Annotated in this window: 45 protein-coding genes and 1 pseudogene (1 of these 46 running past the window's edge); 33 read left to right on the top strand and 13 right to left on the bottom strand. The window is 43.2% G+C overall.

Annotation, left to right across the window (positions count from 1 at the left end; genetic code table 11):
* The 3 genes and pseudogenes from AAFP11_RS18315 to murC form a co-directional block, all read right to left on the bottom strand.
* Nucleotides 1–136 (bottom strand): annotated as a pseudogene (locus tag AAFP11_RS18315) (YbaB/EbfC family nucleoid-associated protein); the annotation flags it as partial.
* Between the two features lie 339 nt (nt 137–475).
* Nucleotides 476–1,432, bottom strand: a complete 957-nt coding sequence (gene murB, locus AAFP11_RS18320; protein WP_341738380.1) for a UDP-N-acetylmuramate dehydrogenase — start codon at nt 1,430–1,432, stop codon at nt 476–478.
* Nucleotides 1,433–1,580: 148 nt separating this feature from the next.
* On the bottom strand, nt 1,581–3,137 hold the full coding sequence (gene murC / locus AAFP11_RS18325; protein ID WP_341738381.1) for a UDP-N-acetylmuramate--L-alanine ligase: 1,557 nt from the start codon (nt 3,135–3,137) through the stop codon (nt 1,581–1,583).
* Nucleotides 3,138–3,700: 563 nt separating this feature from the next.
* Between murC and nadD the strand changes: the two genes are divergently transcribed.
* The 28 genes from nadD to AAFP11_RS18465 all read left to right on the top strand — a co-directional run bounded on the left by nadD (nt 3,701) and on the right by AAFP11_RS18465 (nt 39,502).
* The gene (gene nadD, locus AAFP11_RS18330; protein ID WP_341738382.1) at nt 3,701–4,552 is read left to right on the top strand and encodes a nicotinate (nicotinamide) nucleotide adenylyltransferase; all 852 of its coding nucleotides are present in this window, start codon (nt 3,701–3,703) and stop codon (nt 4,550–4,552) included.
* A 150-nt stretch (nt 4,553–4,702) separates the two neighbouring features.
* Nucleotides 4,703–5,722 (top strand): type I glyceraldehyde-3-phosphate dehydrogenase, encoded by a 1,020-nt coding sequence (locus AAFP11_RS18335; protein ID WP_340518956.1) that lies wholly within the window; start codon nt 4,703–4,705, stop codon nt 5,720–5,722.
* Nucleotides 5,723–6,476: 754 nt separating this feature from the next.
* Nucleotides 6,477–8,510: a hypothetical protein gene (locus AAFP11_RS18340; RefSeq protein ID WP_341738383.1), complete on the top strand. Its 2,034-nt coding sequence runs from the start codon at nt 6,477–6,479 to the stop codon at nt 8,508–8,510.
* A gap of 262 nt (nt 8,511–8,772) precedes the next feature.
* Nucleotides 8,773–10,368: a PfkB family carbohydrate kinase gene (locus tag AAFP11_RS18345; RefSeq protein ID WP_341738384.1), complete on the top strand. Its 1,596-nt coding sequence runs from the start codon at nt 8,773–8,775 to the stop codon at nt 10,366–10,368.
* A 2-nt stretch (nt 10,369–10,370) separates the two neighbouring features.
* Complete coding sequence (locus AAFP11_RS18350) at nt 10,371–11,000, top strand: HAD family hydrolase (protein ID WP_341738385.1); 630 nt, start codon at nt 10,371–10,373, stop codon at nt 10,998–11,000.
* Nucleotides 11,001–11,122: 122 nt separating this feature from the next.
* Nucleotides 11,123–12,112 (top strand): SDR family oxidoreductase, encoded by a 990-nt coding sequence (locus AAFP11_RS18355; RefSeq protein WP_341738386.1) that lies wholly within the window; start codon nt 11,123–11,125, stop codon nt 12,110–12,112.
* Nucleotides 12,113–12,170: 58 nt separating this feature from the next.
* Complete coding sequence (locus AAFP11_RS18360) at nt 12,171–13,136, top strand: thiamine pyrophosphate-dependent dehydrogenase E1 component subunit alpha (RefSeq protein WP_341738387.1); 966 nt, start codon at nt 12,171–12,173, stop codon at nt 13,134–13,136.
* 8 nt (nt 13,137–13,144) lie between these two features.
* Nucleotides 13,145–14,209, top strand: a complete 1,065-nt coding sequence (locus AAFP11_RS18365; protein ID WP_341738388.1) for an alpha-ketoacid dehydrogenase subunit beta — start codon at nt 13,145–13,147, stop codon at nt 14,207–14,209.
* Nucleotides 14,210–14,242: 33 nt separating this feature from the next.
* Nucleotides 14,243–15,388 (top strand): DegT/DnrJ/EryC1/StrS family aminotransferase, encoded by a 1,146-nt coding sequence (locus AAFP11_RS18370; RefSeq protein WP_340541529.1) that lies wholly within the window; start codon nt 14,243–14,245, stop codon nt 15,386–15,388.
* A gap of 9 nt (nt 15,389–15,397) precedes the next feature.
* A complete protein-coding gene (locus AAFP11_RS18375; protein WP_341738389.1) occupies nt 15,398–16,531 on the top strand; it encodes a DegT/DnrJ/EryC1/StrS family aminotransferase in 1,134 nt (377 codons plus the stop codon).
* On the top strand, nt 16,528–17,520 hold the full coding sequence (locus tag AAFP11_RS18380) for an NAD-dependent epimerase/dehydratase family protein (RefSeq protein ID WP_341738390.1): 993 nt from the start codon (nt 16,528–16,530) through the stop codon (nt 17,518–17,520). The genes AAFP11_RS18375 and AAFP11_RS18380 overlap by 4 nt, the downstream gene beginning before the upstream one ends.
* 30 nt (nt 17,521–17,550) lie before the next feature.
* Nucleotides 17,551–20,601, top strand: coding sequence for a tetratricopeptide repeat protein (locus tag AAFP11_RS18385; protein WP_341738391.1), 3,051 nt, complete (start codon nt 17,551–17,553; stop codon nt 20,599–20,601).
* A 36-nt stretch (nt 20,602–20,637) separates the two neighbouring features.
* A complete protein-coding gene (locus AAFP11_RS18390; RefSeq protein WP_341738392.1) occupies nt 20,638–23,286 on the top strand; it encodes a tetratricopeptide repeat protein in 2,649 nt (882 codons plus the stop codon).
* Nucleotides 23,287–23,312: 26 nt separating this feature from the next.
* On the top strand, nt 23,313–26,282 hold the full coding sequence (locus tag AAFP11_RS18395; protein WP_341738393.1) for a tetratricopeptide repeat protein: 2,970 nt from the start codon (nt 23,313–23,315) through the stop codon (nt 26,280–26,282).
* A 232-nt stretch (nt 26,283–26,514) separates the two neighbouring features.
* The gene (locus AAFP11_RS18400) at nt 26,515–27,573 is read left to right on the top strand and encodes a hypothetical protein (RefSeq protein WP_341738394.1); all 1,059 of its coding nucleotides are present in this window, start codon (nt 26,515–26,517) and stop codon (nt 27,571–27,573) included.
* A 20-nt stretch (nt 27,574–27,593) separates the two neighbouring features.
* Nucleotides 27,594–28,256 (top strand): class I SAM-dependent methyltransferase, encoded by a 663-nt coding sequence (locus AAFP11_RS18405; protein WP_341738395.1) that lies wholly within the window; start codon nt 27,594–27,596, stop codon nt 28,254–28,256.
* 43 nt (nt 28,257–28,299) lie between these two features.
* Nucleotides 28,300–29,106 carry a sporadic carbohydrate cluster 2OG-Fe(II) oxygenase gene (locus tag AAFP11_RS18410; protein ID WP_341738396.1) on the top strand — a complete coding sequence of 269 codons (807 nt, stop codon included), beginning with the start codon at nt 28,300–28,302 and terminating at the stop codon, nt 29,104–29,106.
* Entirely contained in the window at nt 29,099–29,560 is a 462-nt protein-coding gene (locus tag AAFP11_RS18415) for an LIC12192 family sporadic carbohydrate cluster protein (RefSeq protein WP_341738397.1), read from the top strand. Before AAFP11_RS18410 ends, AAFP11_RS18415 begins: the two co-directional genes overlap by 8 nt.
* Nucleotides 29,561–29,659: 99 nt before the next feature.
* The gene (locus tag AAFP11_RS18420; protein WP_341738398.1) at nt 29,660–30,238 is read left to right on the top strand and encodes a Uma2 family endonuclease; all 579 of its coding nucleotides are present in this window, start codon (nt 29,660–29,662) and stop codon (nt 30,236–30,238) included.
* A 7-nt stretch (nt 30,239–30,245) separates the two neighbouring features.
* Nucleotides 30,246–31,004 (top strand): SDR family oxidoreductase, encoded by a 759-nt coding sequence (locus AAFP11_RS18425; protein ID WP_341738399.1) that lies wholly within the window; start codon nt 30,246–30,248, stop codon nt 31,002–31,004.
* On the top strand, nt 31,001–31,858 hold the full coding sequence (locus tag AAFP11_RS18430) for a phytanoyl-CoA dioxygenase family protein (RefSeq protein ID WP_341738400.1): 858 nt from the start codon (nt 31,001–31,003) through the stop codon (nt 31,856–31,858). The genes AAFP11_RS18425 and AAFP11_RS18430 overlap by 4 nt, the downstream gene beginning before the upstream one ends.
* A 16-nt stretch (nt 31,859–31,874) precedes the next feature.
* Nucleotides 31,875–32,696, top strand: a complete 822-nt coding sequence (locus AAFP11_RS18435) for a phytanoyl-CoA dioxygenase family protein (RefSeq protein ID WP_341738401.1) — start codon at nt 31,875–31,877, stop codon at nt 32,694–32,696.
* Nucleotides 32,697–33,479 (top strand): TylF/MycF/NovP-related O-methyltransferase, encoded by a 783-nt coding sequence (locus AAFP11_RS18440; protein ID WP_340541348.1) that lies wholly within the window; start codon nt 32,697–32,699, stop codon nt 33,477–33,479.
* A 25-nt stretch (nt 33,480–33,504) separates the two neighbouring features.
* A complete protein-coding gene (locus AAFP11_RS18445) occupies nt 33,505–34,659 on the top strand; it encodes a class I SAM-dependent methyltransferase (protein WP_341738402.1) in 1,155 nt (384 codons plus the stop codon).
* Nucleotides 34,656–35,651 (top strand): SDR family oxidoreductase, encoded by a 996-nt coding sequence (locus AAFP11_RS18450; RefSeq protein WP_341738403.1) that lies wholly within the window; start codon nt 34,656–34,658, stop codon nt 35,649–35,651. The genes AAFP11_RS18445 and AAFP11_RS18450 overlap by 4 nt, the downstream gene beginning before the upstream one ends.
* Nucleotides 35,652–35,655: 4 nt before the next feature.
* Nucleotides 35,656–36,165: an NUDIX domain-containing protein gene (locus AAFP11_RS18455; RefSeq protein ID WP_341738404.1), complete on the top strand. Its 510-nt coding sequence runs from the start codon at nt 35,656–35,658 to the stop codon at nt 36,163–36,165.
* Between the two features lie 564 nt (nt 36,166–36,729).
* Entirely contained in the window at nt 36,730–37,389 is a 660-nt protein-coding gene (locus AAFP11_RS18460) for an SIS domain-containing protein (RefSeq protein WP_341738405.1), read from the top strand.
* The gene (locus AAFP11_RS18465; protein ID WP_341738406.1) at nt 37,349–39,502 is read left to right on the top strand and encodes a TIGR04372 family glycosyltransferase; all 2,154 of its coding nucleotides are present in this window, start codon (nt 37,349–37,351) and stop codon (nt 39,500–39,502) included. The genes AAFP11_RS18460 and AAFP11_RS18465 overlap by 41 nt, the downstream gene beginning before the upstream one ends.
* Before the next feature lie 55 nt (nt 39,503–39,557).
* Here the strand turns inward: AAFP11_RS18465 and AAFP11_RS18470 are convergent, their stop codons facing one another.
* From AAFP11_RS18470 to AAFP11_RS18500, 7 genes are all read right to left on the bottom strand, one after another.
* Nucleotides 39,558–40,670, bottom strand: coding sequence for a DegT/DnrJ/EryC1/StrS family aminotransferase (locus AAFP11_RS18470; protein WP_341738407.1), 1,113 nt, complete (start codon nt 40,668–40,670; stop codon nt 39,558–39,560).
* Between the two features lie 72 nt (nt 40,671–40,742).
* Nucleotides 40,743–41,156 carry an FdtA/QdtA family cupin domain-containing protein gene (locus tag AAFP11_RS18475; protein WP_293324938.1) on the bottom strand — a complete coding sequence of 138 codons (414 nt, stop codon included), beginning with the start codon at nt 41,154–41,156 and terminating at the stop codon, nt 40,743–40,745.
* Entirely contained in the window at nt 41,146–41,796 is a 651-nt protein-coding gene (locus AAFP11_RS18480; RefSeq protein ID WP_341738408.1) for an HAD hydrolase-like protein, read from the bottom strand. Before AAFP11_RS18480 ends, AAFP11_RS18475 begins: the two co-directional genes overlap by 11 nt.
* Entirely contained in the window at nt 41,793–42,509 is a 717-nt protein-coding gene (locus AAFP11_RS18485) for a class I SAM-dependent methyltransferase (protein ID WP_341738409.1), read from the bottom strand. Before AAFP11_RS18485 ends, AAFP11_RS18480 begins: the two co-directional genes overlap by 4 nt.
* Nucleotides 42,506–43,453 carry an NAD(P)-dependent oxidoreductase gene (locus AAFP11_RS18490; RefSeq protein WP_341738410.1) on the bottom strand — a complete coding sequence of 316 codons (948 nt, stop codon included), beginning with the start codon at nt 43,451–43,453 and terminating at the stop codon, nt 42,506–42,508. Before AAFP11_RS18490 ends, AAFP11_RS18485 begins: the two co-directional genes overlap by 4 nt.
* Nucleotides 43,441–44,403 carry a hypothetical protein gene (locus AAFP11_RS18495; RefSeq protein WP_341738411.1) on the bottom strand — a complete coding sequence of 321 codons (963 nt, stop codon included), beginning with the start codon at nt 44,401–44,403 and terminating at the stop codon, nt 43,441–43,443. The genes AAFP11_RS18490 and AAFP11_RS18495 overlap by 13 nt, the downstream gene beginning before the upstream one ends.
* 154 nt (nt 44,404–44,557) lie before the next feature.
* Complete coding sequence (locus AAFP11_RS18500; protein ID WP_341738412.1) at nt 44,558–49,171, bottom strand: tetratricopeptide repeat protein; 4,614 nt, start codon at nt 49,169–49,171, stop codon at nt 44,558–44,560.
* A 306-nt stretch (nt 49,172–49,477) separates the two neighbouring features.
* On the opposite strand from AAFP11_RS18500, the gene AAFP11_RS18505 reads away from it, so the two are divergent.
* The 5 genes from AAFP11_RS18505 to AAFP11_RS18525 all read left to right on the top strand — a co-directional run bounded on the left by AAFP11_RS18505 (nt 49,478) and on the right by AAFP11_RS18525 (nt 55,141).
* The gene (locus tag AAFP11_RS18505) at nt 49,478–50,089 is read left to right on the top strand and encodes an aspartyl protease family protein (RefSeq protein ID WP_340541415.1); all 612 of its coding nucleotides are present in this window, start codon (nt 49,478–49,480) and stop codon (nt 50,087–50,089) included.
* A gap of 168 nt (nt 50,090–50,257) precedes the next feature.
* Nucleotides 50,258–51,217, top strand: a complete 960-nt coding sequence (locus AAFP11_RS18510) for a GDP-mannose 4,6-dehydratase (protein WP_341738413.1) — start codon at nt 50,258–50,260, stop codon at nt 51,215–51,217.
* 117 nt (nt 51,218–51,334) lie between these two features.
* A complete protein-coding gene (locus AAFP11_RS18515) occupies nt 51,335–52,603 on the top strand; it encodes a glycosyltransferase family 4 protein (protein ID WP_341738414.1) in 1,269 nt (422 codons plus the stop codon).
* A 21-nt stretch (nt 52,604–52,624) separates the two neighbouring features.
* A complete protein-coding gene (locus AAFP11_RS18520) occupies nt 52,625–53,881 on the top strand; it encodes a glycosyltransferase (protein ID WP_341738415.1) in 1,257 nt (418 codons plus the stop codon).
* A gap of 57 nt (nt 53,882–53,938) precedes the next feature.
* The gene (locus tag AAFP11_RS18525; protein ID WP_341738416.1) at nt 53,939–55,141 is read left to right on the top strand and encodes a glycosyltransferase family 4 protein; all 1,203 of its coding nucleotides are present in this window, start codon (nt 53,939–53,941) and stop codon (nt 55,139–55,141) included.
* A gap of 44 nt (nt 55,142–55,185) precedes the next feature.
* Here AAFP11_RS18525 and AAFP11_RS18530 read toward each other — a convergent pair whose 3' ends face one another.
* From AAFP11_RS18530 to AAFP11_RS18540, 3 genes are all read right to left on the bottom strand, one after another.
* On the bottom strand, nt 55,186–56,109 hold the full coding sequence (locus AAFP11_RS18530; RefSeq protein ID WP_341738417.1) for a methyltransferase domain-containing protein: 924 nt from the start codon (nt 56,107–56,109) through the stop codon (nt 55,186–55,188).
* A gap of 112 nt (nt 56,110–56,221) precedes the next feature.
* The gene (locus AAFP11_RS18535; protein WP_341738418.1) at nt 56,222–57,223 is read right to left on the bottom strand and encodes an FkbM family methyltransferase; all 1,002 of its coding nucleotides are present in this window, start codon (nt 57,221–57,223) and stop codon (nt 56,222–56,224) included.
* 105 nt (nt 57,224–57,328) lie between these two features.
* A protein-coding gene (locus AAFP11_RS18540) for a tetratricopeptide repeat protein (RefSeq protein WP_341738419.1) crosses the window boundary here: on the bottom strand, nt 57,329–57,671 show its 3' end. 2,447 nt of this gene lie beyond the right edge of the window; the window shows 343 of its 2,790 coding nt (coding positions 2,448–2,790); its start codon lies beyond the right edge, outside the window; the stop codon is at nt 57,329–57,331.

The raw sequence follows: 57,671 nt of genomic DNA on the forward strand, positions 1-57,671 counted from the left end.
CCTCAATTTCCATTTGATCCAACTCTTCCTGAAGCTTCTTAGCTCCTTCTTGAACCTGCTGAGCTTTCTTGAAAGCTTCAGTTAGTTCTTTCATTTTGCCCAGGCCGAAGCCAAATCCTTTTCCAGGTTGTGTCATAACTACTCAGCGATGCTCAATTAAAAACAGTGTGCCGTTGGTTGATTACTTGTGGCACTGCTATACAAATACTAGACAAGTCTAGACATTTGCTTCTTGCTTCATCGGGAGCATGGGAGCGGCTATCCCTCAGCAAGCTTTCACGGTTTAGCCAACCGCGATAAATTAATTGCTCTCAGGTGTAAAGACACTGAGATTCTTGATTCGTTGAGGCGACTTGCTGACACAGAATTTCTCCAGCATCAGTAGAGATCGTCCTCTCCACAAGCGTTGAGGGTTTCCACCCAAGTTTCGGTCTGCCCGACCGTACGTAATCCCTAATTTAAGATCATGCCCGCTTTATAACGGAAACTCTCCCAGTATTCTAACTTCTGGCTCCAACAATAGCGACCACCGATCCTGGACTTGCTCTTGAACGTGGCGGATCACTTGAAAAATATCATTAGCCGTTGCCGACCCACAGTTAAGAATAAAATTAGCATGGCGTTGAGCTACTTGAGCCCCGCCAATTTGATATCCCTTCAGTCCAGTTTGCTCAATTAACCAGCCTGCCGCCTTCGGACTGGGGTTGCGGAAAACAGAACCGCAGCTAGGCAAGTGGTAAGGTTGACTCGTCCGCCGCTGGCTGAAATTATTGTTAGTTTCTGCCATTACGGCCGATCGATCGAATCCCGGCTGTAACTGAAAAGTGGCTTCTGTTACGAGTCGATCGCCCCCTTGCAGCACCGAAGTCCGATAACGGTAGCCCAACTCTTGGGGAGTCAGAATTTCTACCTTACCACTTGGTGAGAGAACGCGAGCATTCACCAAAATATCCGCTGTACAGCCCCTGTGTGCCCCGGCATTCATCACCACAGCACCTCCCACAGTCCCCGGTATACCCACAGACCATTCCAGGCCTTTCCAGCCCCGTTTAGCAGCCAACCAAGCGAGACGGGGAATAGATTCCCCAGCCCCGGCAGTTACTTGACCTGTTTCGGGATTAAAACTCACCTGTTTCAAGTATCGAGTACCGACGACCAAACCGGACAAACCCCGATCGCTCACCAACAAATTAGAACCTGCACCCAGTAGAGTCACAGCCAACCCCTCAGAGTCAGCCCAAGCAAAACTGGCTTGCAAAGCATCTATACTGCGGGGAGCAACGTACCATTCTGCTGGCCCACCGACTCGGAAGGAAGTCATGCTTGCCAAAGACACTTGAGAGTTAATCTTGCAGTCAGTTCCCCCCAAAGAAATAGGAGAATAAACTCGCCGATAGCCCTTAACAGAGGAGTCATTCGAGATAGTCACCATTTTGAAATTCCTTAAAATACCTTCGAGCAAAGAATTGGTTGAGAGTGTATTTATTGATTTTGGTCAGTAGGAAACGAACTACTAGGCACACAGAAGTTTCGGTACTGTCTGCACCGCCATGAAAGTCCTTCGATCCCACGGGAGCTAGCTAATGCGGGCGATCGGCTGCTTGATAAAAAGCCATCACCTCTGGAATAATCTGATTGAGATTTCCAGCACCCAAAAATAGAGCCAAATCCCCCGGTTGCAAACTTTGGGTTAAAAACTTACTTACTGATTCCAAGGAAGCCTGAAACTCCACCTGTTGCCCTTCTTTAGCAATTAAATCAGCCACCATTTGCCCACTAATTTGTCCTAAATTGGGTTCCCCAGCACTATAAATCTCGCAAGTAACCACCAAGTCAGCATCAGTAAAAGATTGGGCAAATTCTGGCAAAAAAGTCAAAGTCCGGCTGTAACGGTGAGGTTGAAAAATGGCAACCACTCTTCCCGATTTAGGATTTACTTCGCTACCTTCTATACGCAACCTAGCAGCAGCCAAGGTGACACGAATTTCGCTAGGATGGTGGGCGTAGTCATCCACAAACAGGATGTCATTGTGAAAACCCCGCACTTCAAAACGGCGGCGCGCCCCTTCAAAGCCAGCCATCGCAGAGGCGATCGCCGCAAAATCCAACCCCAACAATCGACCCACTGCTACCGCCGCTAGGGCATTGCTGAGATTGTGTTTGCCTAGCAGTTTCAACTCCATTTCCCCCAGGAGAGCACCTCGTTCCCAAATCCGACCCCTGGTACTGTCGGCACCGTACAGGACATCATCGGCCGTGTAGTCAGCACCGCTATCTGGCTGCAAGCTGTAGGTAATATTTGGTTGGAGGCAGTCTTTGACAATTTGGTCATCAATGCAGCCCACCAAAGTTTGGCAGTTTTGGGAAAACACCTTAAATGTGTCTATTACCTGGTCGAGGGTATCGTAATGGTCTGGATGATCCAGTTCCACATTTGTCACCACGCCAATTTTGGCTACCAACTTGACAAGGGAACCATCGGATTCATCAGCCTCCGCCACTAAGTAGGGGCCCTCCCCCAAGCGAGCATTCCCTTCCCAAGCATTTACCTCGCCTCCTACGACTATGGTCGGGTCTAGACCGGCGGTCATCAGCATGAAGCCGATTAAGCTGCTAGTGGTAGTTTTACCGTGAGTACCTGCTACGGCAACACTTTGGTAATCTTGAATCAAGGCTGCCAAAACATCCGATCGATGAAAAATCGGACAGCCCAAATCTAAAGCAGCTATATATTCGGCATTTCCCTGGTGAATTGCCGTCGAACATACTACTTGGGGCAGTCCCAGTACCGACCTAGCTCTTTGGTCACTCCCATGGGATGGGAGAGCTTCGGCTGTCGCCACAGAAGCCCCTACCCAACTTTCCCCTACGGAGGATACGGGTTTGTCTGGAGGCTGACCTGCGGGACTATGGTCAAGTGTCGGCTTTTGAAATAGTTCAAAATTGCTAGCGTCTTGACCCCAAAAAATATGAGCTCCCATTCCTTGCAAGCGCTCAGTTATGTGGCTCGATTTAATATCCGAACCGTACACAGGCAAGTTACGTTTCGCTAGAATATAGGCAAGGGCTGACATTCCGATTCCACCAATGCCGATGAAATGAAATGGTTTACCACTGAAATCAACTGAACTCGGCATTTTCGCTCCTCACGCACCACACCACGCCAATCACACGCGATATGATATCAAGAATTGTTTTTTCAGGATACATTTCGCTATATATTTTTGTACAAAATTCTCTGCTAGTCCCTCGATTTTGGGATTGGTAGAGATACTTTTCTTGTATCCTATATGACTTGGTACCGAGTAGATTTCCGGAACAGTCATCAGAAAATTGGGTAGAAACCCAGTCACTTCGGCGAAGCTGAGTGCATCGCCTTCAGTGGACGGCTTTACATTTTCCCCTTGCGGGGTAGAGGGGTATGGTTGCCCCTCTGCGGAGATATGATTGTCTCCAATCCCTTTCGGGTAAAGTTAGCTTCGCCAAAGTTTAGTGAGCTTGCGCACGGCTAGCAGCACTGACTCTGTTACCTTAAGACTGTTTAACTACTAGCGACAGAGCTCTTGACTAGCTACGCATCCTCCGGGTGTCATGACTCTCAAAACCTAGTCCGCGAAGGACTGAGGCCCGTCAGGATGGCTTTCTAGATTTCTCTTTCCAGCCTCACGCCTTTAGGGTGAGGTTCCTGACATCTCTTAATTTGCAATTTAGCGAGGATGGGCTTTGGGGGTCTGGGGCAACAGACGAATTTTGGGCGATCGCATATTCCTGTATATTTTTTACCCATCCTCTTGCTGTGCTGGGATACGGCAGCAATGGCCCCGCGATATTTTTACGCCCGATGTGGGGTGAAACCCACAAAGATTTACCAAGACTACCACTTTGTATGGAAAAAGTAGCGATTTTGGGGGGGACTTTCGATCCGGTGCATTGGGGGCATTTGTGGATGGCTAACAGAGCCGTCTGTCAATTTGGTCTCGATCGCGTAGTCTGGTCGGTCGATCGCACTCCTGGTCACAAGCTGCACAGTGTTTTGGCAACTTTTGAACAAAGACGGGAAATGGTAGCTCTGGCGACAGCACAGCGACCGGATTTTGGACTTTTACCCCTAGATACCAATCCCTCTGCGGCGGGGGCGATCGACTCTGTACTGTATTTGCAAAATTTGTATCCAGAGGCTCAGCTCTACTGGATTATTGGTGCTGATGCTTTCCAAACTTTACCCAAATGGCCGCGGTGTGGGGAAATTGGGCGGTTGTGTGAGTGGTTGGTGGCGGGACGCCGGACAGGGGGATTTGAGGAGTTGCAGACGGAAGTGTCGATGGATGCTGCCGCGGACAAGATGCTGGAGACAAATACAGTTTGTGCTGTGGTAGCCCAAAAAATGAGTCTGAGGGGAGTGCAGATTCGCTGGCAGGTTTTGGCTATGCCTGCGATCGAGGTTTCTTCCACAGCCATCCGTCGTTACTGTAGTCAAGGTCGAGCGATCGGGCATTTAGTCCCAGAGGCCGTAAGGACTTATATTGTTAACCATCAGCTTTACCAGAGCTGACACTATAACTGGATTTAACTGATTGTTCATTATAGACAAAAAGTTAGAAAGGATCGGCCTTTGCGGTATGATCTTGTTTCATAGTCAATTCTTAAATTTTTCCAAAATTTTACCCTAAATTAGGGACTGCCATCGTTAGGAGGTACTAAGGTGATTCGAGTCGCGATCAATGGTTTTGGGCGTATTGGGCGCAGTTTTGCGCGCTGCTGGCTGGGCAGAGAAAACAGCGAGCTAGAGTTGGTAGCTATTAATGACACTTCCGATCCCCGAAGTAATGCTCACTTGTTGAGATACGATTCCATGATGGGAACGTTGAAGGGTGTGGACATCAGTGCCGATGAAAATTCCATAACTCTTAACGGCAAGACAGTTAAATGCGTGAGCGATCGCAATCCCCTAAACTTGCCTTGGAAAGAGTGGGGTATCGATCTGATTATTGAATCAACAGGCGTGTTTGTAGACCAAGCTGGAGCCTCAAAGCATATCACCGCCGGCGCTAAAAAAGTGCTGATCACCGCTCCTGGCAAAGGCCCAGAAGTGGGAACCTACGTGATGGGAGTCAACCACCATAACTACAAGCACAGTGACTACACAGTCATCAGCAATGCTAGCTGTACCACCAACTGTCTAGCTCCAGTGCTGAAAGTGCTCCACGAACATTTTGGCATCGTCAAGGGCATGATGACCACTACCCACAGCTACACAGGCGACCAACGCTTGCTGGATGCTAGCCACCGCGACTTGCGGCGGGCACGGGCTGCTGCCATGAATATTGTGCCGACATCTACTGGTGCTGCTCAAGCTGTGGCTTTGGTGATTCCAGAATTGAAAGGCAAACTAAATGGCATTGCCATGCGCGTACCCACTCCCAATGTGTCCGTAGTTGATTTTGTCGCTCAGGTAGAGAAAAAGACCTTCACCGAGCAAGTAAATCAAGTATTCAAGGAAGCAGCCGAAGGCTCCATGAAAGGAATTTTGGAGTACAACGATTTACCTTTAGTTTCTTGCGACTATCGAGGCAGTGATGCTTCTTCCATTCTAGATTCCAGCTTGACCCTAGTGATGGATGGCGACATGGTAAAGGTTTTGGCTTGGTACGACAATGAATGGGGCTACAGTCAGCGAGTTGTTGACTTGGCTGAATTAGTCGCCCAAAGATGGGAAGGCTAAAAGCCTGACTTGTTTCGACTCGTTTACTCCCTCTACTCGTTACCAGGCTCTGCCAATTGGTGACAACTTAAAGTCAAACCTAGTCCTCCTTCCCATCTCCCTCCTTGGGGGGGACTAGAAGAAGTCAAAGTCCCCCTTCCTATCTCCCCCCTTGGGGGGGGCAGGGGGGGGTGGTTTCATTCTACTCGTCTACTCGTCTACTCGTCTACTCGTCTACTCGTTACCAGGCTCTGCCTGGTAACGCAGAACCAGAGGCTCTGCCTCGAAATTGCGGCCGATCCAAGCTAGGCAAGACCTCTAGACATGGGTTTCCCGGAAGAGCCTGGGAACCAGTGACATCTGGCTTGTCTGCGGAGGCAAAGGAAAGTTTGTATAGAATCCATGTGGGAACATCCTGAGAGGGCCTGCGGTCTGGTATGTTCGTGGGTGGTGATGGCAGTTCATTGGGGGCGAGGGCAAAACGGACTCGAAATTGTGGTAGGTTTCTGGAAAACAATTTTGGCAGTAGGTTGCCCTAGGGCGAATGGGAGTTTTAGCAATTCCGTTGGGTGGAGTTTCGCGCGATCGTCGAGGAATTTGAGCCAATAGGATGGGGTGAAAATATGGAGTAAGAACGCTAACTTTTATTAAGTTGTGCTGCTATTGCTAAATATAATCGCTGGTTGAACGCTAAATTTTACACTACTGTCCAGCCGTCCATATTTTCATCGTTAGCTGTGCCAGATAACTTGAGAGTTTGCATTTTGAGGAAAAAATGAGTAAGTGGACAAGAACCTTTACTTTTAAAGGTAAAGAGCTATATTACAATCGGATAAAATTTAATAATCCGACAGAAAGAGCAGTAGAAATTTCTATCGCTTTTGATTTTATTGCCAATCGGGAAAATACTCAAAAAATCCTAGAAGTGGGCAACGTACTCTCTCACTATGAAAACTCATTGAGCGAAAATATGGGTGTGAGAACGAGACGAATTATAGATAAATTTGAAGTAGACCTCGGTGTAGAAAATGAAGATTTGATGGACCTGCCCTCAGCGGAAAAATATGATGCAATAGTATCAATTTCCAGTGTAGAACACATAGGGCAAGCCGGAGATCCTTCGGGAGGCTATGGCGAAAAAACACAGTCGCGCGATCTCGAAGGTCCCTTGAAGGCGATCGCCAAAATATACGATCTGCTGGCTATGAATGGAAAAGCCTTGATAACCGTTCCTTTTGGCAGACTTACAGATGCAGAATGGTACATTCAGTTTAGCAAAGAGTATTTAGAGGTTTTATGGAAAAAATATGCCATTCCGAAAGATGCCATATCCGCCAACTATTTAAAGCTAATAGATAGAGAAACAGCAGACGATAAGCATTATATGCTTTGGAGAGAAGTAGATGTTCTCGAACTTAGGGATAGCGAATACGGATGGCCTTGGTCACAGGCAAATTCAATTGCAATAATAGAATTATCCAAGGTTTCAAGCGACTTTAATCTTAACTTAAATGTAGAACCAACAGATTTATATTACCATATGACCTACGAACAACGGAGAGAGTTTGAACAGTGCAAATCCCAACTGCATCAGAGTCAAAGAGAGTTGGCGCAGTCACAGTCGCAATTATATCAAACTCAGGCAGAGCTAGAGCAATCCCTGACCCAATTGAATCAAACTCAAAAAGAGTTAGAAGTAGTCCAAGGTCAAATTTATCCGGTTCAAGGAGAATTGGAACTCGCGCAAGCTCAGATTTATCAAACTCAGGAGGAGTGCGATAGATTGCAGTCGCAACTATATCAAGCTCAGGAAGAATTGGAAAAAGTTCATCCCCAACTACATCAAACTAGAAGCGATTTGGAAATATCCCAGTCACAACTTTACAAAACTCAGGGAGAGTTGGAATTAACCCAAGCTCAACTTTATCAAGCTCAGGAAGATCGCGATCGATTTGAGTCGCAAATGTACCAGGCTCAGGAAGATTGCGAATTAATACAAATTCAACTCCATCAAATTCAGGAAGAATTGGGACTATCCCAAGCCCAACACCATCAAATTCTGGGAGAATTAGAAATATCCCAAGCAGAACACTATCAAACTCGGCAAGCATTGGAACAGTCGCAGTCCCAACTGTACTCGACTCAGCAAGAATTAGAACAATCCCAAGCCGAACACCATCAAACTCGGCAAGCATTGGAACAGTCGCAGTCCCAACTGTACTCGACTCAGCAAGAATTAGAACAATCCCAAGCCGAACACCATCAAACTCGGCAAGCCTTGGAACTATCCCAAGCCGAACACCATCAAACTCGGCAAGCCTTGGAACTATCCCAAGCCGAACACCATCAAACTCGGCAAGCATTGGAACAGTCTCAGTCACAACTGCACTCGACTCAGCAAGCATTGGAACTATCCCAAGCCGAACACCATCAAACTCGGCAAGCATTGGAACAGTCTCAGTCACAACTGCACCAAACTGCGGGGGAATTAGAGAGATCGCGTTTTGAGGAAAATACGGTCAAAAATCCAGATCAAAGCAATCAGGTGCAGTACGGCGTTCTAGTCTGGGAAGCCTGGTATGCTTATCGCAACAACGATAGGACTGGAATGTCTCGTTCTTTACAGAAATCCTTGAATTGTACGCCTTTCTCACGAACAGAAACAGTAATGAATTGGTTAGAAAATTTTGGTCGCTTTTCTTTAGAAAAAGGTGAGTATTTTGATACGAACTCCTTGAGCAATTCGCTGGAATGGAAAGAATTGATCCAGCGTGTTCTGGCTGTTAAAACCCAAGTAGGGCGGATCTAGGTTCAGGTGGCGGGAACATTAGTCTTAAATCCTAGTCTTCTGTTTAAAATAGCCACTTGAAAGATCTAATAAGACGGGCATTATTAGGATAATAGTCTGTTTGTAGCTGAGCGATTAAAAGTGTTCAGGGATAGTGTCGCATCAATAAAACCTGCTGCGGTTTGGGTGAACAAAGTTAGTTCATGTCAGACCCAAGTTTGTAGACGGGCGATCGCGAACATCACCTGGTATATTTATAAAAACTGGGATGATCGAGTCTTGTATGGTGGCAAGCCTGTCTGAGTTAGAAATTACACAATTTAGTTCACAGATGCTGACAAAAAACACAGAAAAATATCTTGATTTTGAAACTTGTAAAGACGTGCTTGCTAATCTCCGAGAACAGAACCGCAAGGTAGTTCTCTGTCATGGGGTGTTTGACCTGCTTCACCCCGGTCACATTGCCCACTTGCAAGAAGCCAAAGCTTTAGGAGATGTCTTGGTAGTTTCCATTACCGCAGCTCCTTATGTCAACCGAGGCCCTGGGAGACCGGTTTTTTCGGACGATTTGCGACTTTATTCTCTTGCCTCTTTAGCTTGTGTAGACTATGTGTTATTGGCTCCTGTTGCCACAGCTTTAGATGTACTCGATCGAGTTCAGCCAAATTTTTACTGCAAAGGTCACGAATATGCTGACCACAGTCAAGATGTTACTAAAAATATTGACCGGGAAGCCGATCGAGTTCAAGCTTACGGCGGAGAAATTCGCTATACAGGCGAGATTGTTTTTAGCTCAACGAAGCTGCTGAATAACTACACCGATGTGTTGCCACCACATATCAAAAGCTATGCCATTCAATTAACCCAGCAACACCCTTTTGAGGCAATTCGCAAGGGCGTTGATGCGATGCAAAAGCTCAAAGTCTTAGTGTTGGGGGACGTAATTATTGATGAATTTGTTCACTGTACAGTGCAGGGTTTGACTTCTAAAGGCAGAGTTATTTCGACTCGCTTTTTGAAAAAAGACCAGCATTTAGGAGGTTCTTTGGCTATTGCTCGCCACATTGCTAGTTTTGTAGACTCTGTAACCGTGGCTGGTGTTGTGGGCAATGAGCCAGACATTCACAGCTTGATTTTGAATAATATAAATGGTGGTATTCGGCTAGATTTGCAATATGAAAATGGTGCGGCAACCACAACCAAACGCCGTTACATTGAGCGCCAGGGCATGAGGGATGATTACACCAAGCTTTTCTCTATTAATGAGCTGCAAGAAGAAGGGCCTGCTCCCAATCAGCGCCAAAATTTGTTAGACCGTTTGCGGAAAACAATTCGGGATTATGACATGGTGGTGGTTGCAGATTACGGACATGGATTGCTGGATACTGAACTCATGGATCTAGTTCAAAGTGAAGCTCGATTTTTGGCTTTGAACTGCCAAACAAACAGTGCAAATTACGGCTATAACTTAATTACTAAGTACCGCCGAGCTGATGTTTTTTGCTTGGACGAACAAGAACTACGTTTAGCTTTTTCTAGCCGTTACGGAGACCACAATTATCTGCTTAAAGGCTTGTTTCAAAATCTAGATGCTCAGCAAGGATGGCTGACTTTAGGTTCTTCGGGAGCGTTGGGAATCAATGGCAAAGGAGAAGAAGATTTGAGTCCGGCAATGACGCTGGCGGTGAAGGATACAATTGGGGCGGGCGATGCGTTTTTTGCTCTGGCTAGCTTGAGTGCGAAGTTGGAATTACCGATCGCAGTTGGTTCGCTACTAGGGAATTTGGCTGGGGCGATCGCGGCTAATACTCTTGGGAATGCTGAACCAGTAGAAAAAGCTCGGTTGTTGAAATTTGCTACCACCGTGTTAAAGGTATAAAGATGCCATCTTTTAGCAAGCCGCAAGCAATTTTGTGCGATCGGGATGGTACTCTAATTCAAGATAGCCACTTCCTCAGCCACCCCGACCAAATTGAGTGGGTTCCGGGAGTGCTGGAGGCACTAAAATTCCTGAAGACTCAGGACATCTCAGTATTGGTGGTGACTAATCAATCGGGAGTGGCTAGGGGTTATTTCCCAGTGGAGGCAGTGGAGGCAGTTAATGATAAAATGCGGCGGGATGCTGAAGCTGCGACCGGGGCGATCGCCGATTTTTATTACTGTCCCCATCACCCGAAAGGTCAAGTTATCCAGTATAGTTACGTCTGTGAGTGTCGCAAGCCGTCACTTGGGTTATTTGTCCAAGCGATAGCCGACCATAGTTTAGACCCGACGCGATGCTGGGCGATCGGGGATAGACTCAGGGATTTAGAGCCTGGTTTGCAGTTGGGGATGAAAGCCTTTCTAGTTGAAACTGGCTATGGAATACAGGAACAGCAAGAATTGTCTAAACTTCCATTTTACGAGCAAATAACGGTAGTTTCGTCAATGCCAGAAATTATTAACTTAATCCAAAATGAGAGTGATTATCCGCAGTCAAAAAAGTTGAATGGAACGCATTTAGTGGGATAATTAATATATTTGACATTTCCCCAAAAGCCTGTAAAGGGCAGGCAAGATGCCTACCCCACAAGAATTTTTAGAAATGTCTATTAACCAAGTTGAAAGTAATTGAATAATTTAGGGTGAATCAAATGCAACAGGTTTTAGTTACAGGCGGAGCGGGTTATGTGGGGGCTGTTCTAGTTCCTAAACTACTTCAAGCTGGATATCGAGTTAAGGTTGTGGATTTGTACATTTATGGAGAAGATGTTCTATCCTCCGTCAAAGGCCATCCCGGTTTGGAAGAGATTAAGGGAGATATTCGCGATCGCCCACTCCTCGAAAAAATTCTACCCGGATGCGATGCTGTTATCCATCTAGCTTGCATTTCCAACGATCCGAGTTTTGAATTAGACCCAGACCTCGGTAAATCGATTAACTACGATGCTTTTGTTGACTTAGTAGATGTCGCCAAAAACAGTGGAGTCAAACGGTTTATCTATGCTTCTTCCTCCAGCGTGTACGGCATCAAAGAAACCGAAAATGTTAGCGAAGAACTGCCACTGCAACCTTTAACAGATTATTCCAAGTATAAAGCAATGTGCGAGGATGTGTTGCTGGCAAACCGCGAACCGGGGTTTGTTACGTTGATTCTGCGGCCGGCAACCGTCTGCGGTTATTCCCCTCGTTTGCGGCTGGATTTGACAGTGAATATTCTCACTAACCACGCTGTCAATAATGGTAAAATTACGGTGTTTGGTGGCGACCAAAAACGACCAAATATTCACATCCAGGATATGACCGACCTTTATATCAAGTCGCTGGAATTGCCTGATGATGCGATCGACGGCAAGATTTTCAACGCGGGTTATGAAAATCATACGGTGATGCAAATTGCTCAAATGGTGCGAAATGTGGTAGGAAAACAAGTAGAGATTGTCAGCACGCCGACCAATGACAACCGCTCTTATCACATTTCATCGGAGAAGATTAAGAGAGAACTGGGGTTTGTGCCGCAGCACACAATTGAAGATGCAGTGCAAGATTTGGTGAAGGCGTTTGATGCTAATTTGATTCCCAATCCGATGACGGATAGCCTTTATTACAATATTAAAGTCATGCAAGAAATTAAACTGAAGTAAGTAAATGGTTGGCAATTAAGCGTATCCTATTTGTCTATAATTTTCAGGTAAAATAACCATGCCTCCCGAATTGCACAAACAACTATTTTTCTCCATGCTCCGCATCCGCCTGGTAGAGGAGAAAATTGTTGAACTTTATCCTCAACAGGAAATGCGCTGCCCGATACACTTATCTATCGGTCAAGAAGCGATCGCCGCTGGCGTTTGTGCCACGCTTTACCCGACTGATGCCGTTTTTAGCAATCACCGAGCTCACGGTCACTATTTAGCAGCCGGAGGCAACTTAAAAGCTTTTTTAGCTGAGATGTACGGTAAAGCCACCGGTTGCTGTCAAGGTAAAGGAGGGTCGATGCACTTGATCGATTTGGAGGCCGGATTTATGGGTTCTGCTCCCATTGTCGGCGGCACAATACCTGTGGCGGTAGGCGCTGCTCTGGGAGCCGTCATGCAAGGATTAAACAAAGTAGTGGTAGTATTCTTCGGAGAAGCCACCACAGAAGAAGGCGTTTTTCATGAAAGTGCTAATTTCGCTGCGTTAAAAAATCTACCTGTGGTTTTTGTGTGCGAAAACAACTTGTACTCTGTGTACACGGGGATGAGCGAACGACAACCCCTAGGGCGAGAAGTGTATGCTCTAGCCAAGTCTCACAATATTCCCAGCTTTCAAGGGGATGGAAATGATGTTGCAGCAGTTTATCAAATGACGGCTGAAGCAGTGCAACGGGCAAGGAGTGGTGGTGGACCAACTTTTCTGGAGTTCAAAACATATCGGTGGCGGGAACATTGTGGGCCGAACTACGACAATGACTTGGGCTATCGCACGGAAGCTGAATTTCAAGAGTGGAAAGTTCGTTGTCCTATTCAACGCACCCAAGCTCAGTTACTAGAGCAAGGGATTCTGACAGCACAAGACTTGGACGAGATGATCGGTGTCATCTCCTCTGAGGTAGAGGAAGCGGTCAGCTTTGCCAAAAGTAGTCCATTCCCAGATCCGCAAATTCTCTTCCAGCATATCTACGCATGAATCCGACTATGACCCAACGCGAACTAACCTTTGCTCAGGCAATTAAAGAAGCTCTTACTCAGACCATGGTCGCAGATTCGGCCGTCTATGTCATGGGAGAAGGGGTTCCCGATCCTAAAGGCATTTTTGGCACTACCTTGGGACTGCGGGAGAAATTTGGCAAAGAACGAGTGCTGGATATGCCGTTAGCTGAAAATGGTATGACTGGTGTGGCAATTGGTTCTGCACTGGCGGGGATGCGCCCGGTTTTGGTGCATCAGCGGGTTGACTTTGCGCTACTGGCGATGGATCAAATGGTGAACAACGCCGCTAAGTGGCACTATATGTTTGGTGGCAAAGCATCTGTTCCCCTGGTGATTCGCCTAGTCATCGGTCGGGGTTGGGGCCAAGGGCCGCAGCACTCCCAAAGTCTGCAAGCTTGGTTTGCTCATGTGCCTGGGTTAAAAGTGGTGATGCCGACAACGCCTTATGATGCTAAGGGCTTGCTGATTGCCGCGATCGAAGACAACAACCCTGTCATATTTTTTGAACATCGCTGGCTGCACCAAATTTTTGGCCCAGTACCAGAGGAAATGTACCGCGTCCCACTTGGCAAAGCTCGGAAAATCCGAGAAGGTCAGGATGTAACGATTGTTTCAACTTCTTACATGACGCTGGAAGCGTTGCGGGCTGCTGAGTTGTTGTCGCGAGACGGGATCGAAGCAGAAATCGTGGATGTGCGATCGCTCAAACCCTTAGATACCGAAACTATTTTGGAATCTGTACGCAAAACCGGGAGACTGATTGCAGCCGATGCAGCTTGGCGAACCTTGGGTTTTGCCAGCGAAATCCTAGCAATTGTGGCAGAAGAAGCTTATCATTTTCTTAAATGCAGTCCCAAACGGATAGCTCTCCCTGATGTGTACGCGCCGTCAAGTCCCGCGATCGCCAACGATTACTACCCCCGCGCTGTTGACATTGTAAATACTGCCCGCACGATGATGGGTTTGGTCGTACAAACAGAAACCGAATTGGGAATTCTGCGGGAAACTCCCCTGGATGTTCCAGATAAAACATTCACAGGGCCGTTTTAATACTCACCCAATTAAAACTTATTAAAAATGACAATGCTCCAGGCTCCAATTATCAATTCTCAATCCCAGGTAGAGCGAATCCCTTACGTTGATTTAGCCCAACAACACGCACTAATCAAGTCCGAAATCTTGGCAGCTATTAGCGAAGTGCTAGACAGCGGGCAGTTTATTTTAGGTGAACAAGTATCGGAATTTGAGCGTCAATTTGCAGAAATGTGCGGTGTCCGCTATGCTGTTGGCGTTAACTCAGGTACGGATGCCTTAATTTTTGCCCTTAAAGCTTTGGGAATCCGCAGTGGTGATGAAGTAATTACAGCACCTAATTCCTTTATTGCTTCAGCAACCTGTATTAGAGTTCTAGGAGCTAAACCGGTCTTTGTGGATGTGCGGGATGATTATAATATCGATCCCGATAAAATTGCGGCAGCTATTACTTCTAAAACTAAAGCTATTTTACCAGTTCACCTCACAGGCCGTCCCTGCGACATGGAGCCTATTTTAGAATTGGCAAAAGAGAAAGGATTATATGTGGTGGAAGATGCGGCTCAAGCAGTCTTGGCTGAATATAAAGGTCGGCGAGTCGGTTCATTTGGTACAATTGCTGGGTTTAGTTTGCATCCGCTGAAAACTTTAAATGCTTGCGGCGATGGCGGAGTTCTCACCACAAACGATCCTGAACTGTATGACAAGTTGAAAATTATGCGGAATATTGGTCTTCGCACCCGCGATGACTGTGTGATGTGGTCGCATAATTCTCGCCTAGACACGATGCAAGCTGCAATTTTACTGGTAAAATTACGCTATCTCGAAGCTTGGACCCAACAGCGCCGCCAAAATGCCTGTTATTATCAGGCTAGACTAGCAGGAATTGAGCAGGTGAAATTGCCGTTGGAAAAAGAACATGAAAAGTGCGCTTACCACACTTTTGTTATTCAAGCAGAACGCCGTGAAGAACTGCGGCAATTTCTGGGAGAAAGGGGAATAGGTACATCAGTTCACTATCCAGTTCCTATTCACTTCTCCACAGTCGGAAAAGAGTTAGGATATGGAGAGGATAGTTTTCCCGTGACTGAACGACAGGCTAATCTAATTTTAAGTCTGCCAGTAAATCAGGGGTTAACAGAGGATCAGTTAGAGCGTGTTTGCGACAGTATTCAAGCGTTTTATGGTAGTAATTGAAGGGTAAATATGTTAACAAAACAGAGAATGCAAGTCAAGTTTTCTTACCTCGATCGGCAGTTTGCGAATGTTGATGATTATCTGGCGGACGTGCGGGAATTGGTGTTGAGCGGCGATTTTACGCTGGGAGTTCCTGTGACTGAGTTTGAACGTCGGTTTGCTGAATTTTGCCAAATGCCTTACGCGGTTGGGGTGAATTCGGGTACTGATGCTCTGATTTTACCGATGAAAATGCTGGGGATTGGCCCTGGCGATGAGGTAATTACCACAACCAATACTTTCATTGCTACGGTGGGCGCGATCGCGATGACGGGGGCAACTCCTGTATTTGTGGATAATGATGAAGGTTATACGATTGATGTTAACTTAATTGAGGCGGCGATTACTCCCCGAACCAAGGCGATTTTACCAGTCCACTACACTGGTAATGTGGCAGATATGCCTGCGATTATGCAGATTGCAGAAAAACATAATTTGCTGGTTATTGAAGATGCTTGTCAGTCAATTACAGCTAGTCGAGATGGCAAGTATGTGGGTAGTTGGGGACAAGCGGCGGCTTTTTCGCTGCATCCGTTAAAGAATTTGAATGTTTGGGGTGATAGTGGGATAATTGTGACGCGATCGCAAGAGTTGTACGAAAATTTGCGATTGTTCCGCAATCACGGTTTAATTAACCGCGACGAAGTGGCAATTTTCGGTCACAATTCTCGTTTGGACTCACTACAAGCCGTGATTGGCAATCGGTTAATAGACCAAACTGAGTTTATTACTAATACCAGAATTGCTAATGCGAAAAGGCTAGATGAAGCCTTTGCAGATTTAGGGGAGTTCATTCACATTCCCCACCGTCCAGCTAATGTCAAGCACGTTTACCACCTCTACATTTTACGGGTGGAACATCGAGATGAGCTACTGACTTATTTGCAGGAAAATGGAGTAGAAGCTAAGATTCATTATCCGATTCCCGTTCATTTGCAAAAAGCGGCTGCTCATTTGGGCTATAAAAAAGGTGACTTTCCAGTAGCAGAGAAAGATTCGCAGGTATCGATCACTTTACCAGCTCATCAACATCTCACCTCAGATGAAATTGATTATATGATCGAGTGCGTGCGATCGTTCTATCTAAAAGGAGAGATGAAATGAGTAAAACCACTTACGTTGTAATTGGCAGTAATTGCTTTACGGGTTGTCACATTGTAGATGCTTTGTTGGACGATCCCGATAATAAAGTAATTGGTGTTAGTAGATCGCCAGAATATAAAGACTTTTTCCTGCCTTACAAAAAACGGAAAAATCCTGATTTTACTTTCCACCAAATTAATAGTGTCAGGGAATTCGATCGCCTGATAGAACTGCTAGACGCAACCAAGCCGGAAGTAGTAATTAATGTGGCTGCTTTGAGCGAGGTGGGGTTAAGCAACTACAGCCCGGTTGAGTATTTTGACATTAATACGACGGCTGTGGTAAAGTTGTGCAACCAGCTTAGAAGTCGGGATTATCTCAAGTCCTACGTTCACATTTCTTCAGCCGAAATATTTGGCAGTTGTGCCGATAAAGTAACGGAAGAGACGCTGTTCAACCCCAGTACGCCCTATGCTGTTTCTAAAGCAGCCGCGGATATGTACCTGAATAGCATCAGCAAGAACTTTGGGTTTCCGGCGATTATTATCCGATCGACAAATGTGTACGGCAGGCATCAACAACTGTTTAAGATTATTCCGAGAACAGCAATTTACCTAAAAATGGGTAAAACCATTGAACTGCATGGGGGAGGAACCTCGGTTAAGTCCTTTATTCATGTCCGAGATGTTGTCCAGGGTTTATTGTTGGCTTTGAAGCAAGGGAACCCAGGAACTTATCACTTTACCGTTCCGAGCGATCGCACAATTGCTGATATTGTAGGTCAGGTTTGTGCTGGCATGGGGTATGATTTTGAAAAATGCGTTCAGGTTGTAGGTGAGCGATTGGGGCAGGATTCCCAATATCTGCTAGACTGTTCAAGGGCCGAACGGGAACTTTGCTGGCAGCCTCAAGTCTCCTTTGAACAAGGGGTGCAAGAAGTGATAGAGTGGGTTGAAAGTAACTGGTCTGCGATCGAGCAGGAGCCGTTAGTGTATATCCATAAAGAGTAAGAGGTCGGCTGCATATCTGAAGGATGAAAAATGACAGTAAGCTATTTTGATACGGCAAACAAACTGAAGCTAGAAGGAAGATGGGAGGAAGCGATTGCCTCCTATCGTCAAGCTATCGAGGAAAACCCAAGTTTTTATTGGTCTTACCACAACTTGGGGGATGCTTTGGCTAAGCTTGGCCGTTGGGAAGAAGCTGTCAATGCCTATCAGAGTGCGATCGAACTAAACTCATCTTCACCTTGGGTTCATTACAGTTTAGGGGAAGCTTGGGAAAAAGTGGGTCGGTTGGATGAGGCGATCGCTTGCTATCAAAAAGCTTTAGAATTAGAGCCAGAAGAGTTGGAAATTCAGCACAGTTTGGGGAAAGCCTTGCAACGGCGAACTGAGTTGGATTTGGCGAAGGTGATAGCGATGTATCGGCGTACCATAGAACTAAATCCTGGTTCAGTAGAAGCTTATCAAAATTTGCTAAGGTTACAGCCAGATTCCTGGGAACTGTGGTGGCAATTGGCACAAGTTCTGGCACAGCAGAATCAGATAGAAGGGGCGCTCGCCGCTTATCAAAAAGTAATTAATCTCAATCAAAGCTACATTCCTGCATATCAAGCATTAGTGGAATTGCAACCCGAAAAATGGGAAATGCGGTGGGAGTTGGGGAATGCCTACGCAAAAGTCGATCGAGAGAAGGAAGCTCTAGAGGCATATCAGCGAGTTCTCGTACTTAATCCAACGGTGTTGCAAAATTCGCAAATTTTTCTAATTCAATCACCTCCCTGGGGAACATGGTGGGAGTTTGCCAATCTTTTGAAGCAACAGGGGAATCTGGATGAAGCAATATCAATATATCAAAAGGCGACTGCTATCCAATTAGAGTTAGCCTTTCGTATCCAAGCTTATAACAAACTAGGTGAAGTGTATTACTCTCAAAGTAAGTTAGAAAAAGCAGTAGAAAGTTACCAACAAGCCCTCACTCTCAAACCAGACTGGGCCGAGGGTCACTGGCAACTTGGTAGTGCTTTGTGGCAACAGGGACAACAAGAGGCAGCCATAAAAAGTTACCAACAAGCCCTCACTCTCAAACCAGACTGGGCCGAGGGTCGCCTACAGTTAGGAAATGCTTTGCTAGAGCAAGGACAACAGGTTGAAGCCATAGAAAGTTACCAACAAGCCCTTACTCTCAAACCAGACTGGGCAGACGCGCACTGGCAGTTAGGAAATGCTTTGCTAGAGCAAGGACAACAGGTTGAAGCCATAGAAAGTTACCAACAAGCCCTCACTCTCAAACCAGACTGGGCCGAGGGTCGCCTACAGTTAGGAAATGCTTTGCTAGAGCAAGGACAACAGGTTGAAGCCATAGAAAGTTACCAACAAGCCCTTACTCTCAAACCAGACTGGGCCGAGGCGCACTGGCAACTTGGTAGTGCTTTGTGGCAACAGGGACAACAGGTTGAATCAATAAAAAGTTACCAACAAGCCCTCACTCTCAAACCAGACTGGGCCGAGGGTCACTGGCAACTTGGTAGTGCTTTGTGGCAACAGGGACAACAGGTTGAAGCCATAGAAAGTTACCAACAAGCCCTCACTCTCAAACCAGACTGGGCCGAGGGTCACTGGCAACTTGGTAGTACACTATCGCAGCAAGGAAAATTGGAGCGGGCAATAGCTAGTTATCAAAGGGCTCTTGACATCTATCAAGAAAAGATGACTAACCAGTCAGAGTTAGCCCAATTGCACATTAATCTAGGCAACATACTCTTAGCTCAAGAAAAGTTTAAGGAAGCTTTTAAAACTTATGAGCAGGCGCTGAAAATTCAACCTAATTTTTCTGAAGAAGTAATTGCCAATTATAAAAATTACCTAACTATAAACCCCCAGTTCGTGGAACTATATTTACCGTTAATCAAGCTATTGGTTGACGTTAGAAAATTTGCCGAAGCTTATCAAAGCTATGTGTGCGTCAAGGAAATAAACAGCAAGTTGGTATCAGGGATAGTTGATATTTATCAAAATGCGATCGCGATTAAACCTGACTCTGAATTATACTTGCAGTTAGGCAACATCCTCCTAGAGCAAAACCAGATTGAAGAAGCCTCTAATAGCTATGAACGAGCCGTTCATGCCCAACCAGATTCAATACGAGCTCACCTCCAGTTAGGAATGGCATTGCGGCGCGAAGGTAAAGTAGACCAAGCATTTAGCTGCTGCCAGCGAGCTCTTGAAATTGAGCCAAATTCAGCAGATGCTTACTACAGACTGGGAGATATATTTTTTGGTGAAGAAAAAAGTGACGATGCTCTTCGCTGCTATTATCAATCGAACCAAATTAAATTTGCAGAATTGCGCGCTCAAGGAAATACAGGAGGAATGTGTTTTTTCCCCTTACAAAGATCGGGAAGTGTTTATACTAACTATGCTTTGAGCCGAGGATTATCTATACCTTTTGCGTCAGATCCAACCGTTGGCGGGTATAACACAATTGGACAATATTTAGTGCAAACTTCATTAGAAAATCACAGATTCAAAGATTGTATTATTACAGGTCATGTTTTAGCTTCTACATTTAACCTTTTACTCTTAAGTTTGTATATAGACCGATTGGTTGTTAATGTCCGAGATCCACGTCAGACAATGCTATCAATGATATACTATTGGGGAAAATTGTGGAAACAATCTCCTAATTTTGCCGTGGGTTATTCCTTTCCAATAAAATATTTTTCAATGTCTTTGACAGATCAAATTACTTGGCAGATAGAGAATTGGTGTCTGCCGGGCATAATCAAATGGATAGAAGGTTGGCTAGATGCTGAAGAAGATCCCTTGTTTTATCCTAAGATATTATTTACTAGAAACGAGGATTTAGCAACAGATCCAGAGAGTTTTTTCGAGTCTATTTTGAATTTTTATGAAATAGAAAAATCACGATTTACTTTTCCGCCCCCTCCCGAATTTAAGGCGGACACACATAATCGAAAAGGGCAAATTGATGAGTGGCGGGAAGTATTCACACCAGAACAAGCTGAAAAAGCTTCTAGCATGATTCCAGAAAGACTTATCAAAAGGTTTGGATGGCCTGCTAAATAAAAATTAAAATTACTCACTCAATTGAGGGGATTGTTAATGCTGTCAGAAAAAAAGGAAAAAACTGTGAGCTATTTTCAGGTTGCTAACCAACTTAAACATGAAGGAAAACTAGAGGAAGCGATCGCCTCCTACCTGAAAGCCATTGAGCAAAATCCCAAATTTCATTGGTCTCACCACAACCTAGCAGAGGTTTTTGCTAGGTTGGAACGATGGGATGATGCTTTGGCTCACTATAGTCGAGCCATTGAAATAGATCCAAATTCTGCTTGTTCTCACCACAAGATGGGAGAAGTTTTAGCGAAAAATGGTCAACTGGATGTGGCTATTATTCAATATCATCGCGCCATCGATCTTTCCACAAATATCGATATTTCCCCAAATTCTTATGTATTTTATAACAGCTTGGGTAAAGCCTTACATCAACTATCTCTGCAAATAAACTTAGAAACTATAGGCTGTTATCACCGTTTAGAAGAAATCCTTTCAAAAGGAAATGATTGGAACTGTTCAAATCTCTATTATCTTAACGATGAAGAATTCTTACAAGCAACAACTCAACTAGATAATGAAGCTTTTATTGAAGAAGTTTATCGTACTTATTTGAAACGCGACGCCGATCAATTTGGCAAAAAGCATTGGCTTCAGCATTTCAGTGATGGTATAACCCGCAACCAAATTCTCGGCACATTCCGGCAAGCACCAGAATTTACCTCTCAATTAATATTCTCAGTTGTCTCATTCTGTCTAAAAGAGGCAGTCTCTGCCTATCGCCGTGCAATTGAATTAAACCCCAATGTGTATAATTATGAAAATTTGGAAGAAGCACTGGTACAGCAAGGATCGGTTCTGACCCAGCAGGGTAAAATTGATGGGGCAATAGAAAGTTATCGGCAGGCGATCGCCATTTCTCGCAACTTGGCAGAGGCTCATCACAGATTGGGAAATGCGCTTTTGGACAAGGGTAAAATTGATGAAGCTATTGAAAGTTATCAGCAGGCGATCGCCACCAAACCAAACTGGGTACAAGCACATCTGAGCCTGGGAAATGCTTTGTTTCAGCAGTATAAGCTGGAGCCGGCTATTGAGAGTTATAAACAGGCAATTACCCTTGATTCGCATTCAGCCGAAGCACGCTTCCGGCTGGGAAACTCCCTTTTAGAGCAAAGCCAATTTGATGAGGCAAGGGAGAGCTACGAACAGGCACTTAACCTTGAACCAAACTGGGCAGAACTACACTTTAGGCTCGGAAATACCTTTTTACTGCAAGGCAACTATAGGGATGCTCTAGCTTGCCATCGCAAGGCACTTACGCTCAATCCCAACTGGGAGAAAGACTCATACTTCAGCTTGGGATACTGTTTATTAGACAACCCACAGCATTTAGAAGGCGTACTTCAGATTTACGAACAAGCCCTCTCCCTGCGATCGGATTGGATTGAAGGATACTACACAGCAGGCAATTGGCTGCATCTAGCTGGTTATTTAGAGGAAGCACTGAACTTTTGGAACAGGTGTACAAAAATTCAACAAAATTTAGCTGATGCCCATCAAATGGCTGATAACAAGACCCACTTTTTCGGATATGATTTTACTCGAGCTATAGGTCACACAGCTTTTTTGGACTCTCGCATCAAAATGCACATTTTGGGTTGGCTACCAGTAGAAAACCAGTATAAAATTTTTGCCCCTCCTCACCATTATATAGCTAATTGGTGTATGTTAAACTATTGGAGTTTTTACTGCCCCATTGTCTCAGATCCATCACAAAGTTCTTTAGTTAGTTATTCGGAAGAACGAAATGCAATGGTGACGTTAGCCAATGGCAAAAACATTTTTTATGCTACTGCGGCAGCAACAGCTCAAAAACAATGGGAAGCGGAAAATAGACCCCCGCTACTTGCTTTGTCAGCTTCTGACCAAGAGAAGGGAAGAGAATACTTGCGAAAACTAGGTGTACCAACTGATGCGTGGTTTGTTTGTTTGCACGTTCGAGAAGCTGGCCTGTACGAACGATGCAATCCTATAAAGAGTATCCGTAATGCAGATATTATGACATATTCATTAGCAATTGAATCTATTATCGCGCAGGGCGGGTGGGTGATACGCATGGGCGACTCAACAATGACACCATTACCTGCTATCAGGCAGGTGATTGACTATGTTCACAGTGACTTAAAAAGTGATTGGATGGATGTTGTTCTTTGGTCTCAATGTCGCTTCTTACTTGGAACGACATCAGGACCGTACCTAGTACCTCCTACTTTTGGAGTACCCTGTGTTTTAACAAATTGGGCCCCCTTATCAACTCCGCCGTATTTTGGCAATGATATCTTCATCCCCAAACTTTACTGGTCTGAAAGTGAAAACCGTTATTTAACCTTCGCAGAACAAATCTCGCCTCCCATTGGTTATCACCTTGAATATCTCAAGCCTTCAATGAGCATCAGGGTCATAGATAATACACCCGAAGAAATCAATGACCTAGTTTTGGAAATGCTGGATCGACTAGATGGGACAATTAAATACACAGAAGAGGATAAAAAATTACAAAAAACAATCAATTTGGTGTCTGAAAGCTACGGAATTTATAGAACAGGCAGTAGAATGGGTCAACAATTTTTACGCAAATATGCTCATTTGCTGGACAGTAAAAATAAATGTGCTGACCTCAAAGAATTTAGTTAATAGAGAGAAATAAGAGGTTTTTAATTATGAACAGCGATACAAAGAATCCAATTCAAAATTTAAGCAATCAAGATGTTAAATCCTTGCAAGAAATGGGTGATACCTATTACGAGCAGGGAAATCTTGAAGATGCTCTTCGTGTGTATTCAAAAGCATTAGAAATCAACCCTAGTCTTCCAGAAATTCATGCAAAACTAGGAAATTTGTTTTATCGGCAACAAAAGCTAGGAGAGGCAATCTCTAGCTATAAAAAAGCAGTTGATCTCAATCCAGAACTAGCAGGAGTTTACTGGAATATCGGTCTAATGTATTATCAGAAAGGTCGGGTAGATTTAGCAATTGCCTGCGGACAAAAAGCAATTGCTTTGGAGCCTAAATGGGCAGATATAAAGGGTGAACTAGCAAACTTCCTCCGAGTGCAGCCCAAGCTGAAAGAAGAAATTCAGATTAGTCTACTAGGGATTGCTTTTAATCAAAACTTAGCCGAAGCACACTCTCAGTGGGGCAAAGGATTTGGACAGGATTACAAGCTCGATGAAGCAACAATTAATAGTTTTCCAAAAGCTAGCCCCGTTCAAGATAACTTAGCAGAAGTACACCGCAAGATAGTTACAGGCAAACAAGACAAAAAATTTGATACTTCTGCAATTAAAAGTCATCAAAAGGCAAGTTACCATATCTTTGACTTGACCGAAGGACACAGGCGAGTCATTTCACTGGGACAGCAGGGTAAACTTGATGAAGCCATAGAAACTTACCTGCGACTGATTGAAATGTGTCAGCAGCAAAGCAGATTGGATGTAGCAGCCGATTGTCTCCAACAAGCGATCGCCTTTAAACCAGACTGGGCAGAAGCATATTTTTATCTGGGAACAGTTCTTGAAAATCAGGGCGATCTAGACCAGGCAGCTATAAGATATGAACAGGCAATTAACCTGCAAGCGGCAATTCAAAGTCAGCAAGCGCTCACTATCAAGCCCAGTTTAATAGAAGCCTACTTCAAGTTGGGCAATTTACTTTTATCCCAAGGCAAGCACAAAGAGGCGATCGAAATTTGTCAGCGTGGGACAACAGTCCAAGCGTTGCAGAAGCCCAACGCATTAAACATAGGCGGTGGATCTCACTTTGTCAAACTAGGTTGGGTTAATCTAGAAGAAGTGACCAGTATTTTCAATCCTCATCCATATCACCTTAGTCCCAGTTGCGTTTTTCCAGTAGAAAGTTCTAGCTTGGATACTGTGTACACATCCCACGCTCTAGAACATATAGACAACCCTACTATTTTTAGAGTATTCAGCGAAACCTACAGGGTACTCAAGGATAATGGTCGTTTTATTATCAAGATTCCTGACTTCGATAGAAGTTTGGATTACTGGAGACGCAGAGATGAGAGCTTTTTTGATTACGATGCGTGGAATTACGGTATATTCGTACCAACATGGAAAAATCGCAAGATGGTTGACTGTTTAGATTACAGAGCTGCTTGTATATTCTGCTGTTTTTGGAATGATGAATATGGCGATGTGTATTCAGGGCGGGTTAACTTAGACAGTGAGGGCGTATATTTCGGCCCCCCCGCGATGCCCGTTGAGTTTTATCAGAAATTGATTGCCAATTGCACTCCTTCCCAAATTAGTTCTGTGCTGCGACAAATAGTTCTGAAAACGGAGAAAAATATCCATTGGGGTCATCACAATGCTTGGAGTCGAAAAGAACTAGAAGCACTGCTGCGTTTGACAGGCTTCCGAGTGAAGACTTTTGACCAAGAAACAATTTTAAAAGACTGTGCAGATATTCCTGATATAGGCTTTGGGTTGAGAGATTACAGTACATACTGCTGGGCTGAGAAAGACACTAATTATTTGAACCCACATAACACCTTAGACAATCAAGGTTTGAGCCAGCAAGATTTCTTGGGACTCATTGAAGATGCTGTTAGTTTCAATAGTCACTCTCGTTCAAGCAATGGATTGTCATCTTCAAGTAAGCTGGATGAATCTTTTGAAGAACGGGTAATTGTTAATTTACCCAATTGGGCTTGGTCTCACTATAGTCTTGGTAACGCACTTTTAACTCAAGGACGCATAGAAGAAGCAATTCAAAGCTATCAACAGGCTCTGTTATTTATGCCTGACTGTGCGGAAGCTCATTTTAGCTTGGGCAATACATTTTTACAGCAGGGGCGCTTGCAAGAAGCAATTCAAAGCTATCAAAAAGCAGCGGTCGCTAACCCTAGCTTGGTAGAAGGTCATTCTCGTTTGATGTGGGATATCTGGTCTAAGTATGTTATTACGTCAATTTCGGGCTCAGAAAAAGTTAATCCAGAATTTGTTGAACTTGGGTTTAAACAAGGATTATTGCCAGAAGCCGATGTTGCAAATTTCATAGAGGTACTAGAAGAATGCCCCACAATGAATTTTTCTCAAGATGACTTTGTTCCTGGTTATGTTTATAATTACACACTCAAGCCTTACGAAAAGGAAATAAATGCGTGGAATCTTTATTACAAGTTGGAAAAACAGCATTTAAAGAAATTGATTCCAATCCTGAAAATCTTAGCTCAACCAGTGACAGAGTGCATAGGAACGCCCTGGTGTGTTATCCAAATTCGTTGTTGGAAAGCATATAAAGGCGCACCTGAAATGATTCTGAATTCTTGGCATAATGATGGTTTTCATCCAGCAATTTACAAGATTATGGTTTATCTCACTGGAGCCAGCCTAGAAATAGGGACTACAGAGTTGGCTCTTAAAGATGGCTCTACACTACCAATTAAAGGTTCTTCAGGGACTTGGCTGCTTTTCAAAAATACAGAACTAAAACACCGAGGTGTATCTCCAATAACCCAAGATCGCATTACTATTGAATTCACACTTACTCATGCTATAAAACACGATTTCCGTCCGGTTACTGCTGGGGAAAATGCTAATTATCCTAAACTTCCTTGGTACAGCTATGAGCAGTTGATCGAGTTGGGAGCTGTTGGTTCAGAATAACGCTATACTTCAGTGGTTGTGCTAGGGGGCGAAGTTGATATTGTACCCGTTATAACACGAAAATAAGAGCAAAATAGGTTTCACAGTCCTGAATTTTATATTATGCTTGGCATAGCCAAGCGTTCTTTGTTCATGAAAAGATAGATTAATAAACTATCTTAGTTGTGACGAGAAAACATGACACTGAACATAGTAAAATGAAAAACAATTCAAAAATAATGAGTAACCCAGAATGAACGACATCTTACAATCCTTGAATAAGGCATTAGCGCGACAAGGCTGGCTCTACGGAGATAAATCTCACAGGCTAGGTCATCCATTTGAATGGGTTGATGGCGATCGTCATCCTGAACTTTACACTACGATAGATAGCCTTTCAATTCTGCTGTATCTATCCATGTTTTATGAAGAGTACGCAACACCTGATGAAGTTCTGACAAGCGACTACGAACAAATGAAGGGGTACTATGAAGAACAACTGGATAATTTTTGCAAACACTTTTTTCCTTTTTCAAAATTGAGTCCTACACCTCTAGCTTCCGACTTGAAAACTTACATTGGTTGTCATGCTCTAGGCAGGACACAAGACTACTGTTTTATTAGGAAGAATTGCAAAGATTTAACAAATTCAATCAAGCATCTTGATATTGGCTCTGGTTTGGGAAGCCATGCACTCTATAGCTTAAAAGGGTTGAATTCAGAATTTTATGCTCTGGAGGCAAGTCCGAAGAGTTATGCAGTTCAGCGACACTTTCTCAGGTTTATATCTCCAGCTCCAGGCGCTTATCTAGACCTAGTGGAATTGGAAAACTTTGAGGTTACTTATGACGCAATGTCGAAAGAACTCAACAATAATAGCAAATACAAAATCAAGCATTGCCCTTCCTGGTTTGTTCCGTTGATTCAGGATAAATCTATTGACCTAATCACAGCAACATGGGTTCTAAATGAAGTCAGTTTTTCCGGAATTTTGTGGTTGATGTCTCATGCCTCTAGAGTGTTGAGTCAAGGGGGATATTTCTACATTCGCGACAGCTCAAAACTAAAACCAGGTCGGCATTCAATTAACTACGATAAACTGTTGAATCAAATTGGGTTTGTAGAAGTGGCTCGCCTTAATGTTCGCAATCGCATAGATTATTACGGTGTGCCAAGAGTTTATCAGAAAAAAACAGATGCCGCCTATTCCTTTGAGGAACTTGGCGAGTCTTTTTTAGGCAAGTTTGCTGTAACAGCGCACGGCGGTGAATATGTACAAAATCTTGAAAATATGCCAAAATTAAAGACTTGATTTGGTCATAGTGAGGAAGCATGGGCAAAGAAATAAATCTATTAGATTTGTACCCCCGTAGCAAGCGTCCCATAGACGATCGCGCCAAACTAATTACCGAACAACACCGGGCGATCGCCCGCCAATTTGGCAAAGAGTTTTTCGACGGCGATCGCCTCTATGGATACGGCGGCTACAACTATCACCCCCGCTTCTGGCAAGACACCGTAAAACGCTTTCGCGACTACTACAACTTGCCAGATAGTGCCAGCATCCTCGATGTCGGCTGTGGTAAAGGGTTCATGCTGTACGACTTCAAACAGCTTATGCCCAACATCACCATCGCCGGCATCGATATCTCCGAATACGCGATCGCCAACGCTAAAGAAGAAGTCAAACCCTATCTGCAAGTCGGTAACGCCAAAGAACTCCCCTACCCCGATAAATCCTTTGACTTAGTTATCTCTATCAACACCGTTCATAACTTACTCCTCGAAGACTGTAAACAAGCCTTGAGAGAAATTCAGCGCGTCACCCGCCAACACGCCTTTATCATTGTGGATGCGTGGCACAATGATGAAGAAAAACAAAGAATGCTCAACTGGAACCTAACAGCCTTGACCTATATGCACGTCAATGATTGGGTTAAACTGTTTGCAGAATTTGACTACCAAGGCGATTACTATTGGTTCATCGCTGAGTAGGGTTTTAACTATCACAAAATATTAGGTATAGGCATAATAAATTATGAACTTTATGCAAAAGTCAGAAACAGACTTAAGTGCTGCTTTTATTCAAAATGGCTATGTAATCAAACCCTGCGAAAATCCATCCACTCTGGATAAAATCAGAAACAAAACAGTAGATTTAGCCACTAATTTTTTAGGAGTGGCAACTCCGACAGATGCGGGAGAATTTTTAGATAAAATTGCCTCTTTATTACCACTAGAAAAACTTAACTCTTTCCGTCTTCAAATCATATCAGGTTTAATGGCAGAACCTTGGTTTCGAGAAGCCTATTTCTCCTGCGCTCGTTCCCTAGTAGAAACCATTGTCGGCAACGAATTGGTGATGCAGCGCAATATCGGTTTAAGCATTCAACTTCCCGGTGATGACAGTTCTTTATTACCCCTACATTCTGATAGTTGGGGTTCGGAATGTTCCCCATTTGAAGTAGTATTGTGGATTCCATTAGTAGATTGCTATCGGACAAAAAGTATGTTTATTTTACCCCCTGATGCTGATGCTAGAGGGCGCCAAAAAGTCCATGAATTTGCCGAGACAGGAACAGAAAGCCTTTATCAAGCAATCGAACCCGAAGTTGAATGGTTGGAAGTTCCCTATGGCAATGTCGTTTTATTTACTCCGACTATTATGCACGGCAATCGACGCAACGAAGAATCTACAACCAGATGGTCTATGAATATTAGATTTAAAGGTTTATTTACACCTTACTCAGATAAACGCCTGGGGGAATATTTTGCACCTATCGCCGTGCGTCCAGCCTCAAAAATTGGGATGAAATTCACAATACCAGGGGGGTTCAATGAATAAAAAATTAGGTTATCGCGGTTACATTATCAGCCGTCCAGTGCGAGGTGTAAGTTACCCCCACCGCGTGCAAAACTTGGTAGTTCGCGACTACGCCACGCGACATAATTTAGCCTATAAACTCAGTGCAACTGAATACGCGATGCCTCGATGTTATATGATGTTGTACGATGTTTTGGCAGAATTGCCACAACTAGAGGGCATAATCCTATTTAGTCTGTTTATGTTACCCCAGAGAACCGAGTCGCGATTGGAAATCTATGACCGGATTTTAGGTGCTGGATGTGAATTACACGCAGCCTTGGAAGAAATGGTGCTTCAAGACAGAAGCCAAATAGAAAATTTTGAGGAGATGATACAAGCAGTCTTAACTTTATCTAATACACCTATGGGGGGGTATTATCAAAAGTCAGAAAATCCAAAACTAAACGACTTCTTTTTACAAGCCCTTAAGTGAAGATATTATGCTATTCTAAACAGATTAGAGGAGTTAAGAACAGGATAAGTAAGCTTAACGATAACTTGAAGTTATAAAAAGTTACAAGGAGTATAAACTATGACCTTAGCATTACAAGAACCCTTACTAGAAGACCATCTCGTTTTGTTAGGAATAAGCTGGTTGCAATTAGAGGCGTTGGATACGGTCTTAGCAGAAGTACCAGGGGTCAGACTGTTTTATTTAGACGGATTTTTAGAAATTATGACATTAAGTTTAGAACACGAAGAGACAAACGGAACATTGCGATCGCTGATAGAAGCTTACATGAGAGAAAAAAGTATCCGGTTTTATATTAGAGGTAGTGCAACTTTAGGCAGTGAAGAAACTCAAGGTAGAAAAGAACCCGATGAATCTTACAATCTGGAGACGAAAAAACCAAATCCTGACTTAGTAATAGAAGTAATATTGACTAGCGGTGGACTTGATAAATTAGAGTTCTATAAAAGAATAGGGGTTCGCGAAGTCTGGTTTTGGGAGGATGGGCTAATAACTATTTACCATTTAAGGGGAGAATACGAAAAAGTTAGTCACAGTTTATTGTTGCCAGATTTGAACATTGATTTATTAAGCCGTTACGTTATCTACTACGATCAGTATGATGCTGTAACGGAATTTCTCCAAGCCCTTAGAAATTGAGCCACTTATGCACTTAGGAATTGAAGGAAAATCAGCTTTAGTAGTTGGAGGTAGTCAAGGTCTGGGCCGAGAAATCGCCCTAACTTTAGCCAAGGAAGGAGTACAAGTGGGAGTTGTTGCCCGCACCGAAGCAGATATTATCTCCTTAGTTGCGGAAATGGGGGGTGAAGCTAAAGGTCATTGGGGCATTGCTAAAGACTTAGTACCCGATAGCGCACCAACCCAACTTATCGAAGAAATCCAGTCTGGTAACAAACAGATTGACATTATCGTCCACAACTTAGGGGGAACTTTAGCAATTAGAGACCCCTTCTGCACAGTAACCGAGTGGCGTTCAGTTTGGCGGCTCAACTTTGAAATTGCCGCAGAGTTAAACCGCTATCTGATTCCCCCCATGCAGCAACGCCGATGGGGGCGAGTAGTGCATATTTCCTCAATTGCTGCTAATCTGAGTCGAGGAGCAGTTGCCTATTGTGCTGTCAAAGCCGCTCTAAACGCTTACACCCGGAACTTAGGGTGTACAGTAGCGTCAGACGGAGTGGTCATCACATCCGTGATGCCCGGAGCAATTAGTCATGAAGGTAGCCATTGGGATAAAATGTCCCAGGAGAAACCAGAGATGGTGGCAACCTATCTCGATCGGCGTATGGCAATTAAACGATTTGCTCAATTGGATGAAATCAGTGATTGGGTAGTTCTGTTATGTTCCGAAAAAGCTTCTTTCTGTACTGGTTCGGTAATGCCTATTGATGGAGGTTCTTGGTGATTGAGTTAACTAGCAGCAAGATAAATATAGAAAAACTAGAACGCCATTTCTATCAATATGGCTGGATAGTAGTGCAACTCCCAAATCCAGATCCAGTCTATGCCGCTCGTGCGTCACTACTTGCCGAATTGCGACGGCTAACGGGAAGCGATCGCATCACGTTAGAAGATTATCACGAAGTTATTGGTGATGACAAAACTCATACAGAGTTGCAGTTCCAGCTAACTCAATTTTTTTGGTTTCAAAAGTTGGCGCATAAAGTCATAACCGCTCAACTTGATTTGTTTAAAGCATTTTTGGGACAAGATTTAAACATTCAGAGTAAGCCTCACTTGCGAATTACTCGACCTGGCAAAACCCAAGATAATATAGGCTACCATCGGGACACTTATTACGGTTGCTCGCCATTTGAATTATCTGTTTTAGTGCCTTATACTGATGTTCCACCGGAGAGTGCTTTATCTGTTTTATCAGGCTCTCACATTCGTCCAGAGTCCGATTTTTCCCTCACGCAGATAGAAAATCCTGAAGTAAGCAAAGGTTCTGTCAAACATCAGTTAGGATTTCTCTATGCTCCTAAACTAATAGATCCATCCTGCACCGCAGATATGCAGCCAGTGCCGCTGGCTGTGGGTGAGGCGCTAATTTTCAGTCTGGCTACAGTGCATGGTAGTGTAGAGAATCGAGGTTTAGTTTGTCGCTGGAGTTCCGACATTCGGGTAGTAAATGCCCTAGCACCCCTTAACCCCTCTTTAAAAGCAGGCTACTATGAAAAACTGAGTCGTTCAGTTGTTTCTGAGACCGCTGAGGCTTACAATAACGCTCAATTGGCATCTTTAAAAGGAATGGAATGATTGGAACAGTGACTATATGATCGACAAATCTCAACATCAACAACATCAATCTTCTAACTCTAAAATTCTGTCTCAGAAAGGGTATCTAGTTTGCCACAAGATTATAGACCAAGCCGTTATCCGCCAAATGCAGAATTACCTAGCGGCAAGGCTTGACAACCTGCGCGATCGCTTCCAAGAATGGTCTGGGGGAAAAGATGTAACATCGGTGGAAAGCTATAGGTATCACAGCGATCGTATTGCCGAGTATGAAGCAATGGGACTCCCAAAAGATTTACGCCATTTTTTGAGGGGGGAGTTTGACTTAGAAACTCGATTGTCCGCCGAAATTCGCGACTTTCTAGCTACCCTAAGTCTGCGAGAATTAGTAGCAGACGTTTTCGGCGAAACGAGATATTTTTTGCACTATCCTCCCATGCTCCGATTTAAAGTGCCTCGTGCCGACCAAACTATAGTACCACCCCATCAAGATAGTGCTTATAGTACCCATATAGAAAGATTTATTACTGCTTGGGTTCCTTTAACGCCAATCACAGAGGAAGTAGGTGGGGTGACATTTTACCAAGGGACTCAAGAGTTGGGCAACTTAACCCATGGTTCCAGCGGTGCTTGGGAAAGTAGAGCTTTTTTTGACGAGTCAACCTACGCTGCCTACTCACCGCAAATGGCACCAGGGGATGTGCTATTTTTTACACCCACCATTGTTCACGCATCAGCTCTCAATACCTCAAATAATATTATCAGATTTAGTATTGACATGAGGGCTTTTAGCACGAATACTGTAAGTTCAAAATCTTTTTACGATCCCTGGTCTGGGGAAGTCCATAAAACTAATTAAATGAGGTGGCTGAAAGTGAGTGAAGCAGAAAAATTTGACGGCACAAAAAAATACAGCAAAGATCAAGAGATTGAAAGTCGTTTAGAAGAGCTATTTTCTAACCACAAAGTTTCCCCTCTTGAAATTATCAATGGCTTTCCGATTTACGCAAGGCGTACTGTTCTTAAAAAGTTTCTGGCTCACTACGAACTATTTCGTCGCACTATTGATTTACCGGGCGATATTGTAGAGCTAGGGGTGTTTAGAGGTCAGAGTTTGATGACTTTTGCTAATCTTCTGGAAGCGCGTAACATAGGCGATCGCACTAAAAAAGTTTGGGGTTTTGACAATTTTAAAGGATTCACAGGTTTACGCCCTGAAGACGGGCCTAACTACGAACAGTCTCACAAGGTAGAAGGCGGTTTTAGTCCAGAGAAATTCTATGAAGAATTACTGGATGTAATTGACATATTTGATGCAGACCGCTTTGTGGGCTGGAAAAAACGCATTGAACTGGTAGTGGGAGATGTAACCGCAACCATTCCAGAATTTGTTGCAAAAAACCCTGGTTTGCGAATTTCATTATTGCACTTCGACATCGATATGTACGAACCGACCAAAGTAGGTTTAGATTATTTATATCCATTAGTTGTTCCAGGAGGAGTTGTAATCTTTGATGAATATGGCATCTTAGAATGGTCTGGGGAAAGTAAAGCAGTAGAAGAATATTTCAAGGGACAGCACGTTGAACTCAAGAAATTTGAATGGAATAATGTTCCCGGCGCTTACTTAATCAAACAATAGACAACTGAAGTAGAGAGCTAAGTTTATGAAGTGCAATCTTTGCAGGTCCGATCGGGTAACAGAATTGGGAGATATTGGTTTTAAGCCAGCTTCGGTAACATCGGAACCAGACTTGTGTTCTCTACCAGCCAAAATCTATTACTGTCAAAACTGCCACCACCTGCAAAAAGCTCATAGCGAGAGAGAACTTTCATTCATTAACTCTCTTTATCAAAATTATGAAACCTACAAAGTTTCAAGCGGAAAAGAACAACTTGTTTTTCCCAAAGATAGCCCACCGCGCGCCCGAAGTTATCATGCGATAGAGCAATGTATTTCGTTGTTACCAAAATCGGGAAACCTACTCGATATCGGTACGGGGAATGGCGCTATTTTGAAGTCAGCTAGTCAACTTTTGGATAAATGGCAGTTATTTGCCTTTGACTTGGGAGACAAATCAAAAGAAGAAATTTTAGCAATTCCTGGAGTAGTTGATTTTTTTTCGGAAACCTTGGAGAATGTTCCACGAGAAAAATTTAACCTAATTGTTTTGTGGCATTGTTTGGAGCATATCCCAGAACCTGCTCAATTTCTCAACCTGTTAAGAAATTACCTGACTGAAGAGGGCTTTTTACTCATACAAGTTCCAGATATTCATCGCACTCCCTTTGACTTTGCTGTGATCGATCATTGGTCACATTTTACTAATTCTGCCTTAATCAAGCTTTGTCAGGAAACGGGCTATCAGATAGAACTTGATGGCTATGATTGGGTACACAATTGCTTGACTCTACTACTGAAGCGCGATCGCGCCCTCCCCAAACAATCCTTGCCAGATTCAATTTTTACACCCGATGGCTACTTTTACTGGCTCAAACAAACAGTAGAAGAGTTTGAAAGAGCAACCCAGAATCGGAAGTATGCTATTTTTGGTACGGGAATATCAGGAATTTGGGTATCAAGTCAACTGTCAAATCCGCCAAGTTGTTTCATTGATGAAGACAGCCAAAGGGAGGGCAAAAACATTGGCTGCATTCCCATTGTTAAACCTCAAGATATGCCACCGGGGATTGACATTTTAATGCCTTTTACTCATGATACGGGTAAGAATATCAGCCAAAAAATGCAACAGGAATATTCTACCTCTCAATCTAGCAATTTTATTTTGAGTCAACCTTACTTGAAAGGAGATAGCCATTGACTAATTCTAAACACTGCTTAGTAACAGGGGCCGCCGGCTTCATCGGCAGCCACTTGTGCGATCGCCTGCTTTCCCTCGGCCACAGCGTCACAGGCCTCGACAGCCTGATTGTAGGCCGCCTCGCCAACCTAGAACAAGCCAAAACCCATAACAAATTTACCTTTATCGAGCAAGACGCAGCCACCATCACCCCCGCTACCCTCGAAGGAATTGACTGGGTATTTCACCTAGCAGGGCTGGCCGACTTAGTACCGTCGATCGAAAACCCCAGCCAATACTACCACTCCAATGTTCAAGGCACTTTTAGCCTGCTAGACGCTTGCCGCCACGCTCAAATTCAACGCTTCGTCTACACCGCATCCTCCACCTGCTACGGCATCCCAGACCAATATCCCACACCTGAAACCTATCCCTGTGCTCCCGAACATCCCTACGGCTTGACAAAGTATTTAGGCGAGCAAATGGTGATGCACTGGGCCAAAGTTTACAAACTCCCCGCCCTCTCCCTGCGACTGTTTAACGTCTACGGGCCCCGATCGCGCACTACAGGGGCTTACGGTGCCGTCTTCGGCGTGTTTTTAGCTCAAAAATTAGCAGGAAAACCCTTCACCCTTGTCGGAGACGGCACCCAAACCAGAGATTTCACCTTCGTCAGCGATGTCGTAGAAGCCTTTGTCACCGCAGCAGCATCGGATGTAACGGGTGAAATTATCAACATTGGTTCCGGCAATCCTCAAAGTGTCCTAACATTAGTGGAACTATTGGGCGGCCCTATCGTCCACATCCCCAAACGTCCCGGAGAACCAGACTGCACTTGGGGAGACATCACCAAAGCTAAAACTCTCTTAGGATGGGAACCAAAAGTTCCTTTCCCCGAAGGAGTAGCCCAGATGTTAGCAAACATCAGCTTGTGGAAAGAAGCACCAGTCTGGACGCCTGATTCCATTCAGGAAGCCACAAAAGCATGGTTTGACTATTTAGGAAAAACCTAAACTTATGGTTCAAAACACCGCCGCTCAAGTTAATCTTTTAGTTGCAAAAGCATTCCTTTACCAAGGATCTCGCCTGTTACTGCAACTGCGAGACAACATACCTGAGATTATAGCCCCGAATCACTGGGGACTGTTCGGCGGTACTGTTGATGATGGAGAAACTCCAGCCCAAGCTATGAAACGAGAAATCGAAGAAGAACTTTGCTGGATACCGCCCGAACCCAAATACCTGCTGACATGGGAAGCACCCGATCGCGCTTGCACCACCTATATTTTTGGTATTCCCTTGACAGTACCGACTAGCCAATTAACCTTAACGGAGGGGCAAGCCTTCCAACTATTTACCTTTGAGGAATTGACTCAAGTGCTGTTAGTGCCTAAAATCCCTCGGATGCTGCCACAAGTTGTCGAGGCGATCGCCTCTGATGAACTAACCGCAGCTTGGCAGGAGTTCAGCACTAAAAATTTAACATCGGGCATGATATCAAATCCGTTAGTATCGGAATTAATATAACCCACAGTCAGGATACGGCAGTGTCCATTAGTGTCAACTTAACTTCAAACTCAGTCAGAGATTGTTGTTTAACTATCAAACTTCGATCCCCCCTAGCCCCCCTTAAGAAGGGGGGGACAGGAGTCTACTCAAAGTCCCCCTTCCCCCCCTTGGGGGCAGGGCGGTTTCATTCTCAGACAAATCATGGTTTTGTAGGGGTAGTGGATGGTGCGTGCCTACCCTCTTCGTCCACGATTTTGTATGTGTTTGGTGAGATTGGGGCGGGCACTCTTGGCACCGCCCCTACAAAGAATGAAACAGCCCTGCCCTAGCCCCCCTTAAGAAGGGGGGGACAGGAGTCTACTCAAAGTCCCCCTTCTTAAGGGGGATTTAGGGGGATCTAGACTAGGGTAAAAACGAGATTTCTTAAGGGTTTTACTCTTAACTTGACACCATTGGGCTCTTGGAGTGTCCCTACAATTAATCGGGCTAGGGAAACGGCAATGCCGTGTCCTCCGTTATTATCATTCCCGTGCAACCGGAATTGATATGACTCATCAACTAATACCAAAGCTGAAAAATTAAATGCAAACCTTTCCCTCACAGATTCCCTTTGCCACCGATTACTTCCGCCAACTTGCAAATTTAAGCGAAAACTTTGAAGCGACTGACAAAAAATCTCAGCCTCTTTCCTTTGCCGAAGCAATTAGTCAGGCGGCAGCTTTGGTATCTCAACAAAGCCAACAGCAAAAAAAAGTAATATTTATTGGCAATGGCGGCAGTGCAGCCGTAGCTAGTCACCAGGCGATCGATTACTGGCGAAATGGAGGCTTTCCGGCGATCGCCTTCAATGACGGCGCTCTCCTCACCTGCATCAGCAACGACTTCGGCTACGAACAAGTTTTTAGCAAACCGATCGCCACCTTTGCCCAATCGGGAGATATCGTATTTGCCATTAGCAGTTCGGGACAGTCTGCCAACATCCTAGCAGGTGCTCGTCAAGCAGCTCAAATGGGCTGCTATGTCATCACCCTTTCAGCTTTTAAGCCCGATAACCCTCTGCGTCAATTAGGAGACATTAACTTTTTCGTGCCGACAATGGCCTATGGATTTGCTGAAATTACTCATTTGTGCATCTGTCATTGTATTCTAGATGGGTTGATGAAAGGTTCGTTACCAGCAACAGAAATTGATAGTTCGGTAAATGATGACAGCAAGCTATTTTCAGGCAGCCAACAAACTTAAACAGGAAGGTAAATTAGAGGAGGCGATCGCCTCTTACCGCCAAGCGATCGAACACAACCCCAAGTTTTATTTGTCTCACCACAACTTGGGGGAAGCATTGGCTAAACTTGAGCGGTGGGATGAAGCAGTTACTTCCTACGATCGCGCTATTCAACTCAACCCTAATTCGGTTTGGTCTTATTACAATTTAGGGGAAGCCTTGGCAAAACTCTGTCGGTGGGAAGATGCGATCGCCTCCTACCGCCGCGCCATTGAGCTTTCCCCAGATTTTTATAAATTTTACAGCAGCTTAGGGGCAGCCCTATGCAAACAAGGCCGTACCGAAGAAGCAGCAGCCTTGTACTGTCAAGCTGCGGAATCCTTGGTAAAACAGCAGCGGTGGGATGAAGCAGACAATTATTACAGTCAGGCTATTAATCTCAATCCATCAGTCAAGGATGACTACCGCAATTTAGCAGAAATCCTGACAAAACAGCGGCAGCTTGAAGTTGCGATCGCCAAAACCCGCAAGGCCATTAACCTCGCACCAGAAAATGCTGAACTTCACTGCAAATTAGGGAAAATATTAACACAGCAAAACCGACGGAGAGAGGCTATTGAGAGCTATAAAAAAGCGATCGCCCTCAACTTTGACTTAGAAGAAGCACATCTCAACCTGGTCAACTTACTGATAGATCAAGCTGAAATAGATGAGGCTAAGGAACAACAAAACACACCCTCTTTAGAGCAAGAGGCACTTTTCAACCTTGGCAACTTACTCATACAGCAAGGGAAGTTAGGAGAAGCAATTGAGATTTACCAAAGAGCGATCGCCCTAAACCCAAATTGGACAGCAGCTTACCTCAAGCTAGTAGAAGCTCATATGATGTTGAGCTGGAATTTTTACGATGTCGGTAAATTACACGAATCAATCAACTCTACCGAACGTGCGATCGACATATATAACTCCCAGCTTGAAAAGCATCCCCTCGGAAATTTGGGTATTCGCTTCATAACGCCGGAATATTTCACAAACTGGCCTTGGTTGGGAGCGATCGGACACCTAGCAATCAATATAGATATTTATATAAAAATGGGCATTCTCGGCTGGCGACCTGAATACCACACAATTCTTTTAGCACCTCCCGAACAAGTCATCAATCCCTGTTTGCTCAACTACTGGCGGCGCTATCTCCACATTATCACCGACCCCGATCTAATTGAGCGCTTGCTGCCATTAGCAAAGACTATGCGGTGCTTGGAATATACCCTTTTCCACGTAAAAATTGCCCAAGGACAGATAGTAGATGTCGGTTACGCCTTCTCAGCAGTTCAGAAACAGTGGGAAAGAGAGGGAAACCCGCCGCTGCTCACCATATCACCATCAGATTATGAACAAGGCTGGAACTGTTTGCAAGACCTCGGAGTGCCTAAAAATGCCTGGTTTGTGTGTCTCCACGTCCGAGAAGATGGCTTTCGAGCAGAAGGACTGATTACACACCGGAGTGCTGATATTAATACTTACTTATTAGCGGTAAAATTGATTGTAGCCCGTGGTGGCTGGGTCATCCGCATGGGAGATCCAAGTATGAAACCCTTACCATCTATGTCACAGGTCATTGACTATGCTCACACTAAGGCAAAAAGCGATTGGATGGATGTTTTTCTGGGTACTTCTTGCCGATTTTTTCTCGGAACTAATTCAGGATTAAATTGTATTCCATGTCTTTTTGGAACTCCCTGTGCTCTAACAAATATGTGGCCAATTTCAGCACGCTCAGTGCAAAGTCAGGATTTATTCATCCCCAAGCTTGCTTGGTCTGAAGTTGAAAATCGCTATCTCACCTTTGAAGAAGCACTTGCGCCTCGCTTCTTTTTCAACCTCAACAGCAAACTTCTTTACTCCTGGGGCATTAAAGTGGTGGATAATACGCCAGAGGAGATTAATGACTTGGTACTGGAAATGCTCGATCGACTCGAAGGAAAATTTCAGTACACAGAAGAAGACGAAATTTTACAACAGCATTTCAACTCTCTGCAAACACCTTATGGGCCGAGTGCTTTCAATAGCCGGATGGGACGCTCTTTCTTGCAAAAGTATTGCGACTTAGGAATGAGGCAAACAGGCTGTTGATGCCCGATACATCGGGAGTCTGTGGCTTCCCTAAAAAACCGATCGCCAAACTCGATTAGTGAGATAAATTGACGAATGACTGCATCTCTGAAATAACTTTATTAACACTCTCTTTTGATAAATGAGGTCCTATAGGAATACTGAGTACCTCCTTGGCTAACATTTCCGATACTATTAAACTTCGGGGTGGCAAATTTAGTTCAGCATAAGCTGACTGCAAGTGTGGTGGAATTGGATAATGAATTAAAGTGCCAATGCCTGTATTGGAAAAATGCTTTTGCAATTCAGTACGATCGAGATGACAGATAACGAATAAATGCCAAACAGGTTCAGCCCACTCTGGCACATAAGGCAATCTCAAACCGGGGCAAACATCAAGAGCTTGAAGATAAAAACTAGCTATCAACCGTCGCCGTTCATTCCATTCGTCTAGCTTCGCTAATTTGACTCGCAGCCATGCTGCTTGCACATCATCCAACCGAGAGTTGAATCCTTTTTCTTCGTTGTGGTACTTAACCTTAGATCCATAGTTGCGGAGTATTTTTACTCGATCTGCAATTTGATGATCGTTGGTTACAACTGCACCCCCATCTCCAAAAGCGCCCAAGTTCTTTCCAGGATAAAAACTAAATCCCGCAGCATCTCCTAAACTCCCAACCCGACGACCTTTGTAACGTGCGCCGTGAGCTTGAGCCGCATCTTCAATGACTTTCAACCCATATTTTGCTGCAATTTGATTGATAGAGTCCATGTCAGCCGGTTGACCATAAAGATGCACTGGTAAAATTGCCTTGGTGCGTTCTGTAATCGCAGCTTCGATTAGGGCTGGATCAATGTTATAGGTGTTTTTGTCTGGCTCGACGGGAACTGGCGTAGCTCCGGCATAGGAAACTGCCAGCCAGGTAGCAATGTAAGTATGAGCTGGCACGATCACTTCATCACCCGGACCAATATCCATAGCTCTCAAGATTAAGTGTAAAGCTTCTAAACCATTACCCACTCCTATACAGTATTTCGCTTCGCAATAGGCAGCAAACTCCACTTCAAACGCTTCTAATTCTTGTCCGAGCAGATACCAGCCAGAGTTCATTACTTGCTGGTAAACAGTATCGAATTCTTCCTTTAGTTCGAGATAAGGTGCTTTTAAATCCAGAAATGGAATAAGCATCGACATTCACTCCTTAGTCAAATATTTAAACTGAGTCTGTACTGAAATTTATTATTTTTTGTGAGGTCATATTCACTTCTTCTGATTTACAGCTTCAATAAAATCTTGATACTCACGGTAATAGTCCGACTCATCGTAGTAATCAGATGCCAAAACCATGCAAACCGCTCCTGATGAAAAATTATCAAGGTCTCGCCATATCATAGGGCAAACATATAACCCGTTATAAGAACGGTTCATATGATACTTCTTTTTTTCGTGCCCGTCATCTAAGAGTATGTCAAAACTCCCTGACATAGCAATAAATAGTTGCTGCAATTGCTTATGGCCGTGACCCGCCCGTTCCGATCCCCCTGGAACGTCATAAAGATAGTAAACCCGCTTTATATCAAAGGGAATATGTCTATTAGCCTCAACAAAAGTTAAGTTTCCTCTAGGATCGGAAATTTTGGGTAATTCAATAATGCGACATTGCTCAATTCCCATCTAAACACCTCAAATTAATACTTACTAAGTCAGAACTTAAAAAATCAGGAGATAGTGATGCTAAGTATAATTCTGTCCGAAGACCGCAGGTAACAGCCCAGATGGGGCATCCCAACAATCGGGCAGCTTCAACATCTACTTCAGTATCGCCAATCCAAATAGAATTTTCACCAGATACCTGGGGAACTACTTTTTTAACTTGTGCTACTTTGCCATTTGCTCCTAATTGATGATCGCACGGCAATACATAATCTAAAAGAGTATCTAACCGTAATTCAACCAGTTGAGCATGAAGCCGTTCTGGGTAGCGTCGCAGAGTGACCAAAATTAATTGAAGTCCCGAATCGCGCCATTGTTGTAACTTATCTATTATACCCGGTTGTGGGCAATCTAATTTCAGAAATTGTGGCTGTTCAATTAATTCCAACCAAGCCTGTAAGAATTGTTCATAAATTGATTCAGCTCCAGACGCTGCTAACTGTCCTCTACGATTCACTTGCTCTCGCTTCATCTGCCAATAGCTTTCTAAGCTAATTGGTGTATAGCCTTGTTCCGTCAAAATTTGACTATAACAGGCATAATGTCGAAATTTTCCCTCCAAAATTGGGCCGTCTAAGTCGAGAATAACGAATTGAATCATGGCAGTTCACAAACAGCATACAATTCTGCCGCATACTCTGGAAAATCCTTACCTAATTCATAAAAACCTTGAATCATCTCTTGGTTCCAGTTTTCCTGAATCTGCTGATTGGAAACTGGTTTGAAAAATACACCCCCCATTTCAGCAATACAAAGACCTGACGCTTCTAAGTCCTGCCTAAATGTTTCAGGGGTGTACACTCGGCGATGCCCCAAGGCATAATCTCGTTTATTGAGTTCGCAAGAATGTTTCAGCAGCCCCATTTTGACAGCTACAAGCCGATGAATAGAATTGCCGTTTGGTACACCTGCGAGAATTTTTCCTCCGGGAGCTAGCCACTGTTTGGCACGTTGCAATAACGCCACTGGTTCGTCTATATGTTCCAGTATATGTTCCATAACAATAGTGTTGAATTGGCTATCCGGTTCAAAATCCTCGAATAGTGCGTGTACCTTTAGTAAATTAGGAGCATCAGGAATATTTGCCAACAGATCACCGGAGCCTTCTACTGAGGTTAATCTGGCAAAGTCTTGTAACAAAAATTGGGTCATTTCGCCTTCTGCTGGTCCGAGTTCTAATCCTTCTGGACCTTGCAGATGAGGTTTGAGACTTTGGTAGCGGAAGCCAATTAACCGCTTGTCAAAATCAAGCTGGTCCCGTAAATACCAATCTGATATTTGTTCAACTCTGGTTTGTTCATCAATATGGCTCATTGGCTATAACTCCGAAAATAATTAACTTCTTCTTTTAGTCCCTCTTCTAGGGAAATAAGTTTCCATTTTCCTAGAAGTTCCTGCATCTTTATACTGTCAAAACGCCAAGACTGTCCGTTTGGCTTATCCGCTAAATATTGAATACTCCCTGAAAAACCAGTAAGTTGGATGAGGGTTTCAGTGATACTGCGGATTGAGCTCGATCCTCCCCGCACTATGTTGACGGGGCCGAGTTCCTGAATCTCGGAAGTAGCAGCTCGCAAAGTTGCTTCAACTGCATCTTCCACATACAAGAAATCCCGCTCTGCACTCCCGTCCCCATACAAAATAGGAGCTTCATCTCGGAGCAATCGCTGTATTGTCTGCGGGATTAACTTCTTATAAGCTCCTTCGCCCGGACCGAATATATGACCGTAACGCAAAATAGCGCAATTGCAACCTCGCTGGCGAGCATAGGAGCGAATCAATAGTTCGCAAAATAGTTTAGATGCCCCATACAAACTACCAGGTTCAACTGGTGAAGATTCACTCAAAGCTACGCCGTCAGGCAGTGGAGCATATACATCAATGGTACTAGCAAAAACAATCTGTTGAGGCGGAGTTGGCAAACTTTCTAGCAAACTGCGGGTTCCCAAAAGATTGTCTCTGTATACCTGTTCTACCAAATTGATAGCATCACTACTTTTGGGAATGAATGCCCCCAGGTGAAATACCGTATTGATTTCGTTTATCCCTGCTGCTTGCCATGTTTCTGGGGTCAGTTGGTCGAGAGCTGCTGCTACCGAAGTTATGCCATATTGACTTTGGGTCAAAGGTTTTCTGGTGAGAAGCACTAGATGAATACCCGGATTCTGGGACAGACGACGCACTAGATGAGTGCCAATGAACCCAGTAGCACCAGTCACTAAAACTGTCTTTCCATCCAATAAATTCAAAGCTGGCATTGCTCCATTTTTTCCATTTCTTCAACAGTTGTCATCACAGGTTCCACATCCATACCCCTGATCCACACCAAGCCATTCGGTAGTGGATTAATTTTACGATCGAGAGTGGGGAATTGTCCATCTAGAGCAATATTAGAGTAGATTTCTGGCATATTTAACCCAGCTTTAGTAAAAAAGTAATGGGTGGTAAAGAAGCGACCAATATTAATCTCCGTAGGATTAGGCCACCCTTCTTGGTCGTAGGTCATGTCTACCCCAAATATTCCGTGTGGCTTCGGGTCAATTGCTAAGATAGAATCTTGAGCCACTTGGTCTACAATCGTATCGGAACAGGTTTCCGCAACCCCTGTAATTCCAGTGACTCCAGAAAGTGTACGGTTGCCAAAGTTCCAACTTCTCCGTCGCCTGGTTTGTGCTACTACCAGTTCTCCCTCGTACCAAATGGATAGCCAAGTAATGCTCTGGGAAGTTAGGCACGCTGCTGCTGTACATTCACCCCAACCTTGAAAACGATCGATCCATAACTTGCCAAAATCAAAGTTATCCGTTGGGAGTGCCCAACGTCCGCCACCTCCAGTAACGGCTCTCACCCAAACCTTCTGACCAAATTTTTCAAATGCCCATTTTAGGTCTTCTGGAGTATGGAGCATGATAGTTTCAGGCACTTTAATCCCAGCTTGACTCCAAATCTTGTAGGATTCATACTTATCTACACAGTTTTCCACCGTATCTGAGGCCGGCAAAAAAAGCTTGACTCCTAGTGCTTCAACTTGCTCTCGAAGGCGAGAGATAGCTAGTACCTCAAAATCATTTTGTAGGTGTAAGAAGTCGGGTTTACTCTTCTGCAATAGACTCAGTATTGCTTGTGGATATTCCGGATCTACTGCATAAGGAACCAGATACTTTTCTTCAGTATCTGCTAAGAATAAATCTGAAGGAATGCAAGACATCCCTATCAAATGATCGTTACGCGAGGATTCGCGTAATGAGCGGATAAAGTTGTTAGATGGAGCCCCACCTGAGCCTCCGATTAAAATCCTAGCCATTGAATTATTCCTCATCTATCAGTAAGCGAGCATAAAATTCCTAAGTTAATTTTTTACCTCATAGTTCTCTCCTCCTCGGTTCGACTCGAGCCAGCTTGAACAATTGTTTGAGGGCATCTAGACTGACCAAATTATCTACCATACCATCTCCTGAATAAATCAGTTGGCGTAAGTAAGGACACATAATACCTTCTGAGCCGAGCAAGTAGTAGTAATCTAGACCAAGATGATGACAGATCATTCTGTAATTGGGACCTATGAAATAAGGGGAAAAAAGTTCTATTACTTTAGTTCCGGGGCTGCATAAAAATAAGTTAGCATTCCCTGCTCCATAACCTATGACAACTTTAGCATTCGCCATCAGGGGAGCTAGTTCAGCTAGAGAAAGACTAGCAGGGTCTATATTAGTAAACCCATACTCTTGCAAAAGGTTTAACACTTCATCTTCGTTAATTATTTTACGAGATGTGGCACTACGCCGAGTTAAATATATTCTTTCTGGATGCTCTGATTGTGAATTATCAGCCAGTGGCAAAAATTTATCCCTCAAAAAATCAACTATCCATTTAGTTGGATGGTTGACTATTCCTGCATAGGATGGAACAATTAACCTATCGGCTTTGATATGAGGATAAGTCACAGAGTCTATAATTTTATGGGAGGGAATACCTAAAAGTTCCAGAGTTTCTTTTTGAGCGTTTAAAAAATATCCACTGACTAAAAAAATATCGATGCTGTCTATATCTATACCGCTCATTTCTAGCAGTCCAAATCTAGGTAGCATATCATACAACCAATGATAATAATTATTACCTGTATTCGCTGATAAAGCAGCTACGGTTCCTTCAATATTGTAAACAGGTAGATTATGAGGATCTGAAAAATTAGTAGTAATATCATTCAACAGCTTGTCATCTGAAGTGATAACTCCTGTAGTAGTATGCCAGGCAAAATATCGTCCTTTGGGTACTATGACAACGAAGGTTTTTGGAGAGTCAAATTGATTGGGAATCGCTACTCTAGGATCTAAGTCTTGATCTATTGTTTTCGGGGGATTGGGAAACTCTACTAAGTGGGGTGGATGTATTTCTATATAGTTGCTGATTTCTAGACTAGAGGAAACAGCCCAGTCTTTCGCGGAGTCATATGTTCCTTTAATAGGTGGATGAAGTTGTAGTTTTTGAAGATAAGTATTTGCTTCTTCTGACCAACCCATTTTTTCCATAAGCTGGACTAAGCCTAGTTTTTCTGTGTAAGATAAGGGAATATTTAAGTTTATTAAATTTTGAATAACAAAAAAGCCTTCTTCTTGCTTGTTTTGTGCTACGAGGCAATTCACTAAGGACGTATAGGCATGATGGTGTACCGGGGGATTTTTTATAGCGTTTTTGTAACAGCTAATTGCTAAATCTAAATTATTGCTTCGGCAATAACAATGACCTAGATGGATATAATATTCTGAGTTTTGTGAATCGAGAACGAGAGCTTTATGAAAAAAACTAATTGCTAAATCAACATTGTCAGTTTGAGAATATATATGTGCGATTGCGCTATATGTTTCTTTTTTAACAAAATTCATTTTAACTAATATTTGAAAATAATCTAGAGCTTTGTCTAGCTGATGACTCGATAAAAGTGCTTGTCCTATTTCTGAGTAAATTTCTCCGTGTTTTGAAGAGTCAGTTAGTAACAAAATTGCTTTTTGATACATTTCTATTGCTTCCCCAAACCTAGCTCTGATTGCTAAAATTTTTCCGAGACAAGTGTATATTTCTGAAGAGTCTGGATTGGTTAGTATGGACTTAAAAAAACTCGACCTTAAAGCTGATTGCTCATCTATTTCTTTTTGAGTTTCGCTATCTTCTGTCAAACGGCTGTAAGCGATCGCGATTTCTGGTTTGAGGATAATGGCTTTGTGGTAGGCTGCGATCGCTTCTTCCCAAAGCCCTTGTTTTGCAAAATAGCTTCCTGTATGCCAGTACAGTTCCTCAAAAGATAGTGACAATGCTGCGGATAAACAAAATCCCCACCTCATCTGAAATTCCTGTGAGCTAGAGATGCTCGCAAGTATTTGCTGCCGGGTCAGCGATCGGGTAAGTCCCAGAAATTCAGCAATTCCTTCATCCTGTAGAGAACGTTTCAGATAAGTACAGAAGGATGCTTGTATAAAATCTGCATCTGTGAGGTGAGTTGTGGTTTCCAAAAATAACTTTTCCTGGGGTGGGAATTGCTTCATCTGAAGCAATTTAGCCAATACTTTTGCGCGAGAGTTATCATTTGACATCAAAGATGGATCGATCTCAATAGCTCTGCGGTATGAGAAGATCGCTTCTTCTTGATGCTCCTGTTTTTCAAGAATTTCCCCTAATTGATAGTGAATTAAGGCTTCTTTTGGGTTAAGCTCGATCGCTCTCTGGCAAAAATCGATAGCTTTTTCCCATTCCTCTAGTTTCACTAATGCCTTGCTTAAGTACCACCAAATTTCCCAATTATCTTGTTCAATTATCAGAAGATTGCGATAGGCTTGCAGCACATCTGGATTTAGTTCGGCGCGACGATAAGAAGAAGCGATCGCACTTTCAAAATATCCTTGTTCAGTTAAAGTTTTTCCTGACTTTAAACATTGAATATTCATGTCTCGCTTGTTACCGGAATCTGGCGCATAATTAATTGATTGATTAGGCTCTAGGCGATAAAGTAACGCTAACTCTATATTATTAATCGAAAACTTTTTACCAGTAGAAAAAAATCTAATTTCTAATTGTATAGCATTCCTTAATTCTAAATAAAATTCTGTCACATTATCACCAATAGCTACTTTTTCCTCCCAAAATACCGCGTTACCGGGACCACTAACCATGTCAAATTTAAACCCAAAAATATGATGATTATTTGTTTCTTTCACCTCTATGGTATCCATTTCAATATCTATCTTGATTCGGTACAGACCGTCAGGCACACTAATATAAGGACCGAAAGAAACTAATGGTAATTGACCGGGTTCTGGAAAACTCACCAACTGATAGCCCTTTTCATTTTGAATCAGTTTACCAGATCGATTACACAGTTGTTGTGGAGAAATTTGAAAATAATCTACAGGTTGCAATTCAGACAAAAAGCTCTGTTTTTTGCCAATTTGTGGATTTAATTGCATTGCACAGCACCACAGATTAACGGCTATCTCTAAATTTTCTTTATAGATACCTGATGCTAGTTCTAGATGCAAATCTGCATGAGCAATCGCCATTTGCGTCAATTTGGGCTTTAAGAAGTGTCTGTATTGACGAATATTTTTTTTTAGATAATCGGGTATGTCTTTACCTTCAACATCTCTGATGTCGTAATAGTATTTGCCAAGAGAGTCTTCATCGTTGGTCGGTCTTGCTACATGAAAATCGATCAAAGGAATTCCTGTTTCCTTAGAATTATCTCCCTCTGCATGAGCATAACTCTGCACTTTGTACCTGTTGGTTTTTGTGCCTCCACCAAAAGAAGTAAAATGCCACCCCCCCTTCTCAATGTAAGGGTGTTGAAAGCCTTCCTTTCTAATATCTGCTGCTTTCCAATTTGGACTCCAAAAACCTTCGTCAGACCTCCTAACTTGGTTGGCCGTTCTAATTTTAAAATCTTTGTATTTACAAGCTACAGTACCACACCACCAATGAGTCTGAAAATCCCCTAGATTATTATAATACAGATCGTGAGTAAATATGACAAAATCACTATCTGACAACAGGTTTATAGCGTCTCTTATTTTGTCTTTTCTAGGGATTTCATCTATATCACTTATTAAAATAATGTCGGAATCGTCACAGGGTATAAGTCTCAAAGGTCGAATGATACAATCTCTCTGGTGAATCTCCAGAGGCCACCGATCGCCATTGATAACTTCTGGCATATCATCAACAACATAGTGAATGATTTTATCCTGATACTCAGCAAACTCATGGCTGAATTCTTGGTAATAAAGCGGTTTGGGGTTGCCACTAAATGTTTTTGTAGCTTCTACTAAAATAAACTTATCTACAACATCCTTGAGTTCTTCTATCCTAATTTTTAGAACATCTAGTTCATTGAAAAAGGCAAAACAGTCATAAACCCGAGGACGTTTTTGATTAGCTTGCCTATTATTGGGATTGAGTTCAAAAGCCTTGTAGTAACACAGGCTAGCCTCTGTTGCGATCGCCCCTTCCAAATCCAACTGAGTTCGCTGTTGCAGCAATTCCCCCAGTTTATACTGAATCCAATCCGCCTCTGGCTCAAGTTCACTGGCGCGCCGGTAAGCCGCGATCGCCTCATCCAACTGACCCATTTTTGCTAAGCAATTACCTAGCCCCACGTAAGTCCCAAAATGTTGGGGATTAAGTTCGATCGCCTTACCGAAGGCTATAACCGATTCTTCCCACTGTTCCTGTTGAGCTAGGGCATCCCCTAGGTGATGGTAACTCCACGAAAAATCTGGTTTAAGTTCTAGGGCGCGACGAAAAGCTGCGATCGCTTCCTCAAATTGACCTAATTTTGCTAAAGCTTCCCCTAAATTGTGGTGACACCAAGAGTAGTCAGGATTTAGCTCACTGGCAAGACGGTAGGCGGCGATCGCGTCTTCTAGTTTTCCCTCTTGCAGAAATTGATTGCCTTTGTCCAACTCAGTCACAGCCATTTGCTCGTTCATTTTGCCAAGTTACTTTAAAGTTATTAATATTATGTTTACACCCAGCAGCTTTGCTGAATTTATAACTATCGACTTTTGTATCATACATCCTTGATTATTGTCAACATATCGTTAACTCGCTTGAGGTCTGGTATAATTGGGACGGTAACGGCTGGAGTCCACTAGGGGCGAGCGGGCAAAACTTGTTCCATGTAGTAAAATGAGGTGCAAAAGTCTGAATCGCGACGGTAATGGGCAAAGTAGCCCTAATACCTAAATTTACTGAAGCACAGATTATTTTATACAATACAAAAAAGTGATTTAATTATGGAAGCAGAATATCCGACAGCTAGTGATTGGTATAAAGCTCATCGCCGGGAGTTAAAAAAATATCGGGGCGAGTGGATAGCTTACAATCATCAGGGGATAATTAGTCACGATCGCGATTATCGAAAGATGAAGGACGCGATCGATCCTAGTTTATCAGGTTTAGATTATGTAATCGAACGGATATTTGAAAGCGAGTTTGTCGATCCGGTCAGATTTTATCCAGTCAGAATGAGAACATTAAAATCTCACGATTGGCAACCTAAATACGAGTTGTTATTAAAATTTCAGCATACCGTAACAGTGAAAATTCTGGTTGATTCAGGTGCAGAACTTAGTTTGATTACGAAAAAACTTGGTGAAGATTTGGGTTATACTAAAGGATCTGAAGAGGTTAACAATCAAGCCGAAGGAGTTGGTGGTAGTATTGAATACCTGTTACGACAGGTAGAAATACACTTGGATGGTCATATTTTTACTGCGCCTGTCGCTTGGGCACAAACTGATTTTTGCGAGGAGATTCTTTTAGGTAGGGAGGTAGTGTTCGATTTGTTTGATATAGAATTTAAGCAAGCTGACGAGACGATTATTTTTAAGCGGCGAACACAGTAAACTACCTTAATCGACTTTAAGTTAATAAAGATATAGCCTTAACCAGAGTAGGGAACACTTGAACGAATGTCAAGTCAAGTAGCAAAACTTGGCTTCAGTGTATCCACAGATATATTAAACTGAGCAAGCAACAAACAGGCGATTGTCAAAAAAATTAGAGGTAATCCTATGAAAAAAGCACTAATTTGTGGTATATCCGGCCAAGACGGAGCTTATTTAGCGAAATTGCTCCTCGAAAAAGGCTACTCAGTGTGTGGCACATCGCGAGATGCCCAAATGTCAACCTTCAACAACCTCACGCGCTTAGGCATCCGCGAATCAGTAAAGCTAGAATCGATGTCCCTCAACGATTTTCGCAGCGTTTTGCAAGTCCTAAGCAAAATTCAGCCAGATGAGGTGTACAATCTAGCTGGTCAGACTTCCGTAGGGCTGTCCTTCGAGCAACCAGTGGAAACCCTAGAAAGCATTGCCACCGGGACACTGAATCTCCTAGAGGCCATCCGTTTTACTGGAGGAAAAATAAAACTATATAATGCCAGTTCTAGCGAATGCTTTGGCGACACTGGAGGCAAAGCAGCCGAGGAAAGCACCCCATTTCACCCTAGAAGTCCCTATGCAGTTGCCAAAGCAACAGCATTTTGGGAAGTCGCCAACTATCGAGAAGCTTACGATTTGTTTGCTTGTTCTGGTATCCTATTTAATCACGAATCTCCTCTGAGACCAGCCAGGTTTGTGACCCAAAAAATTGTATCAGTAGCTTGCCGGATTGCGACGGGTAGTCCAGAAAAGCTGCAATTGGGTAATATTTCTGTACAGCGGGACTGGGGTTGGGCACCCGAATACGTGGAAGCAATGTATCTGATGTTGCAGCAGTCAGAACCCGATGATTATGTAATTGCTACTGGGGAGAGCCATGCCTTAAAAGAATTTGTTGCTCAATCCTTTGCCACTTTGGGATTAGACTGGGAGGAACATACAGTCATAGATACCAGTTTGTACAGACCGACAGAAATTGCACTTGGCAAAGGCAACCCTGCTAAGGCGAAGGAAAAGTTAGGTTGGCAGGCAAAATATAAGATGCACGATGTAGTAAAGATGATGGTGGAGACCCAAAAGGCTAATTTTTAATAAATTAGTCAATCTTCTACCAAATACCTAATAAACCCAAAATTAAACTTAATTGGGTATAAATTAAATAGTGTGAAAGCCTATTCATAAACCTTAAGCGAGCAAAAAACAAGACGAATGTTAAATCATCAAGTAAATAATTCTTTGGGTGTAAATTTAGCAGGTCATATAACAGGTGATTTTGGGCTAGGCGAAGCAGCTAGAGGCACTCTCCGAGCAATGGAAGCAGCTAAAATACCCTTTGCTGTCACCGATTTAAAGGTGGGTGGGCAACCCAACTCCGATACCAGTTATCAAAACTTTTCCAACGATAATCCCTATCCAATCAATATAGTCCAAACCAACCCGAATTGGGTTGAACAGATTTTAGCTGGATACTTTCCCGGTATTGGTTCTGAATATTTCAAAGGCAAATACAATATAGGTGTCTGGTTATGGGAATTGCCAGTTTTCCCCTCTGAATGGCAGTGGGCCTTTGATTTATTTGATGAAATCTGGACTACCAGTAATTTTTGTGCAGAAGCATTTGCGGCTGTCTCCCAAGTTCCTGTACTCAAAATTCCTGTGAGCCTTGCCTTCCCCCAACCACTATTAACCAGAGAAAACCTCAATTTACCTAAAGATAAGTTTATTTTTCTATTCATGTTTGACTTTGGCAGTTCCTTTGAACGGAAAAATCCCTTTGCCACCGTTGAGGCATTTAAACGAGCTTTTGGTAAATCGAATCCAGATGTTTTACTCGTTCTCAAATTTGCGAATGCTCATCTTTTCCCGGAAAGACGACAGGAATTAATTGATTTGGCTGAAGGTTGGTCATCCCTTCAGTTTATAGACGGACATTTGCAAAAAGCAGAGATTCATGCTTTGGTTAATAGTTGTGATTGTTATGTATCTCTGCATCGGGCTGAAGGATTCGGTTTAACAATGTCAGAAGCCATGTACTACGGCAAACCAGTAATAGCCACAGCCTATTCATCTAATATGGAATTTATGAATGTTGGCAATAGTTTTCCGGTTAAATACGAACTGGTGACAACAACAGAAGATTATGGAGCTTACCCGAAAGGTAGCGTCTGGGCGGAACCAGATATCGATCGTGCTGCGTCTCTAATGAATTCTGTCTTTGAAAATTATCAGGAAGCTCAGAAAGTAGGAAAAATAGCAGCCAAGGAAATTAGGTCTTTATTAAGTCCTCAAACAGTAGGTATAAAAATTAAAAATCGCCTCGAATTTATCAGTGGCAATCTTAATCATACCCAGTTGTCAAATCGGTTCCATGAACTTCAGACAGAAAGAGATTTATTGGCTCGTCAAGCCCAAGCTTGGAGACAGACGGCCTTACAAATGCAAACAGAACTAAAACACTTTCAGTTTCATCATCATTAGTAAAAAAGTACAAAATTCGCTATGTTGCAGAAAACACAAAATTCTAATTTAGGCATCAATGTTGCAGGTCACGCTAGTGGCGAATTTGGCATTGGAGAAGGTATGAGAGGCACTCTGAGAGGACTCGAAGCCGTAGGCATTCCCTTTACCATCAGGGATATTAAAGTAGATTGGCACAGAAATCTCGATTCTACCTACACTAATTTCTCTGACGAGCAACCCTATGCTATCAACCTCGTTCATACACCACCTATCGGTGGAGTAATGGAAAGTTTAGGTTCGGATTATTTTCAAGGGCGATACAATATTGGTTACTGGGCTTGGGAATTGCCGTTGTTTCCCCCTGGTTGGCTATATGCTTTTTATTCATTTGATGAGATATGGACTCCCAGCAATTACTCTGCTGAAGCCATTTCTGCGGTATCGCCTATTCCCGTGGTCAAGGTTCCACACAGCATTTATCTTCCCGATACTTCCTTGGGTAGAGAAGCTTTAGGCTTGCCGAAAGACAAGTTTATTTTTCTGTTTTTATTCGACTATCATAGTCGGCTGAGTCGTAAAAATCCTCTAGGCACAATCGAAGCATTTAAACGAGCTTTTGGGAAATCAAACAAGGATGTCTTACTCCTTATCAAGTCTTCTAATGGGAAGTTTCATCCTGAACTGCAAGAGCAAATTTTGTCGCACACAGAGGGTTGGTCGTCAATTCAATTTATAGAAGAGCATTTGCATAAAGAAGAGCTTCATGCCTTAATTGACAATTGTAACTGCTATGTTTCATTGCATCGCGCGGAAGGGTTTGGCCTGACGATGGCGGAAGCGATGTTCTATGGCAAACCAGTAATTGCCACTGCTCACTCGGCTAATATGGAATTTATGAATGTCGGTAATAGTTTTTTGGTGAAATACGATATGGTGACAATTATTGAAGACGATGGGCCCTATTTTAAAGGAAATGTCTGGGCTGAACCCGATTTAGATCATGCGGCATCCTTAATGCAGTATGTCTTTGACAACTATCAGGAAGCAGAGCAAGTAGGAGCTAGAGCAGCCAGTGAAATTAGGTCTTTGCTGAGTCCACAAACTGTTGGTAGCAAAATTAAAATTCGTCTGGAAGACATTATGAGCAGGATAAATCATCCTACACGATCGAGTCGGCTCCGTAAGATTCAAACAGAAACAGGTTTATATCAATCCCAAGTCCAAGTATGGAGGCAAACAGCACTGCAAATTCAAACGGAACTAGAGCGGTGTCAAAGGCTAGGTTCGATTAAGTAGTAGAATTGATCCGGTTTCCAGAATAGTAAAAATGTTAGATGGAGATTAAAACTGGCTATGATAAGTGAAGGACTAAATTATTCTTTTGGAATCAATGTTGTCGGTCATGTGACAGGGGAATTTGGACTCGGAGGTGGCGTCAGGGGTACTCTCCGAGCCATAGAAGCAGCAGACATCCCCTTCGCAATCAAGGATCTGAGGGAAGATACGCAGCGAAACTTAGATTCTAGTTACACAAATTTCTCTGAAGATAACCCATATCCCATCAACCTCATCCATACCAACCCTCACAAATCATTACTGGACTTAATTAATCCTGCATATTTTAAAAATCGGTATAACATTGGATTCTGGGCATGGGAATTGCCAAAGTTTCCTGATTTTGGGCGGTTTGCCTTTGATATATTTGATGAGGTTTGGACTTACAGTAATTACACGGCTGAAGCCATAGCAGAAGTATCGCCTATTCCTGTTCTTAAGCTACCACCTAGCATTTCTATCCCGCCAAATTCATTGGGCAGAGAAGTTTTGGGATTACCCGAAGACAAGTTTATTTTTCTGTTTATGTTTGACATTGGGAGCGGCTTTGAACGAAAAAATCCCTTGGCTACTATTGAGGCATTTAAACGAGCTTTTGGGAAGTCTAATGATGATGTGTTACTCATCGTTAAGTATCGACCCCATCCACTGTTTCTCCATCTGGAAGCACAACTAAAAGCCCAAGCAGAGGATTGGCCATCTATTCAGTTTATAGAAGGGGATTTAAAGAAAGAAGAACTCCATGCTTTAGTTGACAATTGTAACTGCTATGTCTCCCTACATCGGGCTGAAGGGTTTGGTTTGACGATGGCGGAAGCGATGTACTACGGCAAACCGACTATCGCCACGGCCTACTCGTCTAATATCGAATTTATGAATGTTGGCAATAGTTTTCCAGTTAAGTATGAACTGGTGAAAACAACTCAAGATTATGGGCTTTATCCAAAAGGAAGTATCTGGGCGGAACCAGATATCGATCATGCTGGTTCCTTAATGCAGTATGTGTTTCAGAATTATTCGCAAGCACAGCAAGTAGGAGCGAGAGCAGCCTCCGAGATTAGGTCTTTATTGAGTCCGCAGGCAGTGGGAAAAAAAATAAGAAGTCGCCTTGAATATATTACAAGGACAATAGAAGAAAAAAGCTGTTTTGAATCCCAGGCTCAAGCTTGGAAGCAAGCAGCTTTGCAAGCTCAGGTGGAACTAGATCGCTCAAAGATTTAACGGCAAAACACTCAGGAAGAGTCCCGTTACAGTTATAAATAATTCTAACAGTCCTCTGCTCGCATACAGCAGATGAAGAAACAGTAAGAGTTATTGGGATTGTCGTTGAGTTTTTCACTGCTGATAAACTCATTTTTGAAATGCTCCATACTTGATGTTTCAATTGACCTTGATAGATCGATCACTCCCTTGCTCTGAATAATTTTGAAGTTGTGCTTATCCAAAAGTTTACACAAATCTTCATAGTAGTATTCTATCTTGTGTTCTGGATGGATATAACTATTAGGAAACTGTAACTGGGTAGCTCGTCTGTTGGGGGTATCTAGTGCCAGCTTACCACCGGGTTTTAATAACTTGTAGGCTTTTGAAAAAACTTTTTCAGCATCTTCAGAGGTGATGTGTTCTATTGATTCTCCAGACCAAATTAGGTCAAAAGTGCCTTCCTGAAAACAGTCTAAGTCAGTCATACTTCCATACACATATTCAATGTCACAGGTTTCGTATTTAACTTGTTTTGGCCATTCAGGCCCGGGAAACATCATTTTGTCGGGATGAAAATCTAAAATGTAGAGCTTTTGTGGCACATGAGGATAGCCAAAACTTAGCAAAGCACCTCTTGGGTCGCTTGAGGAATAACCGCCCAAGTCTAATATAACTTGAGCTGGTGGAACGAGTTGTTTTACCATTTCCATTCTGGCGTTGTGAAGCTTTTCATTAATTTGGTTTTCGCTTTCTTCACCTGAAATGCGTTTGTAAAATTCGCTTGACTTAATCATCGTTTGTACTACGCTTGCTCGACTCACACCAGCCTTTAGCAAACCTAACCAACCTTCTAACCCCTCTGGATCGGCTTCCCGTTCAAATATGACCCAATAAGCCATCCATAGATAGCTTTTGTCGCTTTTGACATGAGTAGATAAAGTTTTTTGAATGGCTGCTTCCAGATGCTTTGCTGCTTCGGGGTTCATGATGGTTCTTTTGATAGGTATGAGTGTATTTTAATGGACTTTTTTAAGCATCAACATGGAAAATACAGGCTAGTTTGCGATCGCGACTCGCTTGAATATCTCTAATTTATGGTTACAAAGGCAAAGCCATCAGGTCAAGATGTATTCTGTCAAAATTAACCTTTTCGGCTAGTCTTTGCCAGAAATCCATCACAAATGTCGTGTCAGGAGCTTCCGTAATTTTTCCTACTTCTTCAATGATAAATAACCGATAATTATACTGTGTCAGTTGTTTTAAATACCCTTCACCAACAGCATAGGGATGAAACTCAGTAAAAATAATAGGTCGGTGTTTATTTATTATCTGTTCCATACCCCGCAGTGCAATAGGTTCGTGTCCTTCTATATCCATTTTAATTACATTAATTTCTTTTTCTGATTGCAGCAATTCATCCAGTACCACTGATTGCACTAATTGATAATTTACAGATTCCTCTGATAACTCCACTACCCAACCATTAGATCCTGATGTCATTAATCTGAAAATTTGTTGACAATCTGAAACCGCAAATGGATAAACTGTAATATTCTTAAACTGATTTTCAACGATACTTGCATATAGCAGTTGTCTATTGTATTGGTTGGGTTCAAAAGATATTACTTTCCCCTCATTTTTAACAATGCTTGCTGCTAGGAGAGTGAAATAGCCTATGTTAGCTCCCAGATCGAGAAAAACATCGCCTGATTTTAAGTGTTTAACAATAGCATCAGTCACATGAGGTTCATAGCTTCTGCTACTAATAATTGTTTGACCAACGGCAGTGTCATTAGTCATGGCATAGATTTTAAAATTTTCCAGTTCGATTAATACTTGACTTTCTGTACTTGCAAAGCTCTGCGTGCCTGCTGGTAAGCGGTGTTGAAATTCATTAGACTCAATCATCTTTGCAATTAAAGTAGGTCGAGTCCATCCTTCTTTTAGCTGGTTTAAAAACATAGCTATTCCCTCTGGATCGGCTTCGCGTTCAAAGATTACTTGATATGCCATCCATAGATAACTCTTATCACTTTTAGCATGAGTGGATAAAGTTTTTTGAATGGCTGCTTCTAAGGACTGAGCTTCTTCCGGGTTCATGGTAATTCCTCTACTCTCTATCAATTGATTTGATTGCTTCTAGTGGTAACTGGGAGGTTTGAGCCTGCACAAACTTATAAAATACAGGCTCAATTGCACATAAAATTAGAAAATCTTGGGTTCCAACTCTAAGGCGTGACGGTAACAAGAACTCGCTTCATCAATTTGCCCTTTCTTAGTCAAAACTTCGCCTAAATTATAGTGGAACCAAGAGAAATCAGGTTTCAATTCAATGGCGCGGCGATAACAAGCGATCGCCCCCTCCAAATCTCCTTGATGTCGCAGCATATCCGCTAAATTGTTGTGGATATAGGGATCGTCAGGTTTTAAGTCGATCGCGCGACGGTAACAGTTCATTGCTTCCTCACGCTGACCTTTTGCACCCAGAGCATCCCCTAACAATTGGTAAGGTTTATACTGATTTGGTTGAACCTCAATAGCGCGACGG

Source organism: Microcoleus sp. CAWBG640, from assembly GCF_020883015.1.
In the GTDB taxonomy this organism is placed as follows: Bacteria; Cyanobacteriota; Cyanobacteriia; order Cyanobacteriales; family Microcoleaceae; genus Microcoleus; species Microcoleus anatoxicus.

Bases quoted from the DNA above. Each gene is read 5' to 3' on its own strand.
- murB (WP_341738380.1), bottom strand. From the start codon at position 1,432: ATGGTGACTATCTCGAATGACTCCTCTGTTAAGGGCTATCGGCGAGTT.
- murC (WP_341738381.1), bottom strand. From the start codon at position 3,137: ATGCCGAGTTCAGTTGATTTCAGTGGTAAACCATTTCATTTCATCGGC.
- AAFP11_RS18340 (WP_341738383.1), top strand. From the start codon at position 6,477: ATGAGTAAGTGGACAAGAACCTTTACTTTTAAAGGTAAAGAGCTATAT.
- AAFP11_RS18345 (WP_341738384.1), top strand. From the start codon at position 8,773: ATGGTGGCAAGCCTGTCTGAGTTAGAAATTACACAATTTAGTTCACAG.
- AAFP11_RS18350 (WP_341738385.1), top strand. From the start codon at position 10,371: ATGCCATCTTTTAGCAAGCCGCAAGCAATTTTGTGCGATCGGGATGGT.
- AAFP11_RS18355 (WP_341738386.1), top strand. From the start codon at position 11,123: ATGCAACAGGTTTTAGTTACAGGCGGAGCGGGTTATGTGGGGGCTGTT.
- AAFP11_RS18360 (WP_341738387.1), top strand. From the start codon at position 12,171: ATGCCTCCCGAATTGCACAAACAACTATTTTTCTCCATGCTCCGCATC.
- AAFP11_RS18365 (WP_341738388.1), top strand. From the start codon at position 13,145: ATGACCCAACGCGAACTAACCTTTGCTCAGGCAATTAAAGAAGCTCTT.
- AAFP11_RS18370 (WP_340541529.1), top strand. From the start codon at position 14,243: ATGCTCCAGGCTCCAATTATCAATTCTCAATCCCAGGTAGAGCGAATC.
- AAFP11_RS18375 (WP_341738389.1), top strand. From the start codon at position 15,398: ATGTTAACAAAACAGAGAATGCAAGTCAAGTTTTCTTACCTCGATCGG.
- AAFP11_RS18380 (WP_341738390.1), top strand. From the start codon at position 16,528: ATGAGTAAAACCACTTACGTTGTAATTGGCAGTAATTGCTTTACGGGT.
- AAFP11_RS18385 (WP_341738391.1), top strand. From the start codon at position 17,551: ATGACAGTAAGCTATTTTGATACGGCAAACAAACTGAAGCTAGAAGGA.
- AAFP11_RS18390 (WP_341738392.1), top strand. From the start codon at position 20,638: ATGCTGTCAGAAAAAAAGGAAAAAACTGTGAGCTATTTTCAGGTTGCT.
- AAFP11_RS18395 (WP_341738393.1), top strand. From the start codon at position 23,313: ATGAACAGCGATACAAAGAATCCAATTCAAAATTTAAGCAATCAAGAT.
- AAFP11_RS18400 (WP_341738394.1), top strand. From the start codon at position 26,515: ATGAACGACATCTTACAATCCTTGAATAAGGCATTAGCGCGACAAGGC.
- AAFP11_RS18405 (WP_341738395.1), top strand. From the start codon at position 27,594: ATGGGCAAAGAAATAAATCTATTAGATTTGTACCCCCGTAGCAAGCGT.
- AAFP11_RS18410 (WP_341738396.1), top strand. From the start codon at position 28,300: ATGAACTTTATGCAAAAGTCAGAAACAGACTTAAGTGCTGCTTTTATT.
- AAFP11_RS18415 (WP_341738397.1), top strand. From the start codon at position 29,099: ATGAATAAAAAATTAGGTTATCGCGGTTACATTATCAGCCGTCCAGTG.
- AAFP11_RS18420 (WP_341738398.1), top strand. From the start codon at position 29,660: ATGACCTTAGCATTACAAGAACCCTTACTAGAAGACCATCTCGTTTTG.
- AAFP11_RS18425 (WP_341738399.1), top strand. From the start codon at position 30,246: ATGCACTTAGGAATTGAAGGAAAATCAGCTTTAGTAGTTGGAGGTAGT.
- AAFP11_RS18435 (WP_341738401.1), top strand. From the start codon at position 31,875: ATGATCGACAAATCTCAACATCAACAACATCAATCTTCTAACTCTAAA.
- AAFP11_RS18440 (WP_340541348.1), top strand. From the start codon at position 32,697: ATGAGGTGGCTGAAAGTGAGTGAAGCAGAAAAATTTGACGGCACAAAA.
- AAFP11_RS18445 (WP_341738402.1), top strand. From the start codon at position 33,505: ATGAAGTGCAATCTTTGCAGGTCCGATCGGGTAACAGAATTGGGAGAT.
- AAFP11_RS18455 (WP_341738404.1), top strand. From the start codon at position 35,656: ATGGTTCAAAACACCGCCGCTCAAGTTAATCTTTTAGTTGCAAAAGCA.
- AAFP11_RS18460 (WP_341738405.1), top strand. From the start codon at position 36,730: ATGCAAACCTTTCCCTCACAGATTCCCTTTGCCACCGATTACTTCCGC.
- AAFP11_RS18465 (WP_341738406.1), top strand. From the start codon at position 37,349: ATGATGACAGCAAGCTATTTTCAGGCAGCCAACAAACTTAAACAGGAA.
- AAFP11_RS18470 (WP_341738407.1), bottom strand. From the start codon at position 40,670: ATGCTTATTCCATTTCTGGATTTAAAAGCACCTTATCTCGAACTAAAG.
- AAFP11_RS18475 (WP_293324938.1), bottom strand. From the start codon at position 41,156: ATGGGAATTGAGCAATGTCGCATTATTGAATTACCCAAAATTTCCGAT.
- AAFP11_RS18480 (WP_341738408.1), bottom strand. From the start codon at position 41,796: ATGATTCAATTCGTTATTCTCGACTTAGACGGCCCAATTTTGGAGGGA.
- AAFP11_RS18485 (WP_341738409.1), bottom strand. From the start codon at position 42,509: ATGAGCCATATTGATGAACAAACCAGAGTTGAACAAATATCAGATTGG.
- AAFP11_RS18490 (WP_341738410.1), bottom strand. From the start codon at position 43,453: ATGCCAGCTTTGAATTTATTGGATGGAAAGACAGTTTTAGTGACTGGT.
- AAFP11_RS18495 (WP_341738411.1), bottom strand. From the start codon at position 44,403: ATGTCTTGCATTCCTTCAGATTTATTCTTAGCAGATACTGAAGAAAAG.
- AAFP11_RS18500 (WP_341738412.1), bottom strand. From the start codon at position 49,171: ATGAACGAGCAAATGGCTGTGACTGAGTTGGACAAAGGCAATCAATTT.
- AAFP11_RS18505 (WP_340541415.1), top strand. From the start codon at position 49,478: ATGGAAGCAGAATATCCGACAGCTAGTGATTGGTATAAAGCTCATCGC.
- AAFP11_RS18510 (WP_341738413.1), top strand. From the start codon at position 50,258: ATGAAAAAAGCACTAATTTGTGGTATATCCGGCCAAGACGGAGCTTAT.
- AAFP11_RS18515 (WP_341738414.1), top strand. From the start codon at position 51,335: ATGTTAAATCATCAAGTAAATAATTCTTTGGGTGTAAATTTAGCAGGT.
- AAFP11_RS18520 (WP_341738415.1), top strand. From the start codon at position 52,625: ATGTTGCAGAAAACACAAAATTCTAATTTAGGCATCAATGTTGCAGGT.
- AAFP11_RS18525 (WP_341738416.1), top strand. From the start codon at position 53,939: ATGATAAGTGAAGGACTAAATTATTCTTTTGGAATCAATGTTGTCGGT.
- AAFP11_RS18530 (WP_341738417.1), bottom strand. From the start codon at position 56,109: ATGAACCCCGAAGCAGCAAAGCATCTGGAAGCAGCCATTCAAAAAACT.
- AAFP11_RS18535 (WP_341738418.1), bottom strand. From the start codon at position 57,223: ATGAACCCGGAAGAAGCTCAGTCCTTAGAAGCAGCCATTCAAAAAACT.